Source organism: Cupriavidus consociatus (genome assembly GCF_017814975.1).
Classification (GTDB): domain Bacteria; phylum Pseudomonadota; class Gammaproteobacteria; order Burkholderiales; family Burkholderiaceae; genus Cupriavidus; species Cupriavidus consociatus.
In genome coordinates this window covers 1-57,671 of record NZ_JAGIQA010000001.1, presented here as the reverse complement: position 1 = coordinate 57,671, position 57,671 = coordinate 1, and the positions used below count along the sequence as shown (strand labels likewise).

The 57,671-nt window shown below is 66.1% G+C and carries 50 protein-coding genes, 2 tRNA genes and 1 pseudogene (1 of these 53 running past the window's edge); 14 read left to right on the top strand and 39 right to left on the bottom strand.

Going from position 1 to position 57,671, the window contains the following annotated elements; all coding sequences use genetic code 11:
• Positions 1-381: the beginning of an exopolyphosphatase gene (gene ppx / locus J8I82_RS00265; protein ID WP_209753756.1), read on the bottom strand. The gene continues 1,152 nt to the left of window position 1, outside the view; the window shows 381 of its 1,533 coding nt (coding positions 1-381); the start codon lies at positions 379-381; the stop codon falls past the left edge of the window.
• A gap of 149 nt (positions 382-530) precedes the next feature.
• Between ppx and ppk1 the strand changes: the two genes are divergently transcribed.
• Positions 531-2,657, top strand: coding sequence for a polyphosphate kinase 1 (ppk1, locus tag J8I82_RS00260; RefSeq protein ID WP_209753755.1), 2,127 nt, complete (start codon positions 531-533; stop codon positions 2,655-2,657).
• 72 nt (positions 2,658-2,729) lie between these two features.
• On the opposite strand, the gene phoR is transcribed toward ppk1, so the two are convergent.
• The 11 genes from phoR to J8I82_RS00205 form a co-directional block, all read right to left on the bottom strand.
• On the bottom strand, positions 2,730-4,094 hold the full coding sequence (gene phoR, locus J8I82_RS00255) for a phosphate regulon sensor histidine kinase PhoR (protein ID WP_209753754.1): 1,365 nt from the start codon (positions 4,092-4,094) through the stop codon (positions 2,730-2,732).
• 133 nt (positions 4,095-4,227) lie between these two features.
• Positions 4,228-4,935 (bottom strand): phosphate regulon transcriptional regulator PhoB, encoded by a 708-nt coding sequence (gene phoB / locus J8I82_RS00250; RefSeq protein WP_209753753.1) that lies wholly within the window; start codon positions 4,933-4,935, stop codon positions 4,228-4,230.
• A gap of 27 nt (positions 4,936-4,962) precedes the next feature.
• Positions 4,963-5,667 carry a phosphate signaling complex protein PhoU gene (gene phoU, locus J8I82_RS00245; RefSeq protein WP_209753752.1) on the bottom strand — a complete coding sequence of 235 codons (705 nt, stop codon included), beginning with the start codon at positions 5,665-5,667 and terminating at the stop codon, positions 4,963-4,965.
• A gap of 58 nt (positions 5,668-5,725) precedes the next feature.
• Entirely contained in the window at positions 5,726-6,514 is a 789-nt protein-coding gene (gene pstB / locus J8I82_RS00240) for a phosphate ABC transporter ATP-binding protein PstB (protein WP_209753751.1), read from the bottom strand.
• 67 nt (positions 6,515-6,581) lie between these two features.
• Entirely contained in the window at positions 6,582-7,505 is a 924-nt protein-coding gene (pstA, locus tag J8I82_RS00235; protein WP_209753750.1) for a phosphate ABC transporter permease PstA, read from the bottom strand.
• Positions 7,502-8,470, bottom strand: a complete 969-nt coding sequence (gene pstC, locus J8I82_RS00230) for a phosphate ABC transporter permease PstC (protein ID WP_209753749.1) — start codon at positions 8,468-8,470, stop codon at positions 7,502-7,504. Before pstC ends, pstA begins: the two co-directional genes overlap by 4 nt.
• Positions 8,471-8,588: 118 nt before the next feature.
• The gene (gene pstS, locus J8I82_RS00225) at positions 8,589-9,620 is read right to left on the bottom strand and encodes a phosphate ABC transporter substrate-binding protein PstS (RefSeq protein ID WP_209753748.1); all 1,032 of its coding nucleotides are present in this window, start codon (positions 9,618-9,620) and stop codon (positions 8,589-8,591) included.
• Between the two features lie 232 nt (positions 9,621-9,852).
• Positions 9,853-11,196 carry a phosphoglucosamine mutase gene (gene glmM, locus J8I82_RS00220; protein WP_209753747.1) on the bottom strand — a complete coding sequence of 448 codons (1,344 nt, stop codon included), beginning with the start codon at positions 11,194-11,196 and terminating at the stop codon, positions 9,853-9,855.
• A gap of 77 nt (positions 11,197-11,273) precedes the next feature.
• The gene (gene folP, locus J8I82_RS00215; RefSeq protein ID WP_209753746.1) at positions 11,274-12,149 is read right to left on the bottom strand and encodes a dihydropteroate synthase; all 876 of its coding nucleotides are present in this window, start codon (positions 12,147-12,149) and stop codon (positions 11,274-11,276) included.
• 134 nt (positions 12,150-12,283) lie between these two features.
• Complete coding sequence (gene ftsH, locus J8I82_RS00210; protein ID WP_133096095.1) at positions 12,284-14,167, bottom strand: ATP-dependent zinc metalloprotease FtsH; 1,884 nt, start codon at positions 14,165-14,167, stop codon at positions 12,284-12,286.
• Positions 14,168-14,316: 149 nt separating this feature from the next.
• The gene (locus J8I82_RS00205) at positions 14,317-14,982 is read right to left on the bottom strand and encodes an RlmE family RNA methyltransferase (RefSeq protein ID WP_209753745.1); all 666 of its coding nucleotides are present in this window, start codon (positions 14,980-14,982) and stop codon (positions 14,317-14,319) included.
• 197 nt (positions 14,983-15,179) lie between these two features.
• Between J8I82_RS00205 and J8I82_RS00200 the strand changes: the two genes are divergently transcribed.
• Complete coding sequence (locus J8I82_RS00200) at positions 15,180-15,683, top strand: YhbY family RNA-binding protein (protein ID WP_209753744.1); 504 nt, start codon at positions 15,180-15,182, stop codon at positions 15,681-15,683.
• Positions 15,684-15,728: 45 nt separating this feature from the next.
• On the opposite strand, the gene J8I82_RS00195 is transcribed toward J8I82_RS00200, so the two are convergent.
• The 15 genes from J8I82_RS00195 to gloB form a co-directional block, all read right to left on the bottom strand.
• A complete protein-coding gene (locus J8I82_RS00195; protein WP_209753743.1) occupies positions 15,729-16,232 on the bottom strand; it encodes a DUF4149 domain-containing protein in 504 nt (167 codons plus the stop codon).
• A gap of 57 nt (positions 16,233-16,289) precedes the next feature.
• A complete protein-coding gene (gene greA / locus J8I82_RS00190; RefSeq protein ID WP_063238187.1) occupies positions 16,290-16,766 on the bottom strand; it encodes a transcription elongation factor GreA in 477 nt (158 codons plus the stop codon).
• Between the two features lie 262 nt (positions 16,767-17,028).
• Positions 17,029-20,277, bottom strand: coding sequence for a carbamoyl-phosphate synthase large subunit (gene carB, locus J8I82_RS00185; protein WP_209753742.1), 3,249 nt, complete (start codon positions 20,275-20,277; stop codon positions 17,029-17,031).
• Between the two features lie 110 nt (positions 20,278-20,387).
• Positions 20,388-21,077: a leucine efflux protein LeuE gene (gene leuE, locus J8I82_RS00180; protein ID WP_209753741.1), complete on the bottom strand. Its 690-nt coding sequence runs from the start codon at positions 21,075-21,077 to the stop codon at positions 20,388-20,390.
• Between the two features lie 47 nt (positions 21,078-21,124).
• Positions 21,125-22,261, bottom strand: coding sequence for a glutamine-hydrolyzing carbamoyl-phosphate synthase small subunit (gene carA / locus J8I82_RS00175; protein ID WP_209753740.1), 1,137 nt, complete (start codon positions 22,259-22,261; stop codon positions 21,125-21,127).
• 347 nt (positions 22,262-22,608) lie between these two features.
• Positions 22,609-23,019, bottom strand: a complete 411-nt coding sequence (locus tag J8I82_RS00170) for a RidA family protein (protein ID WP_209753739.1) — start codon at positions 23,017-23,019, stop codon at positions 22,609-22,611.
• 68 nt (positions 23,020-23,087) lie between these two features.
• Positions 23,088-23,513, bottom strand: a complete 426-nt coding sequence (locus J8I82_RS00165) for an acyl-CoA thioesterase (protein WP_209753738.1) — start codon at positions 23,511-23,513, stop codon at positions 23,088-23,090.
• Positions 23,510-25,195 carry an AMP-binding protein gene (locus J8I82_RS00160; protein WP_209753737.1) on the bottom strand — a complete coding sequence of 562 codons (1,686 nt, stop codon included), beginning with the start codon at positions 25,193-25,195 and terminating at the stop codon, positions 23,510-23,512. Before J8I82_RS00160 ends, J8I82_RS00165 begins: the two co-directional genes overlap by 4 nt.
• Before the next feature lie 50 nt (positions 25,196-25,245).
• Positions 25,246-26,415 (bottom strand): acyl-CoA dehydrogenase family protein, encoded by a 1,170-nt coding sequence (locus J8I82_RS00155; protein ID WP_209753736.1) that lies wholly within the window; start codon positions 26,413-26,415, stop codon positions 25,246-25,248.
• 14 nt (positions 26,416-26,429) lie between these two features.
• Positions 26,430-27,281, bottom strand: a complete 852-nt coding sequence (locus J8I82_RS00150; RefSeq protein ID WP_209753735.1) for an enoyl-CoA hydratase family protein — start codon at positions 27,279-27,281, stop codon at positions 26,430-26,432.
• A gap of 37 nt (positions 27,282-27,318) precedes the next feature.
• Positions 27,319-28,122 (bottom strand): SDR family NAD(P)-dependent oxidoreductase, encoded by an 804-nt coding sequence (locus J8I82_RS00145; protein ID WP_209753734.1) that lies wholly within the window; start codon positions 28,120-28,122, stop codon positions 27,319-27,321.
• Positions 28,119-30,473: a bifunctional salicylyl-CoA 5-hydroxylase/oxidoreductase gene (locus tag J8I82_RS00140; RefSeq protein ID WP_209753733.1), complete on the bottom strand. Its 2,355-nt coding sequence runs from the start codon at positions 30,471-30,473 to the stop codon at positions 28,119-28,121. Before J8I82_RS00140 ends, J8I82_RS00145 begins: the two co-directional genes overlap by 4 nt.
• Positions 30,474-30,640: 167 nt before the next feature.
• Positions 30,641-32,566 carry a propionate--CoA ligase gene (locus J8I82_RS00135; protein WP_284182814.1) on the bottom strand — a complete coding sequence of 642 codons (1,926 nt, stop codon included), beginning with the start codon at positions 32,564-32,566 and terminating at the stop codon, positions 30,641-30,643.
• A gap of 133 nt (positions 32,567-32,699) precedes the next feature.
• A complete protein-coding gene (locus J8I82_RS00130) occupies positions 32,700-34,373 on the bottom strand; it encodes a transglycosylase SLT domain-containing protein (protein WP_209753731.1) in 1,674 nt (557 codons plus the stop codon).
• A 133-nt stretch (positions 34,374-34,506) separates the two neighbouring features.
• Complete coding sequence (gene gloB, locus J8I82_RS00125; protein ID WP_209753730.1) at positions 34,507-35,307, bottom strand: hydroxyacylglutathione hydrolase; 801 nt, start codon at positions 35,305-35,307, stop codon at positions 34,507-34,509.
• 129 nt (positions 35,308-35,436) lie between these two features.
• On the opposite strand from gloB, the gene J8I82_RS00120 reads away from it, so the two are divergent.
• The 5 genes from J8I82_RS00120 to J8I82_RS00100 all read left to right on the top strand — a co-directional run bounded on the left by J8I82_RS00120 (position 35,437) and on the right by J8I82_RS00100 (position 39,935).
• Positions 35,437-36,168, top strand: a complete 732-nt coding sequence (locus J8I82_RS00120) for a class I SAM-dependent methyltransferase (protein ID WP_209754383.1) — start codon at positions 35,437-35,439, stop codon at positions 36,166-36,168.
• A gap of 66 nt (positions 36,169-36,234) precedes the next feature.
• Entirely contained in the window at positions 36,235-36,672 is a 438-nt protein-coding gene (rnhA, locus tag J8I82_RS00115) for a ribonuclease HI (RefSeq protein WP_029046361.1), read from the top strand.
• A gap of 59 nt (positions 36,673-36,731) precedes the next feature.
• Entirely contained in the window at positions 36,732-37,463 is a 732-nt protein-coding gene (dnaQ, locus tag J8I82_RS00110; RefSeq protein WP_209753729.1) for a DNA polymerase III subunit epsilon, read from the top strand.
• Between the two features lie 91 nt (positions 37,464-37,554).
• Positions 37,555-37,629, top strand: a tRNA-Val gene (locus tag J8I82_RS00105).
• Between the two features lie 272 nt (positions 37,630-37,901).
• Positions 37,902-39,935, top strand: coding sequence for a sensor domain-containing diguanylate cyclase (locus tag J8I82_RS00100; RefSeq protein WP_245179263.1), 2,034 nt, complete (start codon positions 37,902-37,904; stop codon positions 39,933-39,935).
• Positions 39,936-40,023: 88 nt separating this feature from the next.
• Here J8I82_RS00100 and J8I82_RS00095 read toward each other — a convergent pair.
• Positions 40,024-40,338, bottom strand: a pseudogene (locus tag J8I82_RS00095) (carbohydrate ABC transporter substrate-binding protein); the annotation flags it as partial.
• A gap of 182 nt (positions 40,339-40,520) precedes the next feature.
• Between J8I82_RS00095 and J8I82_RS00090 the strand changes: the two are divergent.
• Positions 40,521-41,291 (top strand): DeoR/GlpR family DNA-binding transcription regulator, encoded by a 771-nt coding sequence (locus J8I82_RS00090; protein WP_209753728.1) that lies wholly within the window; start codon positions 40,521-40,523, stop codon positions 41,289-41,291.
• 169 nt (positions 41,292-41,460) lie between these two features.
• Here the strand turns inward: J8I82_RS00090 and purU are convergent, their stop codons facing one another.
• Positions 41,461-42,327 carry a formyltetrahydrofolate deformylase gene (gene purU, locus J8I82_RS00085; RefSeq protein WP_209753727.1) on the bottom strand — a complete coding sequence of 289 codons (867 nt, stop codon included), beginning with the start codon at positions 42,325-42,327 and terminating at the stop codon, positions 41,461-41,463.
• A gap of 114 nt (positions 42,328-42,441) precedes the next feature.
• Positions 42,442-43,368, bottom strand: a complete 927-nt coding sequence (locus J8I82_RS00080) for an NUDIX hydrolase (protein WP_209753726.1) — start codon at positions 43,366-43,368, stop codon at positions 42,442-42,444.
• A gap of 56 nt (positions 43,369-43,424) precedes the next feature.
• Between J8I82_RS00080 and glpK the strand changes: the two genes are divergently transcribed.
• From glpK to J8I82_RS00060, 4 genes are all read left to right on the top strand, one after another.
• A complete protein-coding gene (glpK, locus tag J8I82_RS00075) occupies positions 43,425-44,999 on the top strand; it encodes a glycerol kinase GlpK (RefSeq protein ID WP_209753725.1) in 1,575 nt (524 codons plus the stop codon).
• 53 nt (positions 45,000-45,052) lie between these two features.
• Positions 45,053-46,699 (top strand): glycerol-3-phosphate dehydrogenase/oxidase, encoded by a 1,647-nt coding sequence (locus tag J8I82_RS00070; RefSeq protein ID WP_209753724.1) that lies wholly within the window; start codon positions 45,053-45,055, stop codon positions 46,697-46,699.
• A 53-nt stretch (positions 46,700-46,752) separates the two neighbouring features.
• Positions 46,753-47,112 (top strand): MliC family protein, encoded by a 360-nt coding sequence (locus J8I82_RS00065; protein ID WP_245179261.1) that lies wholly within the window; start codon positions 46,753-46,755, stop codon positions 47,110-47,112.
• 93 nt (positions 47,113-47,205) lie between these two features.
• The gene (locus J8I82_RS00060) at positions 47,206-47,586 is read left to right on the top strand and encodes a hypothetical protein (protein WP_116321958.1); all 381 of its coding nucleotides are present in this window, start codon (positions 47,206-47,208) and stop codon (positions 47,584-47,586) included.
• A gap of 57 nt (positions 47,587-47,643) precedes the next feature.
• Here J8I82_RS00060 and J8I82_RS00055 read toward each other — a convergent pair whose 3' ends face one another.
• From J8I82_RS00055 to J8I82_RS00040, 4 genes are all read right to left on the bottom strand, one after another.
• Positions 47,644-47,937, bottom strand: coding sequence for a hypothetical protein (locus J8I82_RS00055; RefSeq protein WP_209754381.1), 294 nt, complete (start codon positions 47,935-47,937; stop codon positions 47,644-47,646).
• Positions 47,938-48,024: 87 nt separating this feature from the next.
• Positions 48,025-48,249: a hypothetical protein gene (locus tag J8I82_RS00050; protein ID WP_029046345.1), complete on the bottom strand. Its 225-nt coding sequence runs from the start codon at positions 48,247-48,249 to the stop codon at positions 48,025-48,027.
• A 127-nt stretch (positions 48,250-48,376) separates the two neighbouring features.
• The gene (locus J8I82_RS00045) at positions 48,377-48,790 is read right to left on the bottom strand and encodes a YXWGXW repeat-containing protein (RefSeq protein WP_209753722.1); all 414 of its coding nucleotides are present in this window, start codon (positions 48,788-48,790) and stop codon (positions 48,377-48,379) included.
• 127 nt (positions 48,791-48,917) lie between these two features.
• Entirely contained in the window at positions 48,918-49,121 is a 204-nt protein-coding gene (locus J8I82_RS00040; protein ID WP_029046343.1) for a hypothetical protein, read from the bottom strand.
• Positions 49,122-49,520: 399 nt separating this feature from the next.
• On the opposite strand from J8I82_RS00040, the gene yfiR reads away from it, so the two are divergent.
• Entirely contained in the window at positions 49,521-50,117 is a 597-nt protein-coding gene (gene yfiR, locus J8I82_RS00035; RefSeq protein WP_209753721.1) for a regulatory sequestration protein YfiR, read from the top strand.
• On the top strand, positions 50,114-51,379 hold the full coding sequence (gene dgcN, locus J8I82_RS00030) for a diguanylate cyclase DgcN/YfiN (RefSeq protein ID WP_209753720.1): 1,266 nt from the start codon (positions 50,114-50,116) through the stop codon (positions 51,377-51,379). The genes yfiR and dgcN overlap by 4 nt, the downstream gene beginning before the upstream one ends.
• 8 nt (positions 51,380-51,387) lie before the next feature.
• Here the strand turns inward: dgcN and J8I82_RS00025 are convergent, their stop codons facing one another.
• The 5 genes from J8I82_RS00025 to J8I82_RS00005 all read right to left on the bottom strand — a co-directional run bounded on the left by J8I82_RS00025 (position 51,388) and on the right by J8I82_RS00005 (position 57,485).
• Positions 51,388-51,663 (bottom strand): hypothetical protein, encoded by a 276-nt coding sequence (locus J8I82_RS00025; RefSeq protein ID WP_209753719.1) that lies wholly within the window; start codon positions 51,661-51,663, stop codon positions 51,388-51,390.
• Between the two features lie 53 nt (positions 51,664-51,716).
• Entirely contained in the window at positions 51,717-52,565 is an 849-nt protein-coding gene (locus J8I82_RS00020) for a D-amino acid aminotransferase (RefSeq protein ID WP_209753718.1), read from the bottom strand.
• Positions 52,566-53,207: 642 nt separating this feature from the next.
• The gene (locus J8I82_RS00015; RefSeq protein ID WP_209753717.1) at positions 53,208-54,308 is read right to left on the bottom strand and encodes an acyltransferase family protein; all 1,101 of its coding nucleotides are present in this window, start codon (positions 54,306-54,308) and stop codon (positions 53,208-53,210) included.
• Positions 54,309-55,282: 974 nt separating this feature from the next.
• Positions 55,283-55,373: transfer RNA gene (locus J8I82_RS00010), tRNA-Ser, on the bottom strand.
• A 60-nt stretch (positions 55,374-55,433) separates the two neighbouring features.
• Positions 55,434-57,485, bottom strand: a complete 2,052-nt coding sequence (locus J8I82_RS00005; RefSeq protein WP_209753716.1) for a VC_2705 family sodium/solute symporter — start codon at positions 57,483-57,485, stop codon at positions 55,434-55,436.
• Positions 57,486-57,671: the final 186 nt, after the last annotated feature.

Here is a 57,671-nt window from a genome sequence, read left to right as displayed (position 1 = left end):
CAGCCGCGCTTCTTCGCGCCCGGCGATGACTTCGATCGGGAATCCGAGCGCGTTCTCGGCCTCGATCAGGAACTCGGATGCATTCTTGGCGACGCGCAGCGTATTGGTGGCGACCGCACGCACCTGCTCGGGCGCAAAGTCGCGCAGGCGGTCGCCGAAACGCCGCAGCGCATCGATGCCGCGCCGGCGCGCGGGCTGGTCGAGGTACTTGTCGGGCGTCAGGCCAGCCGCCAGCCGCACTGGCTCACGCAGGGCGTCGACCTGGAAGATCTGGCTCGCGGTACCGTTGGCCGTGGTGGTCTCGTCCACCCGCCCGATCATCAGGCGGAAACTGTTCGAGCCCATGTCGACGGCGGCGAGCAGGCGTGGAGTGTTGTTCATCGTGTGCTAGGAGGGCTGGTTCGCGGTCGTGTTGCGTAGCCCGGCCCGGGTAGATCGTCCCGCTGCCGCGGCTCGCGCCCCGGAAAAATATGTCCTTGTCATGTCCGCCTCATGACAAAATCAAACTGTCATAAAAGTGACACGATTTTATGAAAAAGTCGCCACATTACCAAAAGAAGGTCATGATCATGTCGACGACGCCGTCCAGCACGCTGCTCAATCGGGAGCTGGGCATCCTGGAATTCAATGCCCGCGTACTGGCGCAAGCCGCGGATCCTAAGGTACCGGCGCTAGAAAGGCTGAAGTTTATCTGCATCGTGTCCAGCAATCTGGACGAGTTCTTTGAAATCCGCATGGCGGGCCTGAAGGAACAGATGCGCGACAACGCTTCGGGGCTGACGCCGGACGGGCTGTCCTTCCAGCAGACTTACCAGCTTGTCACCGAGCGCACGCAGCGGCTTGTTGCTTCGCAGTATGACATGCTGCAGAACACCATTTTTCCACTTCTTGAAAAAGAAGGTGTCTTTTTCCACCTGACCACAACCTGGACTGACGCGCAGCGCGAATGGGCGCGCGAGTTCTTCCAGCGTGAGCTGGCACCTGTGCTGACGCCGATCGCGCTGGACCCCGCCCATCCCTTCCCGCGCGTGCTCAACAAGAGCCTGAACTTCGTGGTCGAGCTGTCCGGCAAGGATGCTTTCGGCCGCGACGCCGACCTCGCCATCGTGCAGGCGCCGCGCGCGCTGCCGCGCGTGGTGAAGATGCCGGAGAAGCTGTCGGGCTACCCGTTCGGCTTCGTGATGCTGTCGTCGTTCATGCAGGGCTTCGTGCATGAGTTGTTCCCGGCGATCGCGGTGCACGGCTGCTACCAGTTTCGCGTCACGCGCAATTCCGACCTGTTCGTTTCCGAGGACGAGATCACCGACCTGCGTGAAGCGCTGCAGGGCGAACTGCCGACTCGTCATTTCGGCGACACGGTGCGGCTGGAGGTGTCCTCCGACACGCCGGCTCCGCTGTCGCGCCGGCTGCTGCTGGAATCGGGCCTGAGCGAACAGGACCTTTACCGTGTTTCCGGCCCGGTGAACCTGGTGCGGCTGATGCAGATCCCCGACATGGTCGATCGCCCCGCCCTCAAGTACACGCCCTATGTGCCGGCACCGGTGAAGGCGTTTGCCGCGGGGGCCTCGATGTTCGACGTGATGCGCCAGCAGGATGTGCTGCTGCACCATCCGTACGAGAGCTTCAGCTCGGTGCTCGATCTGCTGCAACTGGCCGCCGCCGATCCCAACGTGGTCGCGATCAAGCAGACCGTGTACCGCACCGGCAACGAGTCGCTGGTGATGGAAGCGCTGATGACCGCCGCGCGCAACGGCAAGGAAGTCACGGTGGTGGTGGAACTGCTTGCGCGCTTCGACGAAGAGACCAACATCAACTGGGCCGAGCGGCTGGAATCGGCAGGCGCTCACGTGATCTATGGCGTGGTCGGCCACAAGTGCCACGCCAAGATGCTGCTGATCGTTCGCCGCGAGCCGGCCGGCCCCAAGGCCAAGCAAGTCAAGCTGCGCCGCTACGCCCACCTGGGCACGGGCAACTACCATCCGCGCACTGCGCGCCTTTACACCGATTTCGGGTTGCTGACCGCCGATGAGGCGATCTGCGAAGACGTGCACCATGTGTTCCAGCTGCTGACCGGCACCGCCGGCACGATCCGGCTGAACCACCTGTGGCAGTCGCCGTTCACCATGCAGACCAACCTGGTCGAGCATATCCGCGCCGAAGCCCGCAACGCGCGCGCCGGCAAGCCGGCCCGGATCATCGCCAAGATGAATGCGCTGCTGGAGGCGTCGATCATCGACGAGCTGTACAAGGCCTCGCGCGCGGGAGTGAAAATCGACCTGATCGTGCGCGGCGTCTGCGCACTGATGCCGGGCGTGCCGGGCATGTCCGAGAACATCTCGGTGCGGTCCATCGTCGGGCGGTTCCTGGAACACCATCGCGTCTATTATTTCCGCGCGGCAGGCGAAGAGGTGCTGTACTTGTCCAGCGCGGACTGGATGGACCGCAACCTGTTCCGCCGCGTCGAGGTGGCGTTCCCGGTGCTCGACAAGGCGCTGAAGGCGCGCGTGATCAAGGAAAGCCTGCAGGTGCACCTGCGCGACAATGCTTCCGCATGGATCATGCAGCCCGACGGCAACTACATGCGCAAGCAGACCCGCTCCAGGCATCCGCGCGTCAGCCAGAACGACATGCTGGCGATGTTCGGCGGCAATCCGTGATTGCTGCCCGGAAAGCAACAAGCCCCGCCGCGGCGGGGCTTGTTGCTTTGCTGGACCGGCGGCGCGGACCGCTCAGGCAGCCCGGCGCGACGAATCCGGTGCCTGCGGCGATACCGGCACGGCGGCGGCCGCGTCGTGCAGGCTGCGCACGCTTCGCTCCAGCGGGAAGATGATGCGGAACACACTGCCGCGCCCTTCCTCGCTGGTCACGCGCAGGTCGGCATGGTGGCGCGACAGCACGTGCTTGACGATGGCCAGGCCCAGCCCGGTGCCGCCGGTATCGCGCGAACGGCTGCGGTCGACGCGGTAGAAGCGCTCGGTCAGCCGCGGGATATGCTCGGCGGCGATGCCAAGCCCGGTGTCGGCGACCGAGAACACGGCATGTCCCTCTTCCCAGCCCAGCCGCAACGAGATACGCCCGCCTTCCGGCGTGTAGCGCACTGCGTTGGACACCAGGTTGCCCAGCGCCGACAACAGCTCGGTCTCGGCGCCGCGGAATCCCACCGTGGGGTCGATCTCGGCCGTGATCTTGTGCCGGCCTTGCGACAGCGCCTCGGCATCATGCATCAGGTGCGCGACCATCGCCGCCACGGCCACCATGTCGTTGCCCGGCGGCTGCGCATCGCTTTCCAGCTTGGCCAGCGCCAGCAGGTCTTCGACGATGCTTTGCATGCGCATCGACTGCACCAGCATCATGTCGACATAACGGCGGCGATCGTCCTCCGACACCGGCAGGTCTCGCACGGTCTCCAGGAAACCCGTCAGCACCGTCAGCGGCGTCTTGAGTTCATGCGAGACGTTGGCGACGAAATCGCGGCGCATCGCTTCGGTGTTTTCCAGCTTGGTGATGTCCTGCGTGATCACCAGCTTGCGGTTGTCGCCATAGGGCAGGATCTGCACCGCGATCACGCTGTGCTTGTGTTCGCCCATGTCGCGCATCACCAGCGGATCATCGAAGCGCTGCCGCGTCAGGTAGTGGACAAACTCCGGCCGGCGGATCAGGTGCGTGATGCGCTGGCGCACGTCGCGGCGCGCGTTCAGGCCGAAGTGCTGCTCGGCCACGTCGTTGCACCATTCGATCTGGTCGGCATCGTCCAGCATCAGCACGCCGTTGGGCGAAGCCTGGATTGCCTGGATAAAGCGGGTGTGCTGTCGCTCAACCTGCAGCACCTGCGTGCGCCAGCGCTTGACCAGCCGGTGCAGCCGGTAATACACCTCGCCCCACAAGCCCACGGCACTTGGGATCTCGCCATAGACGGGCGCGTCGAGCACTTTCCACAGGCGGTTGATCTGGTACAGGTAGAAGCAAAGCAGCCCGAACAGCGCCGCGCAGGCCAGGGCCAGTGCGGCGATCGGGCCGAAGGCCAGGAAGACGCCGGCGGCTACCACCACCAGGCTGATCAGGATAGCCGCGGAACGGGCCCAGATGACATTCATGCGCAGGGTTCAGGCTAGCGGCCGGCAGCGGCCGCATGGGTTGCGACGGAGTGTGCCACGAATTCGCCGCGCCCTGCCAGCAGCGTGAGAAGTGGCGCGGGGCGAATGGCGCCGCCCCGGCCAGCCGGCCCCTTCAGGCGCCGGGAGCGCGCGCGAGGCGGTAGCCGCTGCCCCGCACGGTCTCGATCATGTTGCTGTAGCCACCCGGGGTAAGCGCCGCGCGCAGGCGCTTGATGTGCACGTCGACGGTGCGCTCTTCGACAAAGACGTGGTCGCCCCAGACCTGGTCGAGCAGCTGCGAACGGCTGTGCACGCGCTCCGGATGGGTCATCAGGAAGTGCAGCAGGCGAAACTCGGTCGGACCAAGGTCCAGCTTGATCGTGCCACTGTCGTCCTCGCCGGTGACACGATGGGTGGCCGGGTCCAGCCGCAGGCCATTGATCGCCACCACGTCGTCGGTCAGCTGCGGCGCCCGGCGGCGCAGCACGGCCTTGATGCGCGCCAGCAACTCCTTGGGCGAAAACGGCTTGGTAACGTAGTCGTCGGCGCCGGCTTCCAGGCCCATCACCTTGTCCTGCTCCTCGCCGCGGGCGGTCAGCATGATGATCGGGATCTGGCGGGTGCGGTCGTTGGCCCGCAACTCCTTGGCGAAGTTCGCGCCCGACTTGCCCGGAAGCATCCAGTCCAGCAGCACCAGGTCGGGCAGCACGTCGCTCATCAGCGACAGCGCCTGCTCGGCGTTATAGGCCCGGATCGGATAGTGCCCCGCGTGCTGCAGGTTGACGGCGATCAGTTCGGCGATCGCCGGTTCGTCTTCGACGACGAGAATACTGCTCGGCATGTGTATCGTTCTCCGCAATCAGGCGGCTCAGCTCAGGGCTTCGCGTTCCATGTCCTCGCGCGAGACATGGCGGACGTCAGTCCCCTTGACAATGTAAATGATAAATTCCGCGATGTTCTTGGCGTGGTCGCCGATGCGTTCCACCGCCTTGGCGATAAAGAGGAAATCCAGCGCGACCGAGATCGTGCGCGGGTCTTCCATCATGTACGTGATGAGCTTGCGCACAAAGCCGCGGAATTCCTCGTCGATGGCCTTGTCGTCCTTGACGATGCGCGCCGCCGCCACGGTATCGAGGCGGGCGAAGGCATCCAGCGCCTGGCGCAGCAGCGAGATCGCCATCTCGCCCGACAGCTTCACCTCGGCATAGTTGATGCTGTGCGCCGACGCGTCTTCCATGATGTGCTTGGTGCGCTTGGCGATCTTCTCCGCCTCGTCGCCGGCGCGTTCCAGGTTGGTGATGGTCTTGGAAATGGCCATCACCAGGCGCAAGTCGCGCGCGGTCGGCTGGCGCCGGGCGATGATATTGCCGCAATCGGCATCGATCTCGACTTCCAGCGCGTTAAGCTGCTGCTCGCGTGCGATGACCTGATCGGCCAGGTCGGCATCGAAGTCGGCCAGCGCGCGCATGGCAACTTCGATCTGCGATTCGACCAGCCCGCCCATCTGCAGCAGCTTGGTGTTGATCGCATTGAGGTCGGCGTCGAACTGGGTCGACAGGTGCTTGTCAGTCATGGGTTTCTCCTGGCCGCTATGGATATGCTAATCCTTGCCCTGCTTTCCAGCTTCGGAATCAGCCGAACCGGCCGGTGATGTAATCTTCCGTTTCCTTTCGGTGCGGCTTGATGAAGATCTTCTCGGTCTCGCCAAACTCGATCAGCTCGCCCAGGTACATGTAGGCGGTGTAGTCCGAGCAGCGCGCGGCCTGCTGCATGTTGTGGGTAACGATCACCACGGTGTACTCGTCTTTCAACTCGGCGATCAGCTCTTCGATGCGGCCGGTGGAGATCGGGTCCAGCGCCGAGCACGGCTCATCGAGCAGCAGCACTTCCGGGCGGATGGCGATGCCGCGCGCGATGCACAGGCGCTGCTGCTGGCCGCCGGACAGGCCGTAGCCCGACTGGTGCAGCTTGTCCTTGGCTTCGTTCCACAGCGCCGCCTTGGTCAGCGCCCATTCCACGCGGTCATCCATTTCCGAGCGCGACAGCTTCTCGAACAGGCGCACGCCGAAGGCAATGTTGTCGTAGATCGACATTGGGAACGGCGTCGGCTTCTGGAACACCATGCCGACCTTGGCGCGCAGCAGGGCGATGTCCTGCTTGGCGGTCAGCAGGTTGTCGCCGTCCATGTTGATCTCGCCCTCGGCACGCTGCTCGGGATAAAGGGCATACATCTTGTTGAAGGTGCGCAGCAGCGTCGACTTGCCGCAGCCCGAGGGGCCGATGAAAGCCGTGACCTTGCGGTCGGGGATCGACATGTTGATGTTCTTCAGCGCATGGAACTGGCTGTAGTAGAAGTTCAGGTTGCGCACATCGATCTTGGCGCGTACCGAATCAGGGATGTCGATGACGGTGGAGGTCATTGCGTTCTCTCGCTTGCAGTCAGCTTGCAGTCTTCAGGGCGAAACGTTGGATAGGTCGTTGCGCCGCTTATTTCTTCTTGAACAGGATGCGCGCCAGGATGTTCAGGGCCAGCACGCCGACGGTAATCAGGAACACGCCCGCCCAGGCCAGTTGCTGCCATTCGGTGAACGGGCTCATGGCGAAGCGGAAGATGGTCACCGGCAGGTTGGCCATCGGCTTGTTCAGGTCGGAGGTCCAGAACTGGTTGGACAGCGCGGTGAACAACAGCGGCGCGGTTTCGCCGGCGATACGTGCCACCGCCAGCAACACGCCCGTCACAATGCCGGCATACGATGACTTCACCGTGATCGACATCACCATCTTCCACTTGGGCGTACCCAGGGCGAAGGCCGCCTCGCGCAGTGCGTTGGGCACCAGGTTCAGCATGTTCTCGGTGGTGCGCACCACGATCGGGATCTGCAGCAGTGCCAGCGCGCAGATGCCTGCCCACCCCGAGAAGTGGCCCATGCGTGTCACCACCAGCGCGTAGACAAAGAGGCCGATCACGATCGACGGCGCCGACAGCAGGATGTCGTTGATAAAGCGGATAAGGCTGGCCAAGGGCGAGCGCTGGCCATACTCGGCCAGGTAGACGCCGGCCAGGATGCCCAGTGGCGTGCCGAACAGCGTGGCCATGCCCACCATCACGAAGCTGCCGAAGATGGCGTTGGCCAGGCCGCCGCCAGCGGTATTGGGTGCCGGCGTCATCTGCGTGAACAGGTCCAGCGACAGGCCGCCCACGCCCAGCGTGACGGTGGTCCACAGGATCCACGCCAGCCAGAACAGGCCGAAGCCCATCGCCACCAGCGAAGCGGTCAGCGCGTACAGGTTGACGCGGCGGCGGCGGGCCTGCAGGCGCGCGCGCACCGCATCGGCATCGGGACGGACGGCGGGGATAGATACGGAAGACACAGCTTGGCTCGCTTGGCTCGCTTGGCTCGCTTGGCTCATTTGGCGCCCTCATTCTTGGCGAGTCGCAGCAGCAACAGCTTGGACAGCGCCAGCACCACGAAGGTAATGAAAAACAGGATCAGGCCCAGCTCCATCAGTGCTGCGGTATGCAGGCCTGCGCCGGCTTCGGCGAATTCGTTGGCCAGCGCCGAGGTGATGCTGTTGCCCGGCGAGAACAGCGAGGCGCTGTCCAGCAGGTTGGTATTGCCGATCACGAAGGTGACGGCCATGGTCTCGCCCAGCGCGCGCCCCAGGCCCAGCATCACGCCGCCGATGACGCCGGCGCGGGTGTAGGGCAGCACCACGTTCCACATCACTTCCCAGGTAGTGCAGCCCACGCCGTAGGCGGATTCCTTGAGCAGCACCGGGGTGACTTCGAACACGTCGCGCATCACCGAGGCGATGTACGGGATGATCATGATCGCCAGGATCACGCCTGCGCAAAGCAGGCCGATACCCAGCGGCGCGCCCTGGAACAGCTTGCCGATCACAGGCAGCTGGCCCACCGTGGCGGCCAGGGGCTTCTGGAAATACTCGCCGAAGATCGGCGCGAACACGAGCAGGCCCCACATGCCGTACACGATCGACGGCACTGCGGCGAGCAGCTCGATGGCGGTGCCGAGCGGGCGGCGCAGCCAGGTGGGCGACAGCTCGGTCAGGAACAGGGCAATGCCGAAGCTCACCGGCACCGCGATGATCAACGCGATCAGCGAGGTCACGATGGTGCCGTAGATGGGCACCAGCGCGCCGTAGACATCGGCGGGAGGATCCCACTCCGCGGACCACAGGAAGCGCGCGCCGAAGGCCTCGATCGAGGGCCAGGCGCTGATTGCGAGCGAGACGATGATGCCGCCCAGCAGCAGCAGCGTCACGATGGCGGCGCCGCGCGTCAGGCCGCCGAACAGGATGTCGCCGAGCCGGCTCGGAGGCTGGACGCCGCGGGTGTCGGAGGGAATAGTCGCCATGTCGGAGAATTCAGGGTGGATCGCCACTCCCGCCTGGGCGGGAGCGCGGTGACCGGGCGAGATTCAGGCTGCCCGGCCACCGGCCCAGCGCACGCGCGGGGGCGGCGATGCCGTCAGATCAGTACAGCGCCTTGCCCGAGGCGTCCTTCACGCTGGTCTTCCAGGTCGAACGGATCTGGTTGACCACGCTCTCCGGCAGCGGTACGTAGTCCAGGTCGGCGGCCATGTTGGCGCCGCTCTTGTAGGCCCAGTCGAAGAACTTCAGCACTTCCGCGCCCTGCGCCGGCTTTTCCTGGTTCTTGTGCACCAGGATGAAGGTGGCGCCGGCGATCGGCCATGCATCCTTGCCCGGCTGGTTGGTCAGGATCTGGTAGTAGCTCTTGTTCCATTCCGCGCCGGCGGCGGCGGCCTTGAAGGCATCGTCGCCCGGCTTGACCACGGTTCCCGACGCGTTCTTCATGTTCACGTGGGTCATCTTGTTCTGCTTGGCGTAGGCATACTCGACGTAGCCAATGGCGCCGTTCAGGCGCTGCACGAAAGCGGCCACGCCCTCGTTGCCCTTGCCGCCGGTGCCGCCGCCCGGCCAGTTGACCGTGGTGCCCTCACCCACCGTGCCCTTCCAGTCAGCGCTGACCTTGGACAGGTAGTTGGTGAAGATGAAGGTGGTGCCCGAACCGTCGGCGCGGCGCACCGGCAGGATGTCCTGGCTCGGCAACTTGGCCTGCGGGTTCAGCGCCTTGATCGCGGGGTCGTCCCACTTCTTGATCTTGCCCAGGTAGATATTGGCCAGCACCTCGCCGGTGATGGTCAGTTCGCCCGGCTTCACGCCTTGCAGGTTGATCACCGGCACCACGCCGCCGATCACCGTCGGAAACTGGACCAGGCCCTGCTTGTTCAGTTCCTCGTCCTTCAGCGGCGCATCCGAGGCGCCGAAATCGACCGTCTTGGCGCCGATCTGCTTGATGCCGCCCGACGAGCCGATGGATTGATAGTTGACCTTGTTGCCCGTTGCTTTGTTGTATGCGTCGGCCCACTTGGAATACACGGGCGCCGGGAAGGAAGCGCCTGCACCGGTAATTTCCGCCGCGAACGCAGTACCCGCTACGACCATCGAAACGATGCCTGCCACGGCAGTCTTGACCAGCTTCATATGTCCTCCAGAGAACATTGGTTGGGAATGACAAATTTTTGACAAGACGAACTGTATGCTCCCTATATGACAATTCCGTGACATCTTTAAATCTTCTTGAAAGCCGCTGCCAGCTTGGGTTTCGAGTCGCCACCGAACCGCCATGCCGGTGCAATGTGACGGCGGTTAATTGCGAAATTGCATAAAAAAACGCCGGGGTGAGCCCCGGCGTTTGCCGAACTGCTGCGACTGATCAGGCGCTCAGCGCATCAGCCAGCGTCTTCGCGGCGCGCTCGGCCATGTCGGCCTGCTCAGCCTCCACCATCACCCGTACTACAGGCTCAGTGCCGGAAGCGCGGATCAGCACCCGGCCACGGCCTTCGAGTGCCGGCTCGACCTCGGCACGCGCGGCTTGCAAGCCGGCATGCGACTGCCAGTCGAAGCCCTTCTGCACGCGCACATTGATCAGCGTCTGCGGGAATAGCGACACACCCTCCAGCAGCTGCGCGAGCGTCTTGCCGCTGCGGCGCAGGGCCGCGAGCACCTGCAGCGCCGAGACGATGCCGTCGCCGGTGCTGTGGCGATCGAGGCACAACAGGTGGCCGGAGCCCTCGCCACCCAGCGTCCACCTGCGCTTGTTCAGCTCTTCAAGCACATAGCGGTCGCCGACCTTGGCACGCACGAATTCCACGCCCTGGCGCTGCAGCGCCAGTTCCACCGCCATATTGGTCATCAGTGTGCCCACCGCGCCGGGCACCACCTGTCCGTTGGCCTGGCGGTCGCGCACGATCAGGTACAGCAGTTCGTCGCCGTTATAGAGGCGGCCGTCGGCGTCCACTACCTGCAGCCGGTCGGCGTCGCCGTCAAAGGCCAGGCCCAGGTCGGCACCGTTGGCCTTGACCGCCTCGATCAGCCTGGCGGGCGCGGTGGCGCCATAGCCTGCGTTGATATTGCGGCCGTCCGGCTGGTTGCCGATCGAGACCACGTCGGCGCCAAGTTCATGGAAGACGTGCGGCGCGATGTGATAGGCGGCGCCATGGGCGCAATCGACCACCAGCTTCAGGCCGTGCAGGTCCTGCTCATGCGGGAAGGTGCTCTTGCAGAACTCGATGTAGCGCCCCGGCGCGTCGTTGATGCGCCGGGCGCGGCCCAGGTCATCGGAGGGCGCACACAACATCGGCTCGTCGATGGCGGCCTCGATCTCGGCCTCCACCGCGTCGGGCAGCTTGTCGCCGTCGGCTGAGAAGAACTTGATGCCGTTGTCGTAGTAAGGGTTGTGGCTGGCCGAAATCACCACGCCGGCCGAGAGGCGCAGTGCGCGCGTCAGGTAAGCAATGCCCGGCGTCGGCAGCGGCCCCGTCAGCAGCACGTGAACCCCGGCCGACGTGAAGCCGGCTTCCAGCGCAGCTTCGAGCATATAGCCCGAAATGCGGGTGTCCTTGCCGATCAGCACGGTCGGGCGGCCCTGCCCGGTCTTGGCGCCGTGCGCCAGCACCTTGCCGGCGGCATGGCCCAGTCGCATCACGAAGTCAGGGGTGATCGGCGCCTCGCCAACGCGCCCCCGGATGCCATCAGTCCCGAAATACTTGCGTGTCATTCGCTGTTCCCTTTCTGTTCTGTCTTGCGTTGCACTGCCTGCGCTCTGTGGCGCCTGCCTTGGATTGACGGGATGGTTCAGGCCGCCGTGACGGACTCATTGCGCACGGCCCACCAGGTCTTGACCGCGTCCACGGTCTGCTCCACATCATGCACCCGTACGATAAACGCACCGCGCTCTACCGCACACACCGCGGCAGCAATGCTGGCGGCAATTCGTTGCTGTGGCGGACGGCCGCCCAGGATCGCGCCCAGCGTAGATTTGCGCGAGATTCCCGCCAGTACCGGCAGGCCTTCCAGCGCGATCCGCGGCAACTGGCCAAGAAGGCGCAGATTATGATCCGGCGTCTTGCCAAAGCCAAACCCCGGATCGAGGGATAGGCGCGCGTCGTCGATGCCGGCAGCGCGCAGCACGGCAATCCGTTCGGCCAGGAAATCCGCCACCTCGCCGACCACATCCTGGTAATGCGGGTCTTCCTGCATGGTTTGCGGATCGCGCTGCATGTGCATCACGCACAGCCCCGTTCTTCCCGCCACGGGTGCCGCCAATACCTCCACCGCGCCTGGCATGCGGAAGCCCCAGATATCGTTGATGAGATCGGCACCCGCCGCCATGGCGGCACGCATGACCTCCGGCTTGTAGGTGTCGATCGACAGCGGCTTGCCGCAGTCGCGCAGCGCCTCGACCACCGGGATCACGCGTGCCAGCTCATCCTCGAGCGGCAGCGCGGCCGAGCCCGGGCGGCTGGATTCCCCGCCGATGTCGATGATGTCCACGCCCTCCGCGATCATCTGCTCGGCATGGCGCACGGCAGCATCGCGGCCGGCGTGCTGGCCACCGTCCGAGAACGAGTCGGGCGTGACATTGAGGATGCCCATCACGAGCGGGCGCTCGTCTAGCGCAAAACGGAAGCGTCCGCACTGGAAATACCGGGTCTCTGGAATCTGCTGCAAGGTCGGAATACTCAATAAAGCGGTGCGCGAACCCGGCCGCGCCAAAGGAAAAGCCGGTGCACCAGGCACCGGCTTCAGGGTCATGCATCACACAGCCAGCATGCAGGCGTCGTCAGGCCGACGAGCTGATGCGATCAGGCCGTGGCAGGCGCGTTGGTCGGCGCCACCGGCGAGCCGCCCGGAGGCGTGCTGCCGCCACCGTTCGGACCCGACACACCGCGCGGCGGACGTGGCGGCTTGCCAGCCATGATGTCGTTGACCTGGTCGGCATCGATGGTTTCCCACTCCATCAGCGCATTGGTCATGGCCTCGACCTTGTCGCGGTTGTCTTCGAGCAGGCGCTTGGCCAGCGCGTATTGCTCGTCGATGATGCGGCGGATCTCGGCGTCGACCTTCTGCTGCGTGGCTTCCGACACGGTCTTCGAAGACAGCTTGCCGAACATGCCGTCCTGCTCGGTATCCACGTAGACCATGGCGCCGAGCGAATCGCTCATGCCGAAGCGGGTCACCATGTCGCGGGCGATCTTGGTGGCGCGCTCGAAGTCATTGGAGGCACCGGTGCTCATGGCGTTGAGGAAGACCTCTTCCGCCGCCCGGCCGCCGAAGAGGATGGCAACCTCTTCCAGCATGCTGTCCTTGTACTTCGAATACTTGTCATGCTCGGGCAGCTGCCAGGTCACGCCCAGCGCCCAGCCACGCGGCATGATGGTGACCTTGTGCACCGGGTCTGCCTTGGGCAGCAGCTTGGCAACCACCGCGTGGCCCGACTCGTGGTAAGCCGTGGCGCGGCGCTCTTCCTCGCGCATGACCGTCGACTTGCGCTCCGGACCCATGTAGATCTTGTCCTTGGCGTCCTCGAAGTCCTGCATGTCGACCACGCGCTTGTTGCGGCGGGCGGCAAACAGCGCGGCCTCGTTGACCAGGTTGGCCAGGTCGGCGCCCGAGAAGCCCGGGGTACCACGCGCGATCACCGAGGCGTCGACGTCGTTGCCGATCGGCACCTTGCGCATATGGACCTTCAGGATCTGCTCGCGGCCTCGGATGTCCGGCAAGCCCACGTAGACCTGGCGGTCGAAACGGCCCGGACGCAGCAGCGCCTTGTCCAGCACGTCGGCGCGGTTGGTCGCGGCGATCACGATCACGCCGGAATTGGCCTCGAAGCCGTCCATCTCGACCAGCATCTGGTTCAGCGTCTGCTCGCGCTCGTCGTTGCCGCCGCCCATGCCGGCGCCACGATGGCGGCCGACCGCGTCGATTTCATCGATGAACACGATGCAGGGTGCCTGCTTCTTGGCGTTCTCGAACATGTCGCGGACACGCGCCGCGCCCACGCCGACGAACATTTCAACGAAGTCGGAACCCGAGATGCTGAAGAATGGCACCTTGGCCTCACCGGCAATGGCACGCGCCAGCAGCGTCTTGCCGGTACCCGGAGGGCCGACCAGCAGCACGCCGCGCGGGATGCGACCGCCCAGCTTCTGGAATTTCTGCGGGTCTTTCAGGAAGTCGACCAGTTCGACCACTTCTTCCTTGGACTCATCGCAGCCGGCCACGTCCTGGAACGTGACGGCGTTCTGGTTCTCGTCGATCAGGCGCGCACGCGACTTGCCGAATGAGAATGCGCCGCCTTTCCCGCCGCCTTGCATCTGGCGCATCATGTAGAACCAGAACACGATGATCAGCAGGGTCGGCCCGAGGTAGTACAGCGCCTGGACCAGCACGTTGGGTTCGTCATCCGCCTTGCCGGTCACCTGGACGCCGTACTTCATCAGGTCGCCGACCATCCAGATGTCGCCCGGCGAGATGATGGTGTACTTGGCGCCTTCCTTCGGCGAGACCACCAGGTTGCGGCCCTGCACGTCGACACGCGACACCTTGCCGTTCTTGGCGTCATCCATGAACTGCGAATAGGTGACGCTGTCCTGCGCACGGGGCTTGTCGAACTGCTTGAAGACGGTAAACAACACCAGCGCGATCACGAGCCAGATTGCCGCCTTTTGAAACAGGTTGTTATTCAAGGCCGAACTCCTTTGCAATTGCCTTGCCAACGGATAGCTGCATTGTAATGCAGCGCCCGCCCTCGGGGGGAAACAGCGAAACTATGACGCCGATAGGTGCGGGTGGGGCACTTTCGCCCTCTTGTTTTCCCTGGCCTCGATCGGATCAGTTAATCCACCGCCTTCAGGTAGCGCCCAAGGATAAAGGTTTCGGAAGATTTGTCGCGTGACGCCTTGGGCTTGCGCTTCGCGACCACTTTGAACTGCCGTTTGAACTTTTCCACGATCTGGCTATAGCCGCTCCCGTGGAAACACTTTACCAGCAATGCGCCTTCCGGCTTCAGGTGGGCCTGCGCAAACTCAAGGGCCAGATCGCACAAGTACTCGATCCGGGCCGAATCGGCAGAGGCCACACCAGACAAATTGGGGGCCATGTCGGAGATAACAAGGTCGATCTTGTCGCCACCGGATGCTTCCAGCACCAGGCTTTCGAGCTGCCGGAAGACCTCTTCCTCGCGGAAATCGCCCTGGATGAAAGTGACGTCAGCGACAGGTTCCATCGGCAGGATATCGATCGCGACCACAGCGCCGTCGATCTTCCCGTCCCTGGCCCGCGTCGACGCAGCCAGCTTGTTGCGTGCGTATTGGCTCCAGCTGCCAGGGGCAGCACCCAGGTCGACGATGACCTGCCCTGGCTGGATCAGCTTGTCCTGCTCGTCGATTTCCTTGAGCTTGTAAGCCGCGCGGGCACGGTAGCCCTCCCGTTGCGCCATCTTCACGTACGGGTCGTTGATGTGGTCGTGCAGCCACGAATGGTTGAACTTGTTCTTTGCCATGCCAGATCCAGCCTGTTGCCTGCCCCGGCACGCGGCGTGCGCCGCGTGCCAAGGTTTTTCTACTGTTTTGATGATTTTGCCGCCCGACAGTGCCGGATTGACGGATAATACGCGCCAATTCGCGCTCCGCCCGCCTGCCGAACCGGCACCCGCCGGGCCCGCCGCGCACCAAACTCCAGCGCCACCGGCGCCAACCTATGCCCGCACTACAACTGATTCCCGCCCAGCGCTCCGAACTGCGCTCCCGTGCCCATGCCCTGAACCCGGTCGTCATGGTCGGCGCCGAAGGCCTGACCCGCGCCGTTCTCGCCGAAATCGACCGCAGCCTGGCCGCGCACGACCTGATCAAGATCCGCGTGTTCGGCGATGATCGCGACGCGCGCATTGCCATCTACGAAGAAATCTGTGACGCGCTGCACGCCGCGCCGATCCAGCACATCGGCAAGCTGCTGGTGGTCTGGCGCCCGGGCGAGGCACGCCTGAAGGAAAACCAGCCGGATAGCCTGGGCCGCCTTGCCACAGCCCGCCGTGGCGGCGCCGCGCCGCGCACCGTGACTGTCAAGAAACCCAGCGCCGCACCGAACCGGCGCCCGACCCGCAAGGAAGTGACCGTCCTCGGCAACGAGCGCGTCACCGCGGGCGGCAACGTCAAGCGCGCGCGCGCGCGGCCGACCAGCCAGAAGAAGAAAGCCCTGGGCTGACCGGCCCGCTCCTTCGACACGGCCACCGCCCGGTGGCCGCAGCACTCACTCCCCGGCCGAACGCGGCGCCGAAGCGCGCCATACCAGCACCAGCGCGAGCAGGCTTTGCAGCAGGTAGAAAGCACTCGAGGCGCCGTGCAGCATGCCGAACTGCGCCTTGTAAGGCGATTCCGATACCCCCAGCCCCAGCGCCTGTGCCTTTTCCTTGAGGCTGCCCATGAAGGGCTGGATGCCGAAGTAGCCGACCAGCACACAGCACAGCATGCCGAGCACCAGCCAGCGCAGGCTGCGATAGCGGTTGGCGCCGCGGCGGATCATCACGTTGCACAACACCAGCTGCAGCACGCCGATGGTCACGCCCACGATGGCTTCGGTATGGAACAGGTGACCGGCGATCATCCCGGCCATCTCGCGGCTGGGCAGTACCGAGAACAGCGTCGGCGCCACCATGTAGCCAACCGTCCACAGGCTGCCTGCCCAGACCACCGTCAGCAGCAGGAATAGCCGGTGCGGCAGCGGGGGCAGGCTGTTATAGGAAGAAGAGAACACGTGCCGGTCTTTCCGGTGGCCGGAGGCGGCCGACTGCCGCACCCGGCCCGACCGGCCTCAGATATAGCGGACAGTAATGACTTCGTACTCGCGCTCGCCGCCAGGGGCCAGCACGGTGGCGACGTCGCCTTCGAACTTGCCGATCAGCGCGCGCGCGATCGGCGAACTGACCGAGATCTTGCCGGTATCCAGGTCGGCCTCGTCATCGCCCACGATCTGGTAGCTGACCGGCCTGCCGGACTCCAGGTCTTCCAGGTCGACGGTCGCGCCGAAGACGATGCGGCCATCGGTATCCAGCTGCGTCGGGTCGATAACCTGCGCGGTCGACAGCTTGGACTCTACTTCGAGAATGCGGCCTTCGATAAAGGCCTGCTTTTCCTTGGCGGCGTCGTATTCGGCGTTTTCAGAGAGGTCGCCTTGAGCGCGTGCTTCGGAGATGGCATTGATCACCGCCGGACGCTCGACAGCCTTGAGGCGCTGCAGCTCTTCCTTGAGCAGCTCTGCGCCACGCTTGGTAATCGGAATGGTGCTCATGTCTTTGTTCAACAAAAAAATGAGCCGCAGCGGAGCTGGAGCCATCCTGGCAATACCGGCCAGGCACTTCCGCTCAACCGCGGCTTTCAGACAGGATCGAAGGGCCGCACAGTGCTTACGCTGGTGCCAGGCCGACTCGATCGACGAATTTGACGTAGTTTAGGCCAAGAAGCCCGCCGGCATCAACACCGGCGGGCTTCCGGGCACTGCCGCCCCATGACCGGACGCAAGCGCCCGGGGGGATGGCAATGTGCAGCGTTGCTTACGCCAGCGTGCCGTGCAGGCCTTGCAGGTCATAGACCTCCAGGCTCTGCATGTGCTTCAGGCCTTCCACCGCGGCGCTGGCGCCGGCGATGGTGGTGTAGTAAGGCACGCGGTTGGCCAGCGCCGAGGTACGGATCGAACGCGAATCCGCGATCGCGCCGCGGGTTTCGTCGACGGTGGTGAACACCAGCGCCAGTTCGCCGTTCTTGATCATGTCGACGATGTGCGGACGCCCGTCCTTGACCTTGTTCACCACCTTGACCGGGATGCCGGCGGCCTCGATGGCCGAGGCGGTGCCGCGGGTGGCGACGATCGGGTAGCCCAGGTCGTGCAGCATGCGGGCCACGGCAACCGCGCGCGGCTTGTCGCTGTCCTTCACGGTGATCAGCACGGTTCCCTTTTCCGGCAGGCGCGAACCCGCCGCCAGCTGGCTCTTGAACAGTGCCTCGCCGAAGGTCTTGCCCACGCCCATCACTTCGCCGGTGGAGCGCATTTCAGGTCCGAGGACCGGATCGACGCCCGGGAACTTGTTGAACGGGAACACCGCTTCCTTGACGCTGTAGTACGGCGGCACCACCTCATCGGTAATGCCCTGTTCATCCAGCGACTGGCCTGCCATGCAGCGTGCGGCGATCTTGGCCAGCTGCATGCCGGTAGCCTTCGACACGTACGGCACGGTACGCGAGGCGCGCGGGTTCACTTCCAGCACGTAGACGGTGTCGACGCCGTCGTTCTGCTGGATCGCAAACTGCACGTTCATCAGGCCGACCACGTTCAGCGCCTGGGCCATGGCGGCGGTCTGGCGCTTCAGTTCGGCGACGGTCTCGGCCGACAGCGAGTACGGCGGCAGCGAGCAGGCGGAGTCGCCCGAGTGCACGCCGGCCTGCTCGATGTGCTCCATCACGCCGCCGATGAACACGCGCTTGCCGTCGCTCAGGGCGTCGACATCGCACTCGATGGCGTCATTCAGGAAGCGGTCCAGCAGCACCGGGGAGTCGTTCGACACCTTGACGGCCTCGCGCATGTAGCGCTCGAGGTCACGCGGCTCATGCACGATTTCCATCGCGCGGCCGCCCAGCACGTACGACGGACGCACCACCAGCGGGTAGCCGATCTCTTCGGCCAGGCGCAGCGCCTCGTCCTCGGCACGTGCGGTGCGGTTCGGCGGCTGGCGCAGGCCCAGGTCCTGCAGCAGCTTCTGGAAGCGCTCGCGGTCTTCGGCGGCGTCGATCATGTCGGGGCTGGTGCCGATAATGGGCACGCCGTTGGCTTCCAGGTCCAGCGCGAGCTTCAGCGGGGTCTGGCCGCCGTACTGCACGATCACCCCGACCGGCTTCTCGATCGCGACGATCTCCAGCACGTCTTCCAGCGTCACCGGCTCGAAATACAGGCGGTCCGAGGTGTCATAGTCGGTCGACACGGTTTCCGGGTTGCAGTTGACCATGATGGTCTCGTACCCATCTTCGCGCAGCGCCAGCGCGGCGTGCACGCAGCAGTAGTCGAACTCGATGCCCTGGCCGATCCGGTTCGGGCCACCGCCCAGCACCATGATCTTCTTCTTGTCGGTCGGGTTGGCTTCGCACTCGCCATGCTCGGCCTCGTAGGTCGAGTACATGTAGGCGGTGTTGGTGGCGAACTCGGCCGCGCAGGTGTCAACGCGCTTGTAGACCGGGCGCACCTTGTGGGCGATGCGCGCCTCGCGCACGGCCTTGGCGTCGGCCTTCAGCAGCCGCGCCAGGCGGCGGTCGGAGAAGCCCTTCTGCTTCAGGTGGCGCAGTTCTGCGGCCGACAGGCTTTCCAGCGTGCGTGCCTTGACCAGGCCTTCGGTCTTGACGATGTCTTCGATCTGGGCCAGGAACCACGGATCGATATCGGTCTCGCTGTAGACCTCTTCCAGCGACATGCCGATGCGGAACGCATCGCCCACGTACCAGATGCGGTCCGGACCCGGCTCGCCGATTTCTTCGACGATTTCGTCGCGGTCGGTCGACTTCTCGTCCAGGCCATCCACGCCCACTTCCAGGCCACGCAGTGCCTTCTGGAACGATTCCTGGAAGGTGCGGCCCATCGCCATCACCTCACCCACCGACTTCATCTGGGTGGTCAGGTGGCTGTCGGCCTGCGGGAATTTCTCGAAGGCGAAACGCGGCACCTTGGTGACCACGTAGTCGATCGAGGGCTCGAACGACGCCGGGGTCGCGCCGCCGGTGATCTCGTTCTTCAGCTCGTCCAGCGTGTAGCCCACGGCCAGCTTGGCCGCGACCTTGGCGATCGGGAAGCCGGTGGCCTTGGATGCCAGCGCCGACGAACGCGACACGCGCGGGTTCATCTCGATGACGATCATGCGACCGTCCTTCGGGTTGATCGAGAACTGCACGTTGGAGCCACCGGTGTCGACGCCGATCTCGCGCAGCACGGCCAGCGAGGCGTTGCGCAGGATCTGGTATTCCTTGTCGGTCAGGGTCTGCGCCGGGGCCACGGTGATCGAGTCGCCGGTGTGGATGCCCATCGGGTCCAGGTTCTCGATCGAGCAGATGATGATGCAGTTGTCCTGCTTGTCGCGGACGACTTCCATCTCATACTCTTTCCAGCCCAGCAGAGACTCTTCGATCAGCAGCTCGCGCGTCGGCGACAGGTCCAGGCCGCGCTTGCAGATCTCTTCGAATTCCTCGCGGTTGTAGGCAATGCCGCCGCCGGTGCCGCCCAGCGTGAACGAGGGGCGGATCACGATCGGGTAGCCGGCGGTGCCGGTGTCCTGGGCGATGCGGCCCTGTACGGCAACGGCTTCATCCATCGAGTGGGCGATGCCGGACTTGGCCGAGCCCAGCCCGATCTTGGTCATCGCGTCCTTGAACTTCTGGCGGTCCTCGGCCTTGTCGATGGCCTCGGGCGAGGCGCCGATCAGCTCGACCTTGTACTTGTCCAGCACGCCGTGGCGGTGCAGGTCCAGCGCGCAGTTCAGCGCGGTCTGGCCGCCCATGGTCGGCAGGATCGCGTCAGGGCGCTCCTTCTCGATGATGCGCTCCACCACTTCCCAGGTGATCGGCTCGATGTAGGTCACATCGGCCGTGTTGGGATCGGTCATGATGGTCGCCGGGTTCGAGTTGACCAGGATGACCTTGAAGCCTTCTTCGCGCAGGGCCTTGCAGGCCTGGGCGCCGGAGTAGTCGAACTCGCACGCCTGGCCGATGATGATGGGGCCCGCGCCGATGATCAGGATGCTCTTGATGTCTGTGCGTTTTGGCATTGCACGCTCTCTTTATAGGCCGGCCCGCTTGCATGCGGGCCGCACCGGTAATCAGGGAATCCGTTCCGGATTCGAATAATGTCGGCTGCAGTTGTCGCAACCGCGCCGCGTCAGTTCATGGTCGCCGTAGCCAGCTTGGCGCCGAAGCCGATAAACATCGCCCCGACTCCGCTCGCCATCCCCGCCGACAGCCGCCGCCGGCGCCGGAACGCGTCGGCCAGCTTCGCGCCCACGAAGATGATGGTGGTCAGGTAGGCGAAGCTGCACAGCTGGCACACCACGCCCAGCACGGCGAACGACAGCACCGGCCAGGCAAAGGCCGGATCCACGAACTGGATGAAGAACGAGATGAAGAACAGGATGGCCTTCGGGTTCAGCAGGCTGATCAGCAGCGCCTTGCGGAACGGGTCGGACTGGTCCGCCACGCTGGCCGGCACCGCCTTGTCCGCCGTATTGTCCACTGTGGCCGCGCCGCGCGAGGCCCAGCTGCGCATCGCGCCGCGCAGCATGTTGAAGCCGATCCACGCCAGGTAGGCCGCGCCGATGTACTTCACCACGTAGAACAGCGCCGGGCTCGCCTTCAGCAGCGAGGCCACGCCCGCCGCCGACAGCACCATCAGCACCTGGTCGCCCAGGAACACCCCGCACGCGCCCTTGTAGCCGGCGCGCACGCCACGCTGCGCCGCCACTGACAGCACATACATCGAGTTCGGCCCCGGCAGCAGCACGATAAAGATCGTGCCGAGCAGGTAGGTCCAGAAATCGGTGATGCCGAAGGCGGTTTGCATGAAGGCATTCATGGGATGTCCCGTGGTCCAGTGCTGTCCTGTCGCGCTAATTTGCGTGCTTACTTGCGCGCGTCGGTCATGTGCTGGATGAAGCGGTCGAACAGGTAAGCCACGTCGTTCGGGCCGGGCGAGGCTTCCGGGTGACCCTGGAAGCAGAACGCCGGCTTGTCGGTCAGCGCGAAGCCCTGCAGCGTGCCGTCGAACAGCGACACGTGGGTCACGCGCGCGTTGGCAGGCAGCGTGTCGGCATCCACCGCGAAACCGTGGTTCTGCGACGTGATCATCACGCGGCCGTCCTCCAGGTCCTTGACCGGGTGGTTGGCGCCGTGGTGGCCGGCCTTCATCTTCAGCGTCTTGGCGCCTACGGCAAGGGCCATGATCTGGTGACCCAGGCAGATGCCGAAGGTCGGGATGCCGCGCTCGATGAACTCGCGGGTGGCGGTGATGGCATAGTCGCACGGCTCGGGGTCGCCGGGGCCGTTGGACAGGAACACGCCGTCCGGATTCAACGCCAGCGCGTCGGCGGCGCTTGCCTGGGCCGGCAGCACCGTCACCTTGCAGCCGCGCTCGGCCAGCATGCGCAGGATGTTGAACTTGACGCCGTAGTCATAGGCGACCACGTGGAACTGCGGCTTGTCCTGCTTGCCGTAGCCTTCGCCCAGCGCCCACTCGGACTGCGTCCACTCGTACGGCTCCTTGACCGAAACCACCTTGGCTAGGTCCATGCCGGCCAGGCCCGGGAACGAGCGGGCCAGGTCGATGGCCTTCTGCACGTTGTCCTCGCCAGCCAGGATGCAGCCGTTCTGGGCACCCTTCTCGCGCAGGATGCGGGTCAGCTTGCGGGTATCGATGCCGGCGATCGCCACCACCTTTTCCTGCTTCAGGTAGTGCGCGAGGGTGTGTTCCTTGCGGAAATTGGAGGCCAGGATCGGCAGATCCTTGATGATCAGGCCGGCGGCATGGACTTTCGTGGCTTCGACATCCTCAGGATTGACACCGTAGTTGCCGATATGCGGATACGTCAGCGTGACGATCTGCCGCGAATAGCTCGGGTCGGTGAGGATTTCCTGGTAACCGGTGATGGCGGTGTTGAACACCACTTCACCGATGGTATGGCCGGAAGCGCCAATGGAATAGCCACGAAAGACCGTGCCGTCTGCTAGCGCGAGAATGGCGGACGGAAAAGACGGTAACACGGGTAGGCTCCTGCTGGACTCACCCCGTGACCGACCAATCGACGCCTCGTGCCTCCCAGGCTGGATCCGTGACGGCGGCAGCGGCATTGCGCCGATGCGGTCGGATCCGGTCGCGGCATGCGCTTTGCTTCACATAAAGTATGAACGGCAAAGGCGGCGCGAATGGGGGCGGCGGAAGGTGGAAAGCGGTTGGCGCTAGGGTGAAGGGTTCTGAAAGCGAAACTTTCGAATTATATCCCGCGCCACCCAATTTCTCAAGTTTTCAAGGACTTGCATCACGCGGGCGCCCGCCGCGGACACCCGGCATGCCGGTGCCCGCGCCCTGGTCCGCCGGTGTGCAGATCCCGTTACGCATCCGGCGGGACGACCGCCGTCACCTCGATTTCCACCTTGGCGCGCGGCTCAACGAGGTCGGCCACTTCAACCGCCGTCATCGCCGGAAAGTGACGGCCAATGATGGCGCGGTAGTGCTGGCCGATCGACCCGTAAGCCCCGACATACTCCGCCTTGTCCTTCACATACCAGGTCATGCGCGCGATATGTTCCGGCCTGGCACCGCCCGCGGCCAGCACGTCGACCACGTTGCGCAGCGCCTGCGCCACCTGCAGGCCGAAATCGTCGGTCTCGAACTCGCACTTGCCATTCCAGCCGATCTGGCCGCTGACAAAGAGCAGGCGGCTGCCGGCCTGGATCTCGGCCATGATGCCATTGGCATAGCCACGCGGAGGCGCCCAGTCGGGCGGCTGCAGGATTTTCATGGTGGATGTCCTGTTGCTTTCTGATTGATGGATTGGGGAATTCAATTGCGAATGCAGTAGTAGACCGGTCAGGCCGTCGCCACGAGATAGGCCGCCATGGCCTCGCGCACGGCGTCCGGCAACGGTTGCGGCGCGATCGAGCCGGTGTCGACGCAGACCAGCCGCTGCGTCACTTCCATGCGGGTATCGTCGTGCGGCCCCGCGAAGCGGATCGCCAGCGTGAAACTGGACTGTCCGAGCTTGAGCACGCGCAGCTCGCGCGTGAGCACTTCGCCCAGCCGGCTCGGCGCCAGGAAGCGGCATTCCAGCTCGGCGGTCGGTACGCCGGCCCGGCCCTCGCCATGCATGACGTCGAAAGGCCAGCCCAGCGCTTCGCCGAACCAGTCTTCGATGAAGTCGTTGAGCATCTCGAAGTAGCGCGGGTAGAACACGATCCCGGCCGCGTCGCAGTGCTTGAAGCGCACCAGGACGGTGCTGCGGAAGACCGGGCTCATGATTTGCTCCCACCGTGCTTGGCGCCGTTGCCCTGCTCCGCCATCTGGCGCAGCCGGAAGCGCTGCAGCTTGCCCGTCTCGGTGCGCGGCAGCGCTGGCACGAACTCGATGCGGCGGGGATACTTGTACGGCGCGATCTGGCGCTTGACGAAGTCCTGCAGCGCGGTGCGCGTGGCGTCGTCAGCGGGTACGCCTTCGCGCAGCACCACGTAGGCCATGACCACCTGCCCGCGCCCGTCGTCTGGCGCGCCGACCACGCCGCACTCGGCCACCGACTCGTGCTGCATCAGCGTGCTCTCCACCTCGGGGCCAGCGATGTTATAGCCGGCCGAGATGATCATGTCGTCGGAACGCGCCTGATAGAAGTAATAGCCGTCCGCGTCGACCGTGAAGGTATCGCCCGGCAGGTTCCAGCCCGCCTTCACGTAGTTGGCCTGGCGCGGATCGTCCAGGTAGCGGCAGCCGGTCGGGCCCTGGACCGCCAGCTTGCCCACCTGGCCCGGCGGCAGCGGCCGCATCTCGTCGTCGACGATCTGCGCCACGTAGCCGGGCACCACCTTGCCGATCGCACCCGGCCTGATCTCGGCGCCCGCGCTGGAGATAAAGATATGCATCATCTCGGTGCCGCCAATGCCGTCAGTCATCTCGATGCCGGTGGCGGACTTCCAGCTTTGGCGGGTGGCATCGGGCAGCGCCTCGCCGGCCGACACGCTCTGCCTCAGGCTCGAGATATCGAAGCGCGGCGCCAGCGCCGCCATCTGCCGGTAGAACGTGGGCGCGGTGAAGACGATGGTGGCGCGGAAGTCGTGGATCAGCTCCAGCAACGCCTCCGGCGTCAGCCTCTCCGCCAGCACCGTGCTGGCGCCGATGCGCAGCGGGAAGCACAGCATGCCGCCCAGCCCGAAGGTGAAGGCGATCGGCGGCGTACCGCAGAAGATGTCGTCCGGCTCTGAGCGCAGCACATGGCGCGGGAACAGGTCGCACATCGCCAGCACGTCGCGGTGGAAATGCATGGTGCCCTTGGGCTGCCCGGTGGTGCCGCTGGTGAAGGCGATCAGGCAGATATCGTCGCTGGCGGTGTCGCAAGCGTCGAAGCTGTCGGGCTTGCCCGCCATCGCGGCTTCCAGCGAGCCTTCGCCGGTGCCGTTGAAGTACAGCGCACGGGCCAGGGTCGGGCAATGGAATTCCCCGCCGGCCCGCTGGTTGGCGTCAAGATCGTCGCGCAGCCGCGCATCGCACAGCGCCGCCGTGACCTGGGCCTTGTCGACGATCTGCTTCAATTCCTTGGCGCGCAGCAGCGGCATGGTCGGCACGGCAATCAGGCCGGCCTTGATGGTGGCGAGCCAGCTTGCCGCCATCATCAGGTTGTTGGGGCCGCGCAGCAGCACGCGGTTGCCGGGCACCAGCGCCATGTCTTCGACCAGCACATGGGCGATGCGGTTGACTAGCGCCGCCAGCTGCGCGTAGGTCACCGTCTCGATCTGGCCCGCCAGACCATTGGGGCGGTGGCGGATGGCGACGCGCTCGCCGCGGCCTTCGCGCACGTGGCGGTCGACCAGCTCCACCGCGCAGTTCATCCGCGCCGGGTAGTCGGTGTCGGCGTTGAAGCGGAACACCGGCCACTGCTCGGGCGGCGGCAAGCGGTCGCGGGCGAAGGTATCGAGGTGGGCGGTGGTCGCCATGGCTTGTCTCCTGTCTGCTCTGTCGGTACGGCAGTTCCGGGGCGGATCGCTCAGGCCTTGCGGCCGGCCAGCGTCTCGCGGGCGATGATCAGCTTCTGCACTTCGGTGGCGCCTTCGTAGATGCGCAGCGAGCGGATCTCCCGGTACAGGCTTTCCACGCGCGTGCCGACCTTGACGCCGAGGCCGCCGAACATCTGCACCGCGCGGTCGATGACCTGCTGCGCGTTCTCGGTCGCGACCATCTTCGCCATCGCCGCTTCGCGGGTGGTTCGCTCTTTCTTGACATCCCGCAGCCAGGCCGCGCGATAGGTCAGCAGCGCCGCCGCGTCGATGGCCGTGGCCATGTCGCCGATGGCGGCCTGCGTCAATTGCAGGTCGGCCAGCACGCCGCCGAACATCGGCCGCGCGCACGCGCGCGCCAGCGCATCGTCCAGCGCGGCGCGGCCGAAGCCCAATGCAGCAGCGGCAACCGAGGCGCGGAAGATGTCGAGCGTCATCATCGCCACCTTGAAGCCCTGCCCCGCCTCGCCCAGCCGGTTGCCAACAGGCACGCGGCAGTTGTCGAAGCGCAGCGTGGCCAGCGGATGCGGCGCGATCACGTCAATGCGCTCGGCGATGGTCAGGCCCGGCGTGTCGGCATCGACCACGAAGGCAGAGATGCCGCGCGCACCCGGCGCTTCGCCGGTGCGCACGAACACGCAATAGAAATCCGCGATGCCGCCGTTGGAGATCCAGGTCTTGGCGCCATCGATCACATAATGCTTGCCGTCTTCCGACAGCCGCGCGCTGCACTGCATCGCCGCGACATCGGAACCGGCCTCGGGCTCGGACAGCGCAAAGGCGGCGATGGCCTCGCCGCGCGCCACGCGCGGCAGGTATTGCGCGCGCAGCGCTTCACTACCCGCAATCGAAATCGCACCCGAGCCCAGCCCCTGCATCGCGAAGGCAAAGTCGGCCAGCCCGTCGTGCCGCGCCAGCGTCTCGCGCAGCAGGCACAGCGAGCGTGAGTCGAGCGCAGGCAGCGCGCCACCGTGCGCGGCCGGCACGCAATAGCGCAGCCAGCCCGCCTGGCCCAGCTGGCGCACCAATGCACGGCAGGCGGCATCGGCATCGCTGTGGTCGACATGCAGGTGTTGCGCGCACCACGCGTCGAGCTCGCGCTCCAGCATGCGGTGCGCGTCGTCGAACAGCGGCAGGTCGAGATAGGTCTTGTCTGACATCGCGGCTCCCTGGCTCAGTCGCCTTCGAACACTGGCTTGGATTTGGCCACGAAGGCCTCGTAGGCGCGGCGGAAATCGCGCGTCTGCATGCAGATGGCCTGTGCCTCGGCTTCGGCTTCGATGGCCTCGTCCAGCCCCATGTTCCACTCCTGGTGCAGCAGCTTCTTGGTCACGCCGTGGGCGAAGGTCGGCCCGGCGGCGAGCTGAGCGGCCAGCGCCTGCGCTTGTGCCAGCACGGCCTCGGACGGATGCAGCGCATTGAAGAAGCCCCACTGCAGCCCTTCCTCCGCGTTCATCGCGCGGCCGGTATAGAGCAGCTCGCTGGCGCGCCCTTGCCCGATCACGCGCGGCAGCAGCGAGCACGCGCCCATGTCGGCACCGGCCAGGCCCACGCGCACGAACAGGAACGCGGTCTTCGCCTGCGCCGTGCCCAGCCGCATGTCGGAGGCCAGCGCCATCATGGCGCCCGCGCCGGCACAGATGCCGTCGACCGCGCTGATCACCGGCTGCGGGCATGCGCGCATCGCCTTGACCAGATCGCCGGTCATGCGCGTGAAGTCGAGCAGTTCGGGCATGGTCATCTGCGTCAGTGGCCCGATGATCTCGTGCACGTCGCCGCCCGAGCAGAAGTTGCCGCCGGCGCCGGTGACCACCACCGCCTTGATGTCGCTGGCGTAGCACAGCGCGCGGAACAGGTCGCGCAGCTCGGCATAGGAGTCGAAGGTCAGCGGGTTCTTGCGCTCCGGCCGGTTCAGCGTGATGGTGCCGACCTTGCCGTCGTCGGACACCGACCACAGGAAGTGCCGCGGTTCGTAGCCGGCAAAGCTGCGCTTGTGGTGGCGCATGTCGAGTGCGATGTCAGTCATGGTTCTCTCTCAGGTCCTTGCTCAGGTTTTTGGCTTGTCAGCCCGCCATGACTTCGCCGCCGGCCACCGGGATCGCCTGCCCGGTGATCGCGCCGGCGGACGGCTGGCACAGCCATGCCACGGCGTCGGCCACTTCCTCGGGCTGCACCAGTCGGCGCTGCGGATTGCGCGCGGCCAGTTCGGCGCGCGCCTGGTCTTCGCTGCGGCCGGTCTTGCCGACGATGTTGGCGACGGCGTCGCGCACGATATCGGTCTCGGTATAGCCCGGGCAAACCGCGTTGACGGTCACGCCCTTGGCCGCGGTCTCCAGCGCCAGCGCGCGCGTCAGTCCGATCACGCCATGCTTGGCCGCGCAATAGGCGCTGACGTACCCGTAGCCGATCAGCCCGGCGGTGCTGGCCACGTTGACGATGCGCCCCCAGCCGGCTTCGAGCATCGGCGGCAGTGCGGCTTGCGTGCACAGGAAGGTGCCGGTCAGGTTGACGTCGAGCATGCGCTGCCACAGCGCGGCATCGGTCTTCATGAAGGGGGCGCTGTGCGCCTGCCCGGCGTTGTTGACCAGCATCGATACCGGACCAGCCTGCTCCGTTGCCGCGGCAAAGGCGCACGCTACGCTGCCGGCATCGGCGATATCGGCCGTGACGAACGAGACCATGGCGCCTGCCGGTGCCTGCTCGCGCAGCGCCTGCACCGTCGCTTGCAGCGTGCCGGCATCGCGCCCCAGCAGCGTGACGCTGGCGCCGTCGGCCAGCAGCCGCCGCGCGATCGCTGCACCGATGCCGCGCCCGCCTCCGGTGACCAGTGCGTGGCGTCCGGCCAGTGTTGCCGTGCTGCCGGTCATGCCTGCTTCTCCTGCGCCGCCGCGCGTTCGAGATTGGTTTCCAGTTGCCGCTTGCCGGCCACGTACTGCTTGGGCCAGGCGATGTCGCGGTAGCCGATGCGCGCGGCTTCCTGCAGCGTCCACGCCGGATTGGCCAGGTGGGGCCGCGCGATCGCGCACAGGTCGGCGCGGCCGGCGGCGATGATCGAGTCGACATGATCGGCCTCGAAGATCGCGCCCACCGCGATGGTGGCGATGCCGGCCTCGTTGCGGATGCGATCGGCGAACGGCGTCTGGTACATGCGGCCATACACCGGCGCCTGGTCCGGGCTGACCTGCCCCGACGAGCAGTCGATCATGTCGGCGCCGGCGGCCTTGAAGGCGCGGGCGATCTCGACGGCGTCGTCGGGCGTGATGCCGCCTTCGACCCAGTCGTGCGCCGAGATGCGCACCGACATCGGCTTGTCCTGCGGCCATACCGCGCGCACGGCCTCGAACACTTCCAGCGGATAGCGCAGCCGCGCCGCCAGCGAGCCGCCGAACTCGTCTTCACGCGTATTGGTCAGCGGCGAGATAAAGCTCGACAGCAGATAGCCGTGGGCGCAGTGCAGTTCGAGCCAGTCGAATCCCGCTTCGGCCGCGCGCCGGGCACTGGCCACGAAATCGTCGCGCACGCGATCCATGTCCGCGCGCGTCATCTCGCGCGGGGTCTGCGATTCGCCCGGCAGGTACGGCAACGGCGAGGCCGACATCACCGGCCAGTTGCCCTGCGGCAGCGGGTGGTCCATCGCCTCCCAGCCAAGCTGCGTCGACCCCTTGCGGCCGGAGTGTCCGATCTGCATGGCGATGCGGGCGTCGCTGCTGGCATGCACGAAGTCGACGATGCGCTTCCACGCGTCGCGCTGCGCATCGCTCCACAAGCCCGGGCAGCCCGGCGTGATGCGCGCATCGGGCGACACGCAAGTCATTTCCGCCACCACCATGCCGGCGCCGCCCAGCGCGCGCGAACCGAGGTGCACCAGGTGGAAGTCGCCCGGCATGCCGTCGGTGCAGGAGTACATCGCCATCGGCGACACCACCACGCGGTTCTTCAGCGTGACACCGCGCAGCCGGAACGGCGTGAACATCGGCGGCAACGGCTCGTGCTCGCGCAGCTTCAGGCTTTGCCGCGGCACGCCGGCCTGTTGCGCCAGCCAGTGCTCGAATTGCGCCACGTAACCGGCGTCGCGCACGCGCAGGTTCTCGTGCGAGATGCGCTGCGAACGCGTCAGCAGCGAATAGGCGAACTGCTCCGGCGGCAGGCTGCCGGCGTAGCGCTCGACGTTCTCGAACCACTCGGTCGAATTGCGCGCCGCGTTCTGGATCTTCAGCACTTCCACGCCGCGCGTGGCTTCGTAGCGCGCCAGCGCATCGGGCAGGCCGTCGTGGCCGCTGCCACGGATCTCCTCGGCCAGGTCGATCGCATCTTCCAGCGCCAGCTTGGTACCGGAACCAATCGAGAAATGCGCCGTGTGCGCGGCATCGCCCATCAGCACCACGGGCACGCGACGGCCGTCCGGCAGCGTATTCCAATGCACCCACTGGCGGCAGATCACGCGCGGGAAGCGGATCCAGATCGCCGAGCCGCGCAGGTGCGCCGCGTTGGTGATCAGCTTGTTGCCGTCGAGGTAGCGCGCGAACAGCTTCTCGCAGTACGCCACGCCCTCTTCCTGGCTCATCTCGTCGATGCCTGCGGCTTGCCAGACCGATTCCGGCGTCTCGACGATAAAGGTCGAGGTGTTGTCGTCGAAGCGGTAGGCATGCGCCTGGAACCAGCCGTGCTCGGTCTTTTCGAAGGCAAACGTGAAGGCATCGAACAGCTTGTGTGTTCCCAACCAGACGAAGCGGCACTGGCGCGTATCGATGTCCGGCTGGAAAGTCTCGGCGTAGCGGGTGCGGATGCGGCTGTTCAGGCCATCCGAGGCAATCACCAGGTCGGCCTGGTATTGCATCGCCAGCGCCTGGTCGTCGGTGACATCGTTCTCGAACACCAGCCTGACGCCGAGCGCCTCGCAGCGCGCCTGCAGGATATTGAGCAGGCGCTTGCGGCCGATGCCGATAAAGCCGTGGCCGCCGGAGCGGATGGTGCGCCCGCCGATATGGATGTCGATATCGTCCCAGTGGTTGAAGGCGGCATTGATTTCGGCGGCGCTGGCCGGATCGGCCTGCTTGAGGTTGTCCATGGTGGCGTCGGAGAACACCACACCCCAGCCGAAGGTGTCGTAAGGCCGGTTGCGCTCGACCACGATGACCTCGTTGGCCGGATCCTGCAGCTTCATCAGCAAGCCGAAGTAAAGCCCGGCCGGTCCGCCACCAATACAAAGCACTCGCATCTGTTGCCTCCTGCTTGGCCGCGCCGGACAATGCCGACCGGTCTCGCCACGATCTAGATCAAACTTAAATATTTTATGCTTCAAATATTAGACTGCATCACGAGCCATGGCAAGCCCGCAGTGTGAAGTGTCCGTTTCGACACCTCACACCGCCCGCCGTGCCTGCTTCAGCCCTTCAGCGCGCCCTGGATCTGCTCCAGCGCCGCCGGGTCTTCGATCGTGGTCAGGTCGCCGGGATCGCGCCCTTCCGCCACCGCCTGCATCGCGCGCCGCAGCAACTTGCCGGATCGCGTCTTCGGCAGCGCATTGACAAAGAATACGCGCGCCGGCCGTGCCACCGCGCCGAGCTGCTGCTCGACGGTCTTCATCAGTTCGCCCTCCAGCGCCAGCCGGTCCGCGTCCGTGGCGGTCCGCGCCGGGTCGCGCGCGATGCAGAAGCCCATCGCCACCTGGCCCTTCAGCGCGTCCTGCACGCCCACCACCGCTACCTCGGCCACGGCGGCGTTCGAAGACAGGCTTTCCTCGATCTCGCGCGTGCCCAGCCGATGGCCGGCGACATTGATCACGTCGTCCGTGCGGCCGAGGATAAAAACATAGCCGTCCTCGTCGCGCACGCCCCAGTCAAAGGTGGAATAGCACAGCCGGTTCGGCACCGCCTGCCAGTAGGTGCGCACGAAGCGGTCGTCATCGCCCCACACCGTGCTCATGCAGCCCGGCGGCAGCGGCCCGTCGATCGCGACCACGCCCTTCTGGTTGGGCGGGCATTCCTCGCCGGTGCTCTCGTCGACGATCTTCAGGTCGTAGCCGTAGGCCGGCACGCCCGGCGAGCCCAGCTTGGGAGGCAGCGGCTCGATGCCGCGCTGGATCGCCAGGATCGGCCAGCCCGACTCGGTCTGCCAGTAGTTATCGACCACCGGCTTGCCCAGGCCGTCCTGGATCCAGCGCGCGGTGGGTTCGTCCAGCGGCTCGCCGGCCAGGAACAGCAGGCGCAGGCTGGACAGGTCGTAGCGGGTCAGCCAGGCCGGGTCCTGCTTTTTCAGCACGCGGATCGCGGTGGGCGCGCTGAACATCAGGTTGACCCGGTATTGCTCGACCAGCCGCCACAGGATGCCGCCGTCCGGGCGGATCGGCGTGCCCTCGTACATCAGGGTGGCCATGCCGGCCAGCAGCGGCCCGTAGACGATATAGCTGTGGCCGACCACCCAGCCGATGTCGGAGGCCGTGAACATGGTGTCGCCCGGCTTGCCGCAGAAGATGTATTCCATCGACGTGGCCAGCGCCACCGCGTAGCCGCCGGTATCGCGCTGCACGCCCTTGGGCTTGCCGGTGGTGCCGGAGGTATAGAGCACATACGATGGCTCGCTTGACTCCAGCCATGCGCACGGCACCTGCGCGCCGGCCACGCGCTCGCGCCAGGCGGCATAGTCTTCATCGCGGCCTTCGGTGCGCGGCATGTCAGCCAGCTGGCGGTCGACCAGCAGCACCTTCTCCGGCTGGTGCGACGAAAGCCGGATGGCCTCGTCCAGCAGCGGCTTGTACGGCACCACCTTGCCGGCGCGCGAGCCCGCGTCGGCGCTGATCACCACGCGCGGGCGGGCATCGTCGATCCGGGCCGCCAGGCTGACCGAGGCGAAGCCGCCGAACACCACCGAATGGATCGCGCCGATGCGCGCGCACGCCAGCATCGCAAATGCGGCCTGCGGGATCATCGGCATGTAGATCAGCACGCGGTCGCCCTTGCGCACCCCCAGTCCCTGCAGGATCGCCGCCATGCGGTTGACCTCGTCGTGCAACTCGGCGTAGGTGTAGGTGCGGGACTGGTCGACTTCGGTCGAGACCCAGTGCAGCGCCGGCTGGCTGGCGCGCGCCGCCAGGTGGCGGTCGACCGCGTTGTGGCACAGGTTGGTGCGCCCGCCTACGAACCAGCGGGTGAACGGCGCGCGGCTGTTGTCGAGCACCTGGTCGAACGGGGTTTCCCAATCGATGCGCGCCGCCTGTTCGGCCCAGAACCCTTGCGGGTCGGCCAGCGAACGGGCATGCACGGCATGGCTTGCCGTCATGGCAGTCTCCTTCGCGTCTGCGGTCGTTGTGATGATGACGGTAGTTTGCCACCGGCGCGGGCCTGGGGGAAACGGGATTCGGAGGGGTGCCGCCCGCGGCGGGTGCACACAGCGGATGCAAAAAAGGCGTGCCGCCGGCACGCCCTCTTGCTCTCAAGCGCTGCGCTCAGCGCGTCTTGCTGCCCTTGCCGCTGGCCTTGACGCTGGACTTGGCCGATGCCTTCACCGGGCCCGCCTTGGCCTCGCGCGCCACCTTGGCCGGCGCCGCCTTGGCACCGCGGCGCGAAGAGGCTTCCACCGTGATGCGCTTGCGCGGCTCGGCCTTGCCTCCCTGTGTCGATACACGCACGATCCCGCCCTTGCTGCCGCGTTCGGCACGCTCTTCGCGCTCGGCCCGGTCGGCCCGTTCGGCACGCGCCGCGCGCACCGCGCCGGCGCCGCGCACCGGCACCATCAGCACCAGGCTCTGCCCTGCCACCAGCTTGGTGCCGGACAGCTTGTTCCACGACTGCACCTGACCCGGCGACACGCCGTAGCGACGCGCCACCGATGCCACCGTATCGCGCCGGCTGGCGCGCACCACCACACGGCGCGCATCGGGCAGGTCGGGCTCCATCGCCAGCATGGCGGTGTCGGCCAGGCTCGCGCTGATGTCCTGGTCGTGGCGGCCCGAGCGCGGGATCATCACGGTCGAACCGGCCTTCAGGCGCATGCCCTTGGGAATGCTGTTGATTTCCCGCAGCGTGTCGGCATCGACATTGAGCCGCGCCGCCAGCGATTCGACGCGCTCGCGCCCGTCCACGGTGACCGCGGTCCAGCTCGACAGCCCGCCGCGATAGGTGTTCAGGTTGTACTGGAAGCGCTCGGCATTGTCGAACGGCAGCAGGATCTGCGGGTTGGATGCCCCCAGGATCACCGGCCGGTTGAACGACGGGTTCAGCGCCTTGAACTCTTCCAGCGTCATGTCCGCCAGCTTGGCGGCGAGATTCACGTCGATATCGCGCGACGTAGTCACCGTGACGAAGTACGGATGGTCCGGGATCTCGGGCAGCCTGACACCATACACCGCCGGGTTGGCGATGATGTTCTTGACCGCCTGCAGCTTCGGCACGTAGTAGCGCGTCTCGTTGGGCATGGTCAGGCTGGCGTAGTCGGTCGGCAGCCCGCGCGCCTGGTTGCGCGCGATCGCACGCGACACCGCGCCCTCGCCCCAGTTGTAGGCCGCGAGCGCCAGGTGCCAGTCGCCGAACATGTCATAGAGCCGCTGCAGGTAGTCGAGCGCGGCATCGGTCGAGGCCAGCACATCGCGGCGCTCGTCGCGGAACATGTTCTGCTTCAGGTTGTACGACTTGCCCGTGCTGGGAATGAACTGCCACATGCCGGCGGCCTTGGCGCTGGACTGGGCCTGGGGGTTGAACGCGCTCTCGACGAACGGCAGCAGTGCCAGCTCGGTAGGCATCTTGCGGCGCTCCAGCTCCTCGACGATGTGGTACAGATAGCGGCTCGACCGCCCGACCATGCGCTCCATGTATTCCGGGCGCTGCGCGTACCACTGGGTGCGGTCATCGACCAGCGTGCCCTCCAGGTCCTGCATGGCAAAGCCGCGCCGGATCCGGTCCCAGATATCGTTGGACGGGCCGCGCAGCCAGTCCAGGCCGCCCTGGTCGACATTGATGGTGGAAGTGGATGACTTGTCGCTGAGCGAATTGAGCGGGTCCTGGCGCCTGGCGGTCTGGGCGGTCGCGCCGTTGGCATCGGCGTCAGGCGGCGTAGGGGTGCTGGCGCAGGCTGCAAGCAGCGCCGCACACGCAACTACCGCCAGTAATCGACCAATTTTCATTAAGTTCTCGAATCGTGACGCCAAAAGGATGCGTGATGCTAAAAAAAACGGCCAATCGCGTCAATCAGATTTTTCTAGGTAGCAGCCCGAAAGCCTTGACCCGTAAGGGTTTTCGGCCGGTCCTGCCTTCAATTTAGCGGAAATTGTCCTTCCACCCACGCAGCGCGCCAAATGCTTTTGCATCGCTGTCGGTGGCACCGCCGTGCGCCGACACCGCGGCACGCACCGACGGCTCGCGCGAGCGCAGGAACGGGTTGACCTCGCGCTCATGGGCAATGGTGGTCGGCAACGTCGGCGTGTCCGCGGCGCGCAGTGCATCGACGCGCTGCTCCCACGCAGCCAGCGCGGCATTATCCGGCTCGACCGCCCGGGCGAAGCGCACGTTGCTGCGCGTGTACTCGTGGGCGCAGTAGACGCGGGTGTCGCCCGGCAGGCCGGCAAGTTTGTCGAGCGACGCCAGCATTTGCGCCGGCGACCCCTCGAAGAGGCGCCCGCAACCGCTGGCGAACAGCGTATCGCCGCAGAACACGGCGCGACCCGCTTCGCCCAGGTCGCCCACGTAGGCGATATGGCCGGCGGTATGCCCGGGTACGTCCAGCACCCGCAGCGTCACCGCGGGCTCGGCCAGCGTCACCTCGTCGCCTTCGCGCAGCGCCCGGGTGCGTCCGCCGATACGTTCGCCGGCGGGTCCGAGCACCGGCATCGGCGCGCCCGAGGGTGTGCTCGGGTGTGCCGCCAGCAGGTCGGCAACGCCGCCCTGGTGATCGCCGTGGTGATGGGTGATTACAATAGCGCCCAGAGCCAGCCCCCGCTGCGCCAGAAAGTGCTCCACCGGCGTCGACTCGCCGGGATCGACCACGGCGGCATGATGCCCGTCGTGAATGGCCCAGATATAGTTATCCTGGAACGCCGGGATCGGCTCAACCTTCAACATGCGCATGCTCCTATGTCCAATCGTCCCAATCGCCGGAACGGCGAGTACGGCCAGCGCGGCGGCCTGAATGGTCCCAATGGTCCGATTGTAAGCTGGGAAGACTGGCTGGCCTCGCCGCCGGGCGAGTACATGCTGCGCTGGGAAGCGCAGCAGTACGACCGCACCGTGGCAGACATCTTTGGGTACCACGCCGTACAACTGGGCATGCCGCACGTCGATACCCTGCGCGAAAACCGGATGCCGTTCTCGGCGCTGGCGCTGGACCCGTCCAGCGGGCCGCACGGGCCGCGCATGGCACATCCGGACGCGCGCCAGCTGCTGTGCCGCTTCGACGAGCTGCCGTTCGACACGCAGAGCGTCGACCTGGTAACCCTGCCCCATATCCTGGAATTTGCCGAAGACCCGCACGAAGTGCTGCGCGAAGTCTCGCGCGTGCTGATGCCCGAAGGGCGCGTGGTGGTCACCTGCTTCAACCCGATGAGCCTGTGGGGCGCGCGCCAGGGCATGAACCGGCTCGGCGCCACGCCCTTCCTGCCGACCGATGCGCAGCAGATCGGCTTCGTGCGCATCAAGGACTGGCTCAAGCTGCTCGGCTTCGACATCATCCGCGGCCGTTTCGGCTGCTACTGCCCGCCCTACCGCACCGAACGCTGGCTGCAGCGCACCGCCTTCATGGAAAAGGCCGGCGACCGCTGGTGGCCGATCTTCGGCGCGGTCTATATGATCTCGGCGATCAAGCGCGTGCGCAACATACGACTGGTCGGCCCGGCGTGGAAAGCCAAGCCGGCGCTGGCACCGGTGGCAACGCCGGTGGCAACGCCGACCGGCACCCACGGCAAGACACCCGGCGACGATCACTGAGCCGGAACCGCGGCGGAACCACTTACGCGCCGGCCGCGCTACGCGGCCGGCTCTCAACGGAATTCCATGCAAGAAGTCACGATCTACTCCGACGGCGCCTGCAAGGGCAACCCTGGCCGCGGCGGCTGGGGGGCGGTGCTCGTCGCCGGCACCAATGAAAAGGAACTGTTCGGCGGCGAGCCCAACACCACCAACAACCGCATGGAGATGACCGCGGTGATCGAAGCGCTGCGCGCGCTCAAGCGGCCCTGCACCGTGCGCGTCTACACCGATTCGCAGTATGTCCAGAAAGGCATCAGCGAATGGCTGCCCGGCTGGAAAGCCCGCGGCTGGAAGACCGCCGACAAGAAGCCCGTGAAAAACGCCGACCTCTGGCAAGAACTCGATGCGCTGACCCAGGGGCACCAGATCTCCTGGCACTGGGTGCGCGGCCACAACGGCCATCCCGGCAACGAACGCGCCGATGCGCTGGCCAACCGCGGCGTCGAATCGATCGGCCGCTGAACCTCCGCAACGCCGCAACAAGAACCGCGGAGCAATGCCGCTCCGCTAGAATGCCCGCCATGCGACAAATCGTTCTCGATACCGAAACCACCGGCCTGAATGCCGCCACTGGCGACCGCCTGATCGAAATTGGCTGCGTGGAACTGCTCAACCGCCGCCTGACGGGGCGCCACCTGCACTTCTATGTCAATCCGGAGCGCGACATCGACGAAGGCGCGATCGCCGTCCACGGCATCACGGTCGAGTTCCTGGCGGACAAGCCCCGCTTTGCCGAGGTCGTGCACGAGATCCGCGAATTCGTCGCAGATGCCGAGCTGATCATCCACAACGCGCAGTTCGACCTGGGCTTCCTCGACATGGAATTCCAGCTGCTGGGCATGCCGCCGTTCCGCGAGCATGTCGGCAACGTGATCGATACGCTGCGCGAAGCGCGGCAGATGTTCCCCGGCAAGCGCAACTCCCTTGACGCCCTGTGCGATCGGCTGGGGATCAGCAACGCGCACCGCACGCTGCACGGCGCATTGCTCGATGCCGAATTGCTGGCCGAGGTCTACCTGGCGATGACCCGCGGCCAGGACTCGCTGGTGATCGACACCATGGACAGCGGCGCCGGCGCAGGCGGCCCCGCCGCTACGGCCGACCTGTCTCGCCTCGTACTGCCCGTGCTGCGAGCCACCGAAGCAGAACTGGAAGCCCACTTCGACGTGCTCAAGGGCCTGGACAAGGCCAGCGGCGGCAAAACGGTATGGCAGGAAGCCACGGCCGAGGAACCCGGCACGATGGCCGCCTGAACAAAATGTTTGGAAAAGGGCTTTACAAGATACAGGAAGCTCTGCATAATCTCATTTCTCCGCTGCACGACGGCAACGTCGATGCAGAAAGGGGTGGTTAGCTCAGCGGTAGAGCACTGCCTTCACACGGCAGGGGTCACAGGTTCAATCCCTGTACCACCCACCAGCATTCAGGAAAAGCCAGCTTCGCGCTGGCTTTTTTCTTTTTGCGCCTTCCGATCCTGCCCTCTCCGGAGGCGCAATACGCACCCCAAACGGCCCCCTCCATCACGCCTTCCGCACACCTGCAACAAGTCCATGATTCTTGTTGCAAACAGTTTCGAATTCACCCTTGACATCTGCTAATCTTGAACGCATGGCTCGGCAATGGGCGAGGCAGGCAAGATAAAGCCCCCGGGAGCGGGCCACGGGTCAGTGCGCACAAGAAAGACGTCAATCATGCAGCACTCTTTGAAATACCGGATGGCGTTCGCCACGGCGGGTGTGGTGACGCTGATCATCGTGCTGCGCGCCCTGTACGCCCAGTACTACGCCTACGACAGCCTCAAGCACCTGCGGCAGCAGCAGCAGGACACGCTGGTCGAGCTGGTGGCGGAGCAACTGGACGAAAAGGTGCAAAGCCGTGCCGCGGCGTTGCGCCGTGTGGCCCGGCAGCTGTCGCCGATGCTTTCAGCCAGGCCGGCCGAGCTGCGACGCGCCGCCGAAGGCATGGTCGACATGCCGGACCAGTTCAACGCTGTCTTCCTTGCCGCTCCGGACGGCCAGCTGGTGTTCAGCACAGCCGTGCCGGACAACGTGCGCCTGCGGGTGGAGGACCGTGACTACTTCCGTGATGTCATGCGCGGCCAGCCGCTCGCGGTGTCGGACCTGATCCAGGGCAAGCTGACCAACGCACCGGGCGTGGTGCTGGCCGTACCGCTGCACGGACCCAACGGAGAGGTGCGCGGCGTGGTCGGCGGCGTGCTGAACCTGTCGGGCAGCAATTTCCTGCGCGAGCTGGCGCACAGCCGGGTCGGTGTCACCGGCAGCTTCTGCCTGGTGTCGGGCGGCACCAGTCCGCGCTATGCCATGCATCCCGATCCCAGCCGCGTGCTGACGCCGGCGCGCGCGGTCGACGAGGCCTGCGGCGCCGAACGTCCCGCCTCGATGCTGGAAGTGGTCAGGCCGACGCAGCCTATCGTGGCGCGCTACCTTCTGCAGGCCAACGGCTGGGAAGTGGTGGCCGTGCTGCCGGCGACCGAGGCCTACGCCGTGCTGGTCGATGTGCGCCAGCGTACGATGGTCATTGCCGGGCTGTCGCTCCTCTTCGCCGCCGCGCTGATGTGGCTGGTGATGCGCCGGCTGCTGGCGCCGTTGCAGCGGCTGCACCGCGCCGTGCGCCAGATTGCCACCAACCCCAGCGCACTGGCGGACCTGCCCACCGGCCGGGCCGACGAAATCGGCGAGCTTGCCACCAGTTTTGCCGAAGTGGTGGCGCAGCTGTCCGAGCGCGAGGCCGCGCTGCAGGCCGCCAAGGACCGCGCCGCAGAGAGCGAAAAGCGCATCGAGGCCATCGCCAACCACGTGCCGGACTTCGTTTCCTTCATCGACCGGCAACAGCGCTACGCCTTCGTCAACCAGGCCTACGCGCAGCACTACGGAGTGCCGGCGCAGCAGATCGTCGGGCTGTCCTTGCGCGAGCTGTGGGGCACCCAGGAATACATGGCCTGCCAGCCGTACCTGGAACAGGCCTTCGCCGGGCGCGCGGTGACGTTCACGCGCGAAAGCCCGGATGGCAACGAGTGCATGGAGGTCACCTACCAGCCCGCCTGGAACGATGCCCAGGACACCGTGGTCGGCCTGCATATGTTCGCGCGCAATGTGACGCACGAGCGCCAGAAGCTGCGCAACCTGGAGGCGCAGACCGTCTCGGACCATCTCACCGGCCTGCTCAACCGCAAGGGCTTCGACCGGCGCCTGGCGGAATGCATGGCACGCACGAGCGCCGGTGGCCGCGCGCAGGCTCTGCTGCTGGTGGACCTGGACGACTTCAAGGCGGTCAACGACAACTACGGCCATCCGGTCGGCGACCGCCTGCTGGTGGCGTTCGCGCAGCGCCTGCGTGCCTGCGTGCGCAAGGGCGACGCGGTCGCGCGCATTGGCGGCGACGAGTTCGCGGTGATCCTGGACGGCGTATCCGACCGCAGCGCGATGGACTCGGTCGCCAACGCCATCGTGCAGGCCGCGCGCGTGCCGCTGGTGATCGACGGGCATTCGCTGTCGGCCACGGCCAGCGTCGGTTCGGCGCTGCATGAGGGGCGCCAGGTCATGACCGTCAGCGAGCTGTTCATGCACGCGGACATGGCGCTGTACCAGGCCAAGCGGCATGGCAAGGCGCGCTATGCCGCCCAGCGCGATTGCAACCCTGCGGCCAATGCCGACTCCGGTGTGGCATCGGCGCCCTCCCGGGAGCCTGCCGGCTTGCCGGCCTAGCGGATAAAAAAAAAGGGCGCGCCAGGCGCCCGTTGCGGGTGACAGCGCGCCCGACGCCAGGCCGTGCAGCCTGCCCGGTCGCCGCTGGTCAGCACACCTTGCCCTCCTTCCATGCCTGCAGCAGCTTGTCATAGGGGATGGTCTCGCCCTTGGGCTTCTCGTTGGCCAGCTTCTTCCACGGCGCGTGGTCGCTCGACAGCCACTTGGCCGGGTCGCCCTTCGGGCTGAGCTTGGGCGCGCAGTTGCTCATGCCGGCGCGCTGCAGCCGTGCCATCACCTGGTCCATCTCGTCGGCGAGCGTGTCCATGGCGGCCTGCGGGGTTTTCTCGCCGGTCACCGCGGTGGCCACGTTCTTCCACCACAGCTGCGCCAGCTTGGGATAGTCGGACACGTTGGTGCCGGTCACACGGTCTCCAAACTCAGCTGCATCGGGTCTCCATGTTCGAGATGCTTTCCGCATCACTACGTTCCGCGCGACGCAGGCGCACAATTCTTGGCTTCCGACCGTTTTAGTAACAAAACGAACAGAAAACAAGTGTGCACCGCATCATTTGTTTTCGTTTCTGTTTGAACTAGAATCCCGGCATGACGCTCAATCCCCGCCAGACCGCCCTGCTCGAAGAAGTCCGCACCCAGGGCTTCGCCTCCATCGACGAACTTGCGCGCAAGTTCGGCGTCACGCTCCAGACGGTGCGGCGAGATGTCAACCTGCTGGCCGAGAACGGCATGCTGGCGCGCTTCCATGGCGGGGTGCGGGTAGAAGGCTCCACCACCGAGAACATCGCCTACCGGCAGCGACAGGTGCTGAATGCCGAGGGCAAGGCGCGCATTGCGCGCGCGGTGGCGGCGGCGGTGCCTGAGGGCTGCTCGCTGATCCTGAATATCGGCACCACGGTGGAAGAGATCGCACGCGAGCTGATGCAGCATCGTGGGCTGCGCGTGATCACCAATAACCTGAACGTGGCCAATATCCTGGCGGACAACCCGGACTGCGAAGTCATCGTCGCCGGCGGCGTGCTGCGCTCGCGCGACCGCGGCATCGTCGGCGAGGCCACGGTCGAGTTCATCCGGCAGTTCAAGGTGGATATCGGCCTGATCGGCATCTCGGGCATCGAGACGGATGGCACGCTGCGCGACTACGACTTCCGCGAGGTCAAGGTGGCGCGGACCATCATCGAGCATTCACGGGAGGTCTGGCTGGCGGCGGACACCAGCAAGTTCAACCGCCAGGCCATGGTGGAACTGGCGCATGTGTCGCAGGTCGACCGGCTGTTCACCGATGAGCCGCTGGCGGCACCGTTCGACCGGATCCTGGCCGACAGCGGGGTGAAATGTGTGGTGGCGGAGCGGGAATGAGCGTGCCGGACGTCCGGCTGCTGCTGCCGCGCTGGCGGGAGCGGGGCTGGCGTTGATGGCGGGTGGCGGGGAATGGCGGAGCGAGCCGGCCTTGCGACGCGCCTGCCCTCTCCCCCTGCTCCTCTCCCGGCTGCGGGAGAGGAGAGCAAACCTTCCGGAAGACGAGGGCTTACTTGAAGACGACGGTCTTGTGGCCGTTCAGCAGGATGCGGCGTTCTGCGTGCCACTTGACCGCGCGGGCCAGCGCCACACATTCCACGTCGCGGCCCACGGCGGTGAGCTGGTCCGGGTCCATGCTGTGGTCGACGCGCTCGATTTCCTGCTCGATGATCGGGCCCTCGTCCAGGTCGGCGGTGACGTAGTGCGCGGTCGCGCCGATCAGCTTCACGCCGCGGTCGTGCGCCTGGTAGTAAGGCTTGGCGCCCTTGAAGCTGGGCAGGAACGAGTGGTGGATATTGATGGCGCGGCCGGCCAGCTTGCGGCACAGGCCGTCGGACAGCACCTGCATGTAGCGCGCCAGCACCACCAGATCGATCTTCTGCTCCTGCACCACGTCGAACACGCGCGCCTCCTGCGCGGCCTTCTGCTCGGCCGAGGCGTTCATCAGCGGCAGGTGGAAGAACGGCACGTCGTACGACGCGGCCAGCTGGTAGAAGTCGCGGTGATTGGACACGATCGCCGCGATCTCGACCGGCAGGCCACCCACCTTGGCGCGGAACAGCAGATCATTCAGGCAGTGGCCGATCTTGGACACCATGATCATGACGCGCGGCTTGACCGAGGCGTCGTTCAGCTCCCACTGCATGCCGAACTGGTCGCCCACCGGCGCGAACGCTGCCTTCAGCGTGCCGAGGTCCGGGCCGCCGGCAGCCGCGCTGAAGTGCACCCGCATGAAGAAGCGGCCCGTGTACGCGTCACCGTACTGGTCCGAGTCGACGATATTGCAGCCGTGCTGGAACAGCAGGCCCGAGACGGCGTGGACGATGCCCGGCTGGTCGGGGCACGAAAGGGTCAGGATGAATCCGGTGGTGCTCATGGTGTGTGGTTCTGTCGGAGGGGCGCGGTGTATGAGCGCAACGGCTACGAAGGCCACGAAGGCAGTGAAAGCCTTGGAAGCCTTGGAAGCGCGGGCCAGGCCCGCTGCGCAAGCTCAAGCGCGACGATCTTCGGTGCCCGGCCAGCCGCGCCGGCGAAGGGCATCCAGCGTCACCAGCGTGGCGTCGACCGTCATGGCGCCGCTCGACATGATATCAAGCAATGCGGCCAGCCCCACGCGCTTGTGTTCGCTGACCTCGCCATCCTGATTGCTCGGGACGAATCCTGGCGGCAGCATCAGGTCATAGACATAGACCTGTTCCCACTGCACGCCTTCGGGCAGGTCGCGCAGCACCTCGATCATGCCGTGCGGCTGCACGCGCCCGGCCAGCGCCGGCGGGATGCCGGATTCTTCCTCGCACTCGCGCACCAGCGTGGCCAGCGGGTCGCTGCCGTGCGGCATGCCGCCGGCGACCAGGTTGTCCCACATGCCGGGGTCGACCGACTTGGCAGGGCTGCGCCGCGAGATCCACAGCACGGGGCCGGCTTCGCCGGTCTCCACGATGCCGTTCATGTGCGAGGCAAAGGTCAGCAAACCCAGGAAGCGCGCCGCGGCGCGCTCCACCGCCGCGAGCGCGGGTGCGTCCAGGGCCGAGGTGACCGCGAACAGTTCATGGCGCCAGCCGCGCACGTGCCCGGCATCGGCCAACTGGTGCGCGAGCGCGGCCAGCGCGGCGCTCAGCACGTCGAAGCCGCACCGTCCCGGCAGCAGTTCCACCGCGGCGGTGCCGTCCGCGGCGCCCTCCTCCGGCCCGAGGACGCAGCCCATGCCGCGCAGGATCGCTGCATGCGACCGGGGCAGCCAGCCGACCTGCTGGCCGCCCGCCATCAAACGCAGCTTGCTGGCGGGATCGAAGCGGGTCCGCGCCGCCAGCGAGGCGGCAATGCGTGCCATGTGGCTGGCGTCGGCGCCATCGCCGGATGGAGCCTCGGACGGAACGCCGGATGGCCCAGCGGGCGGCAGGGAAAAGATTTCGGCCATGTCAGATCGGGGCGCCGGCCGGGCCGGCGCATCTTGTCATTTTCAGGATTGAACGCATGAACCAGGCAGCAACGCAAGCCCAGGCGCAGCACGCCGGCCCAGGCCGGCAAGATTCCGAGCCGCAATTTGTGCTGGCGCTCGACCAGGGCACCAGCAGCTCGCGCGCGATCCTGTTCGACCACGCCGGCAGCGTGGTGCGGCTGGTCCAGCGCGAGTTCCGCCAATACTACCCACATCCAGGCCATGTCGAGCACGACCCGTACGAAATCTGGCAGTCGCAACTGGCGGTAGCGCACGAAGTGCTGGCCGATGCCGGCATCTCCGCCACGCAGGTGCGCGCCATCGGCATCACCAACCAGCGCGAAACCACGGTCCTGTGGGACCGCAAGACCGGCGAGCCGGTGGGGCGCGCGCTGGTCTGGCAGGACCGCCGCACCGCGCCGATGTGCGAGGCGCTGCAGGCCGCCGGCCATGGCGAGCTGTTCCGCGAGAAGACCGGGCTGATCGTCGATGCGTATTTCTCCGGCACCAAGCTGCGCTGGATGCTCGACAACATCGAGGGTGCCCGCGATCGCGCGCAGCGCGGCGAGCTGGCGTTCGGCACGGTCGACAGCTGGCTGATCTGGCAGCTGACCGACGGCGCGCGCCATGTCACGGACGTGTCGAACGCCTCGCGCACGATGCTGTTCAATATCCACCGCTTCGAGTGGGACGACGCACTGCTGGCGCTGCTCGACATCCCGCATGCGCTGCTGCCCGAGGTGGTGCCATCCAGCGGCGAGGTGGCGCGCACCGCGGCGCGGCTGTTCGGCGTGGAGATCCCGATCGCGGGCATCGCGGGCGACCAGCAGGCGGCCACCTTCGGGCAGGCCTGCCTGTCGCCCGGCATGGCCAAGAACACCTACGGCACGGGCTGCTTCCTGCTGATGAATACCGGCACCGAGCCGGTGGCATCGCATAACCGGCTGCTGACCACCATCGGCTGGCAGTTCGGCGGGCAAACCCAGTATTGCCTGGAGGGTGGCGTCTTCATGGGCGGCGCCACCATCCAGTGGCTGCGCGACGGCCTGAAGATCATCAACAGCGCGCCAGAGGTCGAGCCGCTCGCGCGCCAGTGCGACGACACCGGCGGCGTGGTGCTGGTGCCAGCCTTTGCCGGCCTGGGCGCTCCGCACTGGGACGCCTTCGCGCGCGGCACGCTGGTCGGCATGACGCGCGGCACCGGCAGGCCGCAACTCGCCCGCGCGGCGCTGGAATCGATCGCGCTGCAGAGCGTCGATGTGCTGGAAGCCATGCAGAAGGACGCCGGCATCGCGCTGGCCGAGCTGCGCGTGGACGGCGGCGCCTCGCGCAGCGACCTGCTGATGCAGATGCAGGCCGACCTGCTCGGCACATCGGTGGTGCGCCCGCGCGTGACGGAGACCACTGCCTTGGGCGCCGCCTACCTTGCCGGCCTGGCCACCGGCTACTGGAGCGACCCCGCGCAGATCGCGCAGCAATGGCAGGTGGAGCGGCGCTTCGAGCCCAACCTGTCGGCCGATGAACGCGGCCACCGGCTGGCGCGCTGGCACCGCGCCGTCGATCGCGCCCGCGACTGGGCGCGCGAGGACGAAGCCGGCGGCCACGGCTGAATCCCGGCCGCCCCCCACTCCGCCAAGATCGTACACATCCCGAACCAAGCGCCATGCAGAAAGTCTCCACCCCGACCCAGCCGCCCACCCGGGCCGCCCTGCTTTCCACCCTGGAGCGCGAACCGCGCTGGGACGTCATCGTCATCGGCGGCGGCGCCACCGGACTCGGCACCGCGGTCGATGCCGCCTCGCGCGGGTACCGCACGCTGCTGGTCGAAGCCGCCGATTTCGCCAAGGGCACCTCGAGCAAGGCCACCAAGCTCGTGCACGGCGGCGTGCGCTACCTGGCCCAGGGCAATATCGGCCTGGTGCGCGAGGCGCTGCACGAGCGCGGCCTGCTCGCGCGCAACGCGCCGCACCTGGTATGGCCGCTGGGCTTCGTGGTGCCGGCGTACCAGATGTTCGACCAGCCCTTCTACGGCATCGGCCTGAAGGTCTACGACATGCTCGCCGGCAACCTCAACCTCGCCGGCAGCCGCTGGCTGAATCACCATGAGGTGCTGGCCGCCGCCCCCAACCTGGCAGAGCACGTCAGCGGGCGCCCGCTGCGCGGCGGCAACCTGTACTTCGACGGCCAGTTCGACGATGCGCGGCTGGCGGTGGCGCTGATGCGCACCCTGTTCGATGTGGGCGGCACCGCGGTCAACTACATGCGCGTGACCGGACTGAGCCAGCAAGGCGGCGTGATCAGCGGCGTCACCGTCCAGGACGCACTGGACGGCGCCACGTTTCGGCTGCGCGCGGACTGCGTGATCAATGCCACCGGGGTCTGGGTCGACGCGGTGCGCCAGATGGAGGACGGCCATGCCCGCACCCTGGTGGCCCCGAGCCAGGGCGTGCACCTGACGCTGCCGCGCAGCTTCCTGCCGGGCGAGCGCGCCATCCTGATTCCAAAGACCGACGACGGCCGGGTGCTGTTTGTGGTGCCGTGGAACGGCCATACCATTGTCGGCACCACGGATACGCCGCGGCGCGACCTGCCGCTCGAGCCCGATGCCGGTGCCGACGATGTCGATTTCATCCTCGAGACCGCCTCGCGCTACCTGGCCAAGGATCCCACCCGCGCCGACGTCACCAGCGTCTGGGCCGGGCTGCGGCCGCTGGTCAGGGCTACCGGCGAAGCCTCCACGGCATCGCTGTCGCGCGAGCATACGATCCTGGTCTCGAAGGCGGGCCTGATCACGGTTACCGGCGGCAAGTGGACCACCTATCGCAAGATGGCGGAAGACGTGATCGACACCGCGATCCAGCGGCAGATGGTGCGCGCCGCGCCATGCGTGACCGCCGAGCTGCCGCTGCACGGCGCCGCCGGACTGCCGGCGGAACTGCCGCTGGCGGATGCGGCCGCGCCGGACCGCTACTACGGCAATGAGCTGGCCACGCTGCGCGCCCTGCCCGGCCATGACCGCGTGCTGGCGGCGGCATCGGGCCTGACCGAAGCCCATGTCCGTTTCGCGGCCCGGCACGAACTGGCGCGGCGCGTCGAAGACGTGCTGGCGCGCCGCAACCGCGTGCTGTTCCTCGACGCACGCGCCGCGCTGCAGGCCGCGCCGGCAGTAGCCGCGGTCCTGGCCGAAGAGTTCGGGGAAGGCGAGGCCTGGCAGGCGCGCGAACTCGACAGTTTCCGCACGCTCGCCGCCGGCTACATGCTGGGCGGCGCCGCGCAGCCCGAGAAACCGGCTGCCACCGCCCGCGCCTGAACGGGGCGACACAAGCCATTGGAACAGCCCCATCGACCATGAATCGCCCGACCTTGAACGCAACCCGCGGCGCACTGCTGCTTGCATTGCTGGCCGCCGTGGGCAGCGCCAGTGCCGGGCGGGCCCCCGGCATCGACGGCGTGCGCTTTACCGACGTGCGTACCGTGCGCTACCAATGCGACGGTGACAAGACGCTGACCGTGCGCTACTTCAACAGCGCGGACAACCAGGCCGCCGTGTTCCGCCTGGACGGCAAGCCGGTGCTGGCGGTGACCACGGTCTCGGCGTCCGGCGCGCGCTATGTCGGCGGGCGCTACGAGTGGTGGACCAAGGGCGATACCGGCACGCTGCGCGACCTGATGCAGCAGGAAAATGCCGCGGCGGCGCTGTCGAATTGCCAGGCAAGGCCCTAGCCGGAGGGCATGCACCGTTGCCGGATCCCACGCCGGCTTTTGAGGCAACGGCGTTCCGGGCGATAATGCGGGGATTGAATCAGGGAGAACACCATGGACGAGATTGAAGATCTGTCCGATCTGCCGATGCCCCGCTTTATCTGGGGCTTCGCCGTTATCGCCGGCAAAAGCGGCGAGGTCATGCACGACGAGTTCGAGTATCTGACCCACACCCGCAGCCCGCGCTTTACCTGCCGCGTGGTCGAGCTGGAAGACATGCCGGCCGAAAGCGAGGAAGACGCCATCGACGGCCGCATCGTCCATCATGACGATCCGCGCCGGATGTTCTATATCACCGACGCCGGCATGGCGCTGGTCAACTTCCAGCTGGCCGACAAGATGCCGGACAAGCAGAAGTTCAAGCGCATTTGCGACGAAGCCATCGCCAACTGGATGCTGCGCCGCGAATTCCTCGACGAGGAGGAAGAGGACTGACCCATCCGATTCCGGTCCCGCCGGATCGTTGCGGCCGCCTGCGCGGCCGCATCTCTGTCAGGCCTGGTCTTGCTCCGGCGGCAGCGCGCCCGTCAGCAATTCATTGAGCAGTCCGCTCATGCCGCCGGGATGATTGGCGGCCAGCGCCTGCAGGCGCCGCGCCAGCGTGCCGTCCAGCTTGCACGCGAACGGCACCAGGCCCTGCTCCTGGTCCAGCCGGCGCTGTTCACGGCGATCCGGCCGCGCCCCGGCGCCGCCAGGAATCCCGCCCCGGGCCGCCGAGGCCTGTTTCAGGCTGTTGGCGATCTTCAGGCCCTTGTTCTTTTCCAGGTCCGTTTTCTTCACGGCAATTTCCGATAGTCTGTCGAGGCCGGCATTGTACGCGCAGGCTGCGGCCGGGCACGGCAACGTCCGCGCTGGAACGTGCTCCGAGCCACGCTACGTGTCGCTGACTTCGATCAGCTCGGCCGCCACGCGCTGGATCTCCGCGTAGACCGGGATGGCGTCCATCGGGCCGGTGCAGCCTACCGCCGTCGCCTGGCTGGCATCCGCCCCCGGCGGCAGAAAGACAAAGGCCATGCCGGGCTGCCAGCCGGGATGCTTGCGCAGGCTGTCATTGAGGATGTCGAGATACTGCGCGCGCGTGAAGACGTGCCTTGCCATCGCTACCTCCGGATCCACTGCCGATGCGCCCTGCGGGCGCGGAATCATGGCGGGGATCGTAGCATGGCAACCATGGCCGGCGTCACCTTGCAGCGCCGGCCCGTGCACGCCTCAGCGCGCACCCGCTTCAACACTCGCCCTTCTTGGCGTGGCCCGGCGGGCAGTGGTAGTTCTTGCCCTTGTTGCCCTTGCCGTTGCCCTTGGAACCGCCCTGGTCCCAGCGACCCGGCACCAGCACCCAGCCATCGCGCGACTGGATCCAGCGCGGCGACTCATAGACATAGCCAGGCCGCTCGCGCTCCCAGCGGCCCGTCTTCCACGCATGCTTATGGCGATGGTCGTCCCAGTCCCAGTAGCCCGGCATCCAGACATAGCCGGGGCGCGGGGCGGGAATGGCCTCGTACATCGGAGCCGGCGGCGGCACGCCGATGGCAATATTGACCGAAACCTGGGCCACCGACGCCGCACTGAAGGCGAGGCTGGAACCCAGCACGGCCGCCAGCAAGACGGTCCGGACGGGCCGGAGCGCTAAATTTGTCATGGGAGCCCTTTCTCGTGGAATGAACACGCGCACAGTCTAGCGCGCGCCGCCGCGGCGCCATGCAAGAAAGGGTGTCCGGGGATCACAAAGATGCTGGCGTGCAACACTCGCTTGCACGCCGGCGGCATCAGTGATCCTCTGCCATTGCCTTGAGCTGGGCCTCGCCGGCATCGCGCGCGGCGTCCGCGGTGGTGAAGGTGTCGTCCGAGACGATGGCGCGACGGACCTGCCGCGCATCGAAGTCGACCAGCGCGACCACCCAGACATAGCGCCCAGCCTGGGGAGCAGTCTGCACGAAAGCTTTCAGGTTCGGCCGGGATTCACTCGTCATGATCCATCTCCTTGAAAAACGTTCTGGAAACGTCGTTGAGGGAAGTGCCGTAACACAAAGGTGTCTGAAAACTCTAGCACACGGTCCATGCCCTTACCCGGCTTACCCGACCTTACCCCGCTTAACCCAGGAGGCTTGCCGGGAGGCGGCCTCGTCGGCAAGGGCCGGCTGGCAGCGAGGCGGCGAAGGGGGATCCCATTGCAAGTGTTGCGTGCGGCACCGCCAAGTCCGCAGCGGGACCACCCTTCAGTCAGCGTCGCGGCAACCGATAAACAGTCCACCGGCCGCCGCCGGCCTGCAGCCCACCCCCGGTCCGAACGACCGGCGCCCGGGTCATAGCCACGGCCGCGGTAACCGAATCACCACAATCGCAGCGCACACGCTCCCGCTTCCCGAACCATGGCTCCTGCCCCGGCCAGCGCCCCGCCTATCTCCCCCGCACGCCGGCGACCGCTGTTGCGCCGGTGGGCCCCCGCCCTGCTGGGCGCCACGCTCGCGTTGCTGCCCGCGGTGCTGCCGCCGGCGGTCACGGCGCAGCCTGCGCCGCAGCGCACCGAGCTGGTGGCACGCGTGGTCTTCAGCCTGCTCGGCTATGCGCGCTGGCCCGTGGAGCGCAACACAGTACGGCTGTGCGTCGACAACGCCAGCCGTTATTCCGCCCGCCTGATGGAAGGCGGCACGCTTGCCACCGGCCGGCCGGTGCAGGCGCGCCAGGTCGACGTGCTGGCCGATACGCTCCAGCCGGGCTGCGATGCGCTCTACGTCGGTGTCATGAATGAAGCCCGGCGCAAGCGGCTGTCAGCCGACCTGACTGGCCGCCCGGTGCTGGTGGTCGCCGAAGAAGACTTCGAGTGCGAGGTCGGCAGCATGTTCTGCCTGAACATCCGCGAGACCCAGATTTCGTTCCGCGTCAATCTCGACACGCTCGCCCGCAGCGGCGTGCACATCCACCCCGGCGTGCTGCAGCTGGGCCGGCGCAAGGGGTCGTCATCATGAGCCCGCGCCAGCCCGGACCGGCCGCCGCACCGCGTCCCACGCTTTACAGCGTGCTGGGCCGCATTCACCTGGGTGTGGCGCTGATCGCCGTGTTTACCGCCGGCCTGCTGCTGACGACGATCGGCGTCACCGCATTGCGCGTCTATGCTGACCACAACCTGCGGCTGGTGGCACGCTCGATCGCGTATACGCTGGAAGCGCCTGTGGTGTTCCGCGACCAGGTGGCCACCGGTGAGACGCTGGCCGTCATCGCCGCGTCGGAAGACATCGCGCGCGCAACCGTCTACGACGCCGACAACCGCGTGCTGGCCGCGTGGCAGCGCCCCGGGCAACCGCAGCTGACCGGCCTGCGCCAGACCCTGGCCGAATGGCTGAGCATGAACGCGGTGGAACAGCCGATCGTGCACCAGGCACAGCAGGTGGGCCTGCTGCGGGTCAGCTGCGATCCCCGCAACCTGCTGCAATTTCTGCTGCGAGGAGCGCTGGGGCTGCTTGGCTGCCTGTTGCTGACGGCAGTCGGCGCACATTACCTGGCCAGCCGCATGCTGGTGCAGATCGTCGAGCCGTTGCGCAACCTGATGCGGGTGGCGCACGCGGTGCGCTCCGAACGAGACTTCGCGCAACGCACGCCGCCGGCGCGCATCGCCGAGCTCAACGCGCTCAGCGACGACTTCAACGGGCTGCTCGATGAGCTGCAGACGTGGCAGAACCAGATGCAGCACGAAAACCGCTCCCTCGCCCACCGTGCCAACCATGATGCGCTCACCGGGCTGCTGAACCGCGCCGCCTTCGTCGAAGCGCTGGAGCATGCGGTGCGACATGCCGCGGCCAACCATGACTATGCGGCGGTGCTGTATCTCGACAGCGACGGCTTCAAGGACATCAACGACCGGCACGGGCATGCCTCGGGCGACGCGGTGCTGGCGGCCATGTCGCAGCGCATCCGTGCCAGCCTGCGCAACGGCGACACCGTGGCGCGCATCGGCGGCGACGAGTTCGCCGTGCTGGCCACAAGCCTGCGCTCGCCGGCCGACGCCATCGATATCGCCGAACACATCTTGCAAGCCATGACCGAACCGATCGCGCTGCCCGACGGCGCCTCGGTGCAAGCGTCCGTGAGCATCGGCCTGGCCGTGTTTCCGGTCCACGCGCAGGCCAGCCAGGCACTGCTGCACGCGGCCGATGCCGCCATGTATGGCGCCAAGCGGCGCTCAGGCGGCATCTGGCAAAGCGCCGAGCCGCGCCTGGATGTTTTGCTGTGAGTCTTGCCTCAGTCGCCGAATGGATTTGGCGCGCGGTTCTCGAGTGACTCATTCAGGTCGAACTCGTCGCGCACCTTGTCGACCACCGCGCGGATGCTGGCCTCATAACCGGTTGCGTTGCCAAAGCCGCTCATGTCCCAGTTGCGGCCGCGGGCATCGCGCGCATGCGGCACCGGGGCGGGCACCCGGACCTTGGCGCCGTCCTCGCCGACTTCATAGATTTGCTGAATGCGCCGGCTGACCTCGTCCTGCAGGGCATGCCGGCCACGCTCGCGCTTGGCCATGGCTGACTCCTCGATGCATGCGCTGGCATCCTATCACGGTGCGCCGGCGTGGTTCAAAGCGCCGCGATCTCGGCCTGATAGGCCGCGTAGAGCCGCGCAAAGACCGGTCCGGGCGTGCCGGCGCCGATGGTGCGGCCGTCGATGGTGACCACCGGCAGCAGTTCCTTGCTTGCCGACGACAGCAGCACTTCGTCAGCCGCGAACAAGTCCTCCCTGGCGACCCGGCGCGCTTCCAGCGGAATCTCCAGCGCCGCGCAGACCTCCTCCATAAAGCCGTAGCGGATGCCTTCCAGGATCAGGTTGTCCTTGGGCGGCGCCAGAACGCGGCCATCGCGCACCACCCAGACGTTGGACGATGAGGCTTCGGTCAGCCAGCCGTCCCGGAACTGGATCGCCTCGACCACGCCGTGCTCCGCGGCATGCTGCGCTGCCAGCACGTTGCCCAGCAGCGAAGTCGACTTGATCTGGCAATTCAGCCAGCGTCGGTCCTCCATCGTCACGCAGGCCACGCCCTGTTCGCGCATGTGCGCGGGCGGCAGCGCCATTGGGTTGGTCATGATCAGCACGGTCGGCACGACTTCCTTGGGGAAGGCATGCGCACGCCGGGCTACGCCGCGCGTCACCTGGATATAGATCATCTGGTCCGACATCCCGTTGGCGCGGACCACTTCGTCGATCAGCGCCTGCCACTGCGTGGCGCTGTGCGGGTCGGTAATCCCGATCGCCTCCAGGCTGCGGTGCAGGCGCGCAAGATGCTGCGCTCCGCGGAACGGCTTGCCGCCGTAGTACGGGATGACCTCATAGATGCCATCGCCAAAGATAAAGCCGCGGTCCAGGACCGGGATGCGGGCTTCGTACAGCGGAATCAGGGAACCATTGAGGTAGACGATGGGGTCGGTCATGGAGCTTCAGGCGGTGGAGAGAATGAAACAATTCTTCCACAGGCCCAAAGGCGAGGTTATGCGCATTTTGCATCGTGTCGATCCCGAATAGCGCAGGTTGCCCGGTGAATCATTGATTCTCATTAACCCATGTGGGGGTGTTCGCTGCAGCACTTCCCGCCCAGAATCAAGGTGTCGTGAGTTGACCCCTCTCGGCATTTCCCGCAGCCCGCCATCGTGCGGGCTTTTTTTTTGCATCACCAGAATTGGGGATGCGCGCCGTGCCGGCAACGACGACGATTAGACCGGGCGGACTGCGACACGCCCAACGCCACTTGAAGCCCTCGCCTACCCTGGCCGAGGGCTTTTTCTTTTCGACGTCATGACGTGAGCCAAAGCCCGTTCATAGCGGGCAATGCGGCCGGAATCCCGGCCCGACAGCACAGGAGCCGAACGCGGGCATTTCGGACTGTTGCGCATCCGGGAGCATGGGAGCGCCGTCTCCCGCGACATTGACCGAACAAGGGCCGGAGTTCAGCGCTACCGAAGAAAGGGGCGGGGCAGGCCCGGCACCACCAACTCGATGCTCGCCAGACGCCTCGCCTTGGCATAGAAGGCGCTGCGCCCTGGCATGGCGTCCAGCAACTCGGGCACCAGCATAGGCTATGAGCTGCCGGATGCGTGCGTAACGGCCATTGGCCGTGCCTGCCGGTGCCGTGCCCCGAACCGGCGATTGACCCAAGACCGCATCGGCTTCTCCACCAGATAGTGGAGGAGAATGGCGGCGCCCAACGTGAGGAGCAACAGGAGCACCGACTGCAGCCAGCCGGGCATGGCGGCCAGGTCGGGCAGGCGGCTCCGGACGAACGCGAACAGGTACTGGGGAATCCGCTGCACGATATAGAGGCAGTACGACACCTCTCCCAGAAACACCAGCGCGCCCACCGACAGCACGCGCGTCAGCGCGTCCTTTTCATAGGACAGCGAGAAGATCAGCCCGGCCGCGCCGGCGACGAACAGGGTGTCCACGGCCAGGCCGACGGCGATGGCGCAGACAAGCAGCGAGATGACGGCACCGAGCACGCAGCCGTCATATTCCGGCATGGCTTCGCGCAGGCGGCACAGCAGCACCCCGAGCAGGAACTCCGGAAGCAGCCGTGCGATGCCACCGCTGAGCGAAAGATGCTCGGGCGAGGTTGCCTCCACCAGCGCGAGCACCGCCAGCGCGCACCCCGCCATCAGCAGGACGCGGGCCTTGTTCATGCGCGGCGCCGCGAGCACGAACAGCGGAAACCAGACATAGGCGAACCATTCCGCGCTGACCGACCAGCCGACATCGTTCCACCCGGCGGGCCCGGCATAGCGCCACGCGCTCAGCAGCAGCAATGCCGATACGAATTTCGAAGCCGTGTAATCGGTGGTTCCGACCACGCCCGTATGCAGCACTACGTCGCGCAGCATGACCGCTGCCGCAAAGACCAGCAGGCACGTGACGTAGGCCGGATAGACCCGTGCAATGCGCGCCACGATAAACGCCCGCCAGTCCAGCCGCTCTCCGGGCGGGGGGGCGTACTGATAGGCCAGGATAAAGCCGCTCAGGACAAAAAAACCGTCGACGCCGAGATACCCATGGTCAAAGAACGTGCTGGTAAAGCCAAGATCGAAGTACGCGCCCTCGGCGCCATAGCGATGGAACCAGTGCCTGCACAGCACCCACAAGGCAAGCAGCCATCGCAAACTTGTCAAAGGTTTGAACTGACGCATATGACCTTCTTCGTAGCAAGTGTTTACAGGCGTAACTGTGACGGGACAGCGATGCGCGTTCGGTGCGGTTGGCGACGTGTTGACGTTTCACGGCCGCATCGAGCCACGGGGCTTGTCGTCCAGGCACAACACTTCTATTTAGAGGGATGCGCGAACCCACGCGGGTGTACGACCATGGTCACGGGCGGTTCCGCGACTCGCCCACCACTACTTCAAGCCCTCGACTACCCTGGCCGAGGGCTTTTTTCTTTGGTTGGCGCAAAGAGGCTGTGGTCCATCCGCACCGCAACAAATCTTTACAACTGAGCTCGTGAATTCCTGCAGGGTTGCCCTAGCCTTTCCCCATGCTTTCCGAAGGAGACGGCCATGCCTTCGTCACGGGACACATTCAGGTTGCGCCGCCCTGGGCGCCGGACGATGAACTGGCATGACGTTGCCTTGATTTCGGCAGCATGGATCGGGTTGTGTCTGGGGCTTGGGTGGACGCTTTCCAAAGCGGCCGGCACCTTCGAATAAGGCTCCGCGGCGCCCCTTCGGAACGGAGGCTGGAAATAGTTTCCCCACCAAATGGGGATGCAAATGTCTTTACATTTACCGGACAATGCCCGGGTCGTGAGTTGACCCCTCTCGGCTTTTTACCCATAGCCCGCCGATGTGCGGGCTCTTTTTTTATGCAGAGCGCGTAGGACGCTGCCGCAGCTGGCGGCACATCTGTTTAGAGGGATGCGCGCCCCGGGCGTTTGCACGAACATCGTCATGGGCGTTTCCGTGACTCGTCCACTTTCTTCAAGCCTTTCATGCCCTCGCCCCCTGGCCGAGGGCTTTTCTTTGTCGGAGTCCTACGGCGCGATGAATGCCGGCGGAGAGCGTTGGCGAAAAGCACAAGAAGCCGTGCAGCGAAGAAAGAGTGGGCCGGCTCAGAAAACAAAAAAGCCGTCCAATTGGACGGCTTCGGATCAATACGGATGTTGTTCTGGCGGAGAGAGGGGGATTCGAACCCCCGATAGGCTATTAACCTATACACGCTTTCCAGGCGTGCGACTTAAACCACTCATCCATCTCTCCGGGAAGTCCGCGATTATAGCAGAGTTGCCCGACGAATCCACAAGTTCGTGCGGTACCGCCCTACCCCCTGCGCAAATACGTCACCAGCCTGTCGATCACCGGCGCGTTGCGCGGCGTGAGCAGGCTGACGATGATTGCCACTGCAAATCCAGCGGGCACGCCAAAGGCACCGGAAGCGATCGGGTCAACGCCAAACCAGCGGTTGCCGAAGATGCCGGTCATGCGGGTGAAGAACGGGTAGTTGACGAAGATGTAGTACACCGCCACGCCAAGCCCCGCGGACATGCCGGCGACAGCGCCGGCCGCAGTCGTGCGGCGCCAGAAGATGCCCAGCACCAGCACCGGAAAAAAACTCGATGCCGCCAGCGAGAAGGCTGCGCCGACCAGGAACAGGATGTTGCCGGGACGCAGCGATGTGACGTATGAAGCGAACAAGGCAACGCCCAGCAGCACGATCTTGGCCGTGGTGACGCGGCGCTGGTGGCTCGCCTGGCGGTCGACCATGTGATAGAAGACATCGTGCGACAGCGCGTTGGCGATGGTGAGCAGCAGGCCATCGGCGGTAGACAGCGCCGCGGCCAGCGCGCCGGCGGCGATCAGGCCCGAGATGACATAGGGCAGCCCGGCGATCTCCGGCGCGGCCAGCACGATCATGTCGGGCTGCAGCAGGATCTCGCCCCATTGCACGATGCCGTCGCCGTTGACGTCGCGGATGCCGAATACCGGCGGATCGACCTTGCGCCATTGCACCACCCATTGCGGCAGTTCCGCATACGAGGTGCCGACCAGGTGCTCGAAGAACTCGTACTTGACCAGCGCGGCCAGCGTCGGCGCGGACACGTACAGCAGCGCGATGCAGAACACGGCCCACGCCACCGAGTTGCGGGTCTCCTTGACGGAGGGCGTCGTGTAGAGGCGCGTCAGGATATGCGGCAGGCTGGCGGTGCCGACCATCAGGCAGAACACCAGCAGCACAAAGTTGAGCCGCTTGGTCTTGCGCTCCTGCTCGGACGCCGCGGGGTATGGCTCGGTGGACGACATCGAAGGCCGGCTGCGCGCAAGCGCCTCTTCGCGCTGCAGGCTCCACTGCTGCTGCGCGGTGGCGGGATCGCGCGGGAATTCCAGGCGCTCGCGTTCCAGCGCCTTGATTTCTCGTAGCGGCGCATTGCGCGCGCGCAGGTCCTGCAGCCGCGCGTCCAGCGTATCGCGCTCCTGCTGGAAGGATTCCGGCAAACGGGCGATGCGCTCCTGCAGCAGGATGGCCTGCTGCCTGTAGTACTCGCGCACGGCCTGCTCGGCGGGCTCGCGCTCCAGTTCCTGCTCGCGCGCATCGAGCTGTGCCAGCAACGTGCCATAGCTGAGCTGTGGCACCGCTTCCTGGTGATGCTTCCACGCGATCATCGAGACCGTGACCAGGAAGGCGACGATCATCATGATGTACTGCGCCACCTGCGTCCACGTGACCGCGCGCATCCCGCCCAGGAACGAGCACACCAGGATCCCGGCCAGCCCGAAGAAGATGCCGACGGCGAATTCCACGCCGATAAAGCGCGTCACCACCAGCCCCACCCCCTGGATCTGCGCGACCAGGTAGACGAAGGAACACAGCGACGCCGCCAGCACCGCAATGGCCCGCACCGGCAGGTTGCCGCCGGGCTTGCCGTTGCCATAGCGCGCGGCCAGGAAATCGGGGATGGTGTAGCCGCCATACTTGCGCAGGTATGGCGCCAGCAGGAACGCGACCAGGCAGTAGCCGCCGGTCCAGCCCATCACGTACGCGAGGCCCTCGTAGCCCGATGCGAACAGGATGCCGGCCAGCCCGATAAAGGACGCTGCGCTCATCCAGTCGGCGGCGATCGCCATGCCGTTGAACAGCGCCGGCACGCGCCGCGAGGCGACGTAATACTCGTTGAGGTCGGAGGTGCGGCAGATCAGCCCGATGCAGGCATAGATCGCGATAGTGATAAAGAGGAAGACATAGCCGAGCCACAAGGCATCGGCGTTGGAGCGCTCCAGCAGCCCCATCATGCCGACAAAGCCAAACAACCCTAGCGTGAACAGGCCGTAGTACAGCAGCAGCCGGCGGCGGAAGCGCGACTGGGCATCGGGCATGGGCGGCGGTCCGTGGTCGGTGGGGCGCTATCGTAACAAACCCGCCGGCGCGCGGGAACGCGGCGGCGGGTTGGTCGGTTGCACGGCAGAAGGGTTACTGTGCCTGCTTGAGCTGCTCCAGGATCGCCGGGTTCTCCAGCGTCGAGGTGTCCTGCGTGATCTCTTCACCCTTGGCCAGCGAGCGCA

Bases quoted from the DNA above. Each gene is read 5' to 3' on its own strand.
- ppk1 (WP_209753755.1), top strand. From the start codon at position 531: ATGAAAAAGTCGCCACATTACCAAAAGAAGGTCATGATCATGTCGACG.
- phoR (WP_209753754.1), bottom strand. From the start codon at position 4,094: ATGAATGTCATCTGGGCCCGTTCCGCGGCTATCCTGATCAGCCTGGTG.
- phoB (WP_209753753.1), bottom strand. From the start codon at position 4,935: ATGCCGAGCAGTATTCTCGTCGTCGAAGACGAACCGGCGATCGCCGAA.
- phoU (WP_209753752.1), bottom strand. From the start codon at position 5,667: ATGACTGACAAGCACCTGTCGACCCAGTTCGACGCCGACCTCAATGCG.
- pstB (WP_209753751.1), bottom strand. From the start codon at position 6,514: ATGACCTCCACCGTCATCGACATCCCTGATTCGGTACGCGCCAAGATC.
- pstA (WP_209753750.1), bottom strand. From the start codon at position 7,505: ATGAGCCAAGCGAGCCAAGCGAGCCAAGCGAGCCAAGCTGTGTCTTCC.
- pstC (WP_209753749.1), bottom strand. From the start codon at position 8,470: ATGGCGACTATTCCCTCCGACACCCGCGGCGTCCAGCCTCCGAGCCGG.
- pstS (WP_209753748.1), bottom strand. From the start codon at position 9,620: ATGAAGCTGGTCAAGACTGCCGTGGCAGGCATCGTTTCGATGGTCGTA.
- glmM (WP_209753747.1), bottom strand. From the start codon at position 11,196: ATGACACGCAAGTATTTCGGGACTGATGGCATCCGGGGGCGCGTTGGC.
- J8I82_RS00205 (WP_209753745.1), bottom strand. From the start codon at position 14,982: ATGGCAAAGAACAAGTTCAACCATTCGTGGCTGCACGACCACATCAAC.
- J8I82_RS00200 (WP_209753744.1), top strand. From the start codon at position 15,180: ATGCCCGCACTACAACTGATTCCCGCCCAGCGCTCCGAACTGCGCTCC.
- greA (WP_063238187.1), bottom strand. From the start codon at position 16,766: ATGAGCACCATTCCGATTACCAAGCGTGGCGCAGAGCTGCTCAAGGAA.
- carB (WP_209753742.1), bottom strand. From the start codon at position 20,277: ATGCCAAAACGCACAGACATCAAGAGCATCCTGATCATCGGCGCGGGC.
- leuE (WP_209753741.1), bottom strand. From the start codon at position 21,077: ATGAATGCCTTCATGCAAACCGCCTTCGGCATCACCGATTTCTGGACC.
- J8I82_RS00170 (WP_209753739.1), bottom strand. From the start codon at position 23,019: ATGAAAATCCTGCAGCCGCCCGACTGGGCGCCTCCGCGTGGCTATGCC.
- J8I82_RS00165 (WP_209753738.1), bottom strand. From the start codon at position 23,513: ATGAGCCCGGTCTTCCGCAGCACCGTCCTGGTGCGCTTCAAGCACTGC.
- J8I82_RS00160 (WP_209753737.1), bottom strand. From the start codon at position 25,195: ATGGCGACCACCGCCCACCTCGATACCTTCGCCCGCGACCGCTTGCCG.
- J8I82_RS00155 (WP_209753736.1), bottom strand. From the start codon at position 26,415: ATGTCAGACAAGACCTATCTCGACCTGCCGCTGTTCGACGACGCGCAC.
- J8I82_RS00150 (WP_209753735.1), bottom strand. From the start codon at position 27,281: ATGACTGACATCGCACTCGACATGCGCCACCACAAGCGCAGCTTTGCC.
- J8I82_RS00145 (WP_209753734.1), bottom strand. From the start codon at position 28,122: ATGACCGGCAGCACGGCAACACTGGCCGGACGCCACGCACTGGTCACC.
- J8I82_RS00140 (WP_209753733.1), bottom strand. From the start codon at position 30,473: ATGCGAGTGCTTTGTATTGGTGGCGGACCGGCCGGGCTTTACTTCGGC.
- J8I82_RS00130 (WP_209753731.1), bottom strand. From the start codon at position 34,373: ATGAAAATTGGTCGATTACTGGCGGTAGTTGCGTGTGCGGCGCTGCTT.
- gloB (WP_209753730.1), bottom strand. From the start codon at position 35,307: ATGTTGAAGGTTGAGCCGATCCCGGCGTTCCAGGATAACTATATCTGG.
- J8I82_RS00120 (WP_209754383.1), top strand. From the start codon at position 35,437: ATGCTGCGCTGGGAAGCGCAGCAGTACGACCGCACCGTGGCAGACATC.
- rnhA (WP_029046361.1), top strand. From the start codon at position 36,235: ATGCAAGAAGTCACGATCTACTCCGACGGCGCCTGCAAGGGCAACCCT.
- dnaQ (WP_209753729.1), top strand. From the start codon at position 36,732: ATGCGACAAATCGTTCTCGATACCGAAACCACCGGCCTGAATGCCGCC.
- J8I82_RS00100 (WP_245179263.1), top strand. From the start codon at position 37,902: ATGCAGCACTCTTTGAAATACCGGATGGCGTTCGCCACGGCGGGTGTG.
- J8I82_RS00090 (WP_209753728.1), top strand. From the start codon at position 40,521: ATGACGCTCAATCCCCGCCAGACCGCCCTGCTCGAAGAAGTCCGCACC.
- purU (WP_209753727.1), bottom strand. From the start codon at position 42,327: ATGAGCACCACCGGATTCATCCTGACCCTTTCGTGCCCCGACCAGCCG.
- J8I82_RS00080 (WP_209753726.1), bottom strand. From the start codon at position 43,368: ATGGCCGAAATCTTTTCCCTGCCGCCCGCTGGGCCATCCGGCGTTCCG.
- glpK (WP_209753725.1), top strand. From the start codon at position 43,425: ATGAACCAGGCAGCAACGCAAGCCCAGGCGCAGCACGCCGGCCCAGGC.
- J8I82_RS00070 (WP_209753724.1), top strand. From the start codon at position 45,053: ATGCAGAAAGTCTCCACCCCGACCCAGCCGCCCACCCGGGCCGCCCTG.
- J8I82_RS00060 (WP_116321958.1), top strand. From the start codon at position 47,206: ATGGACGAGATTGAAGATCTGTCCGATCTGCCGATGCCCCGCTTTATC.
- J8I82_RS00050 (WP_029046345.1), bottom strand. From the start codon at position 48,249: ATGGCAAGGCACGTCTTCACGCGCGCGCAGTATCTCGACATCCTCAAT.
- J8I82_RS00045 (WP_209753722.1), bottom strand. From the start codon at position 48,790: ATGACAAATTTAGCGCTCCGGCCCGTCCGGACCGTCTTGCTGGCGGCC.
- J8I82_RS00040 (WP_029046343.1), bottom strand. From the start codon at position 49,121: ATGACGAGTGAATCCCGGCCGAACCTGAAAGCTTTCGTGCAGACTGCT.
- yfiR (WP_209753721.1), top strand. From the start codon at position 49,521: ATGGCTCCTGCCCCGGCCAGCGCCCCGCCTATCTCCCCCGCACGCCGG.
- dgcN (WP_209753720.1), top strand. From the start codon at position 50,114: ATGAGCCCGCGCCAGCCCGGACCGGCCGCCGCACCGCGTCCCACGCTT.
- J8I82_RS00025 (WP_209753719.1), bottom strand. From the start codon at position 51,663: ATGGCCAAGCGCGAGCGTGGCCGGCATGCCCTGCAGGACGAGGTCAGC.
- J8I82_RS00020 (WP_209753718.1), bottom strand. From the start codon at position 52,565: ATGACCGACCCCATCGTCTACCTCAATGGTTCCCTGATTCCGCTGTAC.
- J8I82_RS00015 (WP_209753717.1), bottom strand. From the start codon at position 54,308: ATGCGTCAGTTCAAACCTTTGACAAGTTTGCGATGGCTGCTTGCCTTG.
- J8I82_RS00005 (WP_209753716.1), bottom strand. From the start codon at position 57,485: ATGCCCGATGCCCAGTCGCGCTTCCGCCGCCGGCTGCTGCTGTACTAC.